At 60.4% G+C, this 56,987-nt stretch carries 55 protein-coding genes and 2 pseudogenes (2 of these 57 running past the window's edge); 30 read left to right on the top strand and 27 right to left on the bottom strand.

Features of this window, described 5'->3' with window-relative positions; genetic code table 11:
• The 3 genes from LB545_RS09855 to LB545_RS09845 form a co-directional block, all read right to left on the bottom strand.
• On the bottom strand, positions 1-2,609 hold the 5' portion of the coding sequence (locus LB545_RS09855) for an autotransporter domain-containing protein (RefSeq protein ID WP_140581361.1). Its footprint begins 1,273 nt before the window's first position; the window shows 2,609 of its 3,882 coding nt (coding positions 1-2,609); it begins with the start codon at positions 2,607-2,609; its stop codon lies off the left edge, out of view.
• Positions 2,610-2,964: 355 nt separating this feature from the next.
• Complete coding sequence (locus LB545_RS09850; RefSeq protein ID WP_140581362.1) at positions 2,965-4,947, bottom strand: recombinase family protein; 1,983 nt, start codon at positions 4,945-4,947, stop codon at positions 2,965-2,967.
• Positions 4,948-5,312: 365 nt separating this feature from the next.
• On the bottom strand, positions 5,313-6,050 hold the full coding sequence (locus tag LB545_RS09845) for a hypothetical protein (RefSeq protein ID WP_181171895.1): 738 nt from the start codon (positions 6,048-6,050) through the stop codon (positions 5,313-5,315).
• On the opposite strand from LB545_RS09845, the gene LB545_RS09840 reads away from it, so the two are divergent.
• The gene (locus LB545_RS09840; protein ID WP_318012532.1) at positions 6,049-6,423 is read left to right on the top strand and encodes a helix-turn-helix transcriptional regulator; all 375 of its coding nucleotides are present in this window, start codon (positions 6,049-6,051) and stop codon (positions 6,421-6,423) included. The two genes, LB545_RS09845 and LB545_RS09840, sit on opposite strands and share 2 nt — an antisense overlap.
• 77 nt (positions 6,424-6,500) lie before the next feature.
• Here the strand turns inward: LB545_RS09840 and LB545_RS09835 are convergent, their stop codons facing one another.
• Together LB545_RS09835 and traA are read right to left on the bottom strand one after the other, a co-directional pair.
• Positions 6,501-6,704, bottom strand: coding sequence for a helix-turn-helix transcriptional regulator (locus tag LB545_RS09835; protein WP_140581367.1), 204 nt, complete (start codon positions 6,702-6,704; stop codon positions 6,501-6,503).
• A 131-nt stretch (positions 6,705-6,835) separates the two neighbouring features.
• A complete protein-coding gene (traA, locus tag LB545_RS09830) occupies positions 6,836-9,883 on the bottom strand; it encodes a Ti-type conjugative transfer relaxase TraA (RefSeq protein ID WP_140581368.1) in 3,048 nt (1,015 codons plus the stop codon).
• Positions 9,884-10,054: 171 nt separating this feature from the next.
• On the opposite strand from traA, the gene LB545_RS09825 reads away from it, so the two are divergent.
• The 3 genes from LB545_RS09825 to LB545_RS09815 all read left to right on the top strand — a co-directional run bounded on the left by LB545_RS09825 (position 10,055) and on the right by LB545_RS09815 (position 11,535).
• The gene (locus LB545_RS09825) at positions 10,055-10,381 is read left to right on the top strand and encodes a conjugal transfer protein TraD (protein ID WP_181171907.1); all 327 of its coding nucleotides are present in this window, start codon (positions 10,055-10,057) and stop codon (positions 10,379-10,381) included.
• Position 10,382: 1 nt separating this feature from the next.
• Positions 10,383-10,631 (top strand): conjugal transfer protein TraD, encoded by a 249-nt coding sequence (locus LB545_RS09820; RefSeq protein WP_140581370.1) that lies wholly within the window; start codon positions 10,383-10,385, stop codon positions 10,629-10,631.
• Positions 10,632-11,004: 373 nt separating this feature from the next.
• Positions 11,005-11,535 (top strand): MucR family transcriptional regulator, encoded by a 531-nt coding sequence (locus LB545_RS09815; RefSeq protein ID WP_140581372.1) that lies wholly within the window; start codon positions 11,005-11,007, stop codon positions 11,533-11,535.
• An 88-nt stretch (positions 11,536-11,623) separates the two neighbouring features.
• On the opposite strand, the pseudogene LB545_RS09810 reads toward LB545_RS09815, so the two are convergent.
• From LB545_RS09810 to LB545_RS09760, 11 genes and pseudogenes are all read right to left on the bottom strand, one after another.
• Positions 11,624-11,936 (bottom strand): annotated as a pseudogene (locus LB545_RS09810) (DUF736 domain-containing protein).
• A gap of 173 nt (positions 11,937-12,109) precedes the next feature.
• Positions 12,110-12,578 (bottom strand): annotated as a pseudogene (locus tag LB545_RS09805) (SulP family inorganic anion transporter); the annotation flags it as partial.
• 14 nt (positions 12,579-12,592) lie between these two features.
• Positions 12,593-13,405, bottom strand: a complete 813-nt coding sequence (locus LB545_RS09800; protein WP_140581374.1) for a transglutaminase-like domain-containing protein — start codon at positions 13,403-13,405, stop codon at positions 12,593-12,595.
• A gap of 2 nt (positions 13,406-13,407) precedes the next feature.
• Positions 13,408-14,475 (bottom strand): VPGUxxT family thioredoxin-like (seleno)protein, type 2, encoded by a 1,068-nt coding sequence (locus LB545_RS09795; RefSeq protein ID WP_210241470.1) that lies wholly within the window; start codon positions 14,473-14,475, stop codon positions 13,408-13,410.
• A gap of 12 nt (positions 14,476-14,487) precedes the next feature.
• The gene (locus LB545_RS09790; RefSeq protein WP_140581375.1) at positions 14,488-14,955 is read right to left on the bottom strand and encodes a DUF3788 domain-containing protein; all 468 of its coding nucleotides are present in this window, start codon (positions 14,953-14,955) and stop codon (positions 14,488-14,490) included.
• 15 nt (positions 14,956-14,970) lie between these two features.
• A complete protein-coding gene (locus tag LB545_RS09785; RefSeq protein ID WP_140581377.1) occupies positions 14,971-15,717 on the bottom strand; it encodes an FMN-dependent NADH-azoreductase in 747 nt (248 codons plus the stop codon).
• Between the two features lie 43 nt (positions 15,718-15,760).
• Entirely contained in the window at positions 15,761-16,306 is a 546-nt protein-coding gene (locus tag LB545_RS09780) for a carboxymuconolactone decarboxylase family protein (RefSeq protein ID WP_140581378.1), read from the bottom strand.
• Positions 16,307-16,340: 34 nt separating this feature from the next.
• On the bottom strand, positions 16,341-17,048 hold the full coding sequence (locus tag LB545_RS09775) for a nitroreductase family protein (protein WP_140581381.1): 708 nt from the start codon (positions 17,046-17,048) through the stop codon (positions 16,341-16,343).
• A 113-nt stretch (positions 17,049-17,161) separates the two neighbouring features.
• Entirely contained in the window at positions 17,162-18,133 is a 972-nt protein-coding gene (locus LB545_RS09770; RefSeq protein ID WP_140581384.1) for an AraC family transcriptional regulator, read from the bottom strand.
• 540 nt (positions 18,134-18,673) lie between these two features.
• Positions 18,674-18,919, bottom strand: a complete 246-nt coding sequence (locus LB545_RS09765) for a peptidoglycan-binding domain-containing protein (protein WP_224704912.1) — start codon at positions 18,917-18,919, stop codon at positions 18,674-18,676.
• 315 nt (positions 18,920-19,234) lie between these two features.
• A complete protein-coding gene (locus tag LB545_RS09760) occupies positions 19,235-19,567 on the bottom strand; it encodes a hypothetical protein (RefSeq protein WP_140581386.1) in 333 nt (110 codons plus the stop codon).
• Positions 19,568-20,517: 950 nt separating this feature from the next.
• Here LB545_RS09760 and LB545_RS09755 point away from each other — a divergent pair.
• Entirely contained in the window at positions 20,518-20,799 is a 282-nt protein-coding gene (locus LB545_RS09755) for a DUF427 domain-containing protein (RefSeq protein WP_140581389.1), read from the top strand.
• Positions 20,800-20,877: 78 nt separating this feature from the next.
• On the opposite strand, the gene ileS is transcribed toward LB545_RS09755, so the two are convergent.
• A complete protein-coding gene (gene ileS / locus LB545_RS09750; RefSeq protein ID WP_140581392.1) occupies positions 20,878-23,853 on the bottom strand; it encodes an isoleucine--tRNA ligase in 2,976 nt (991 codons plus the stop codon).
• A gap of 110 nt (positions 23,854-23,963) precedes the next feature.
• Positions 23,964-24,377 carry a cupin domain-containing protein gene (locus LB545_RS09745; RefSeq protein WP_140581395.1) on the bottom strand — a complete coding sequence of 138 codons (414 nt, stop codon included), beginning with the start codon at positions 24,375-24,377 and terminating at the stop codon, positions 23,964-23,966.
• Between the two features lie 304 nt (positions 24,378-24,681).
• Between LB545_RS09745 and LB545_RS09740 the strand changes: the two genes are divergently transcribed.
• Both LB545_RS09740 and LB545_RS09735 read left to right on the top strand, forming a co-directional pair.
• Positions 24,682-25,164: a hypothetical protein gene (locus tag LB545_RS09740; RefSeq protein ID WP_140581398.1), complete on the top strand. Its 483-nt coding sequence runs from the start codon at positions 24,682-24,684 to the stop codon at positions 25,162-25,164.
• Between the two features lie 635 nt (positions 25,165-25,799).
• Complete coding sequence (locus tag LB545_RS09735) at positions 25,800-26,150, top strand: hypothetical protein (RefSeq protein WP_140581401.1); 351 nt, start codon at positions 25,800-25,802, stop codon at positions 26,148-26,150.
• 38 nt (positions 26,151-26,188) lie between these two features.
• On the opposite strand, the gene LB545_RS09730 is transcribed toward LB545_RS09735, so the two are convergent.
• Entirely contained in the window at positions 26,189-27,379 is a 1,191-nt protein-coding gene (locus tag LB545_RS09730; protein ID WP_140581404.1) for an NADH-quinone oxidoreductase subunit D, read from the bottom strand.
• 182 nt (positions 27,380-27,561) lie between these two features.
• Positions 27,562-27,840, bottom strand: coding sequence for a hypothetical protein (locus LB545_RS09725; protein ID WP_140581406.1), 279 nt, complete (start codon positions 27,838-27,840; stop codon positions 27,562-27,564).
• A 688-nt stretch (positions 27,841-28,528) separates the two neighbouring features.
• On the opposite strand from LB545_RS09725, the gene LB545_RS09715 reads away from it, so the two are divergent.
• Complete coding sequence (locus tag LB545_RS09715; RefSeq protein WP_210239509.1) at positions 28,529-28,870, top strand: hypothetical protein; 342 nt, start codon at positions 28,529-28,531, stop codon at positions 28,868-28,870.
• 181 nt (positions 28,871-29,051) lie between these two features.
• Here the strand turns inward: LB545_RS09715 and LB545_RS09710 are convergent, their stop codons facing one another.
• The 4 genes from LB545_RS09710 to LB545_RS09695 form a co-directional block, all read right to left on the bottom strand.
• Positions 29,052-29,717: a peroxiredoxin-like family protein gene (locus LB545_RS09710; RefSeq protein ID WP_140581409.1), complete on the bottom strand. Its 666-nt coding sequence runs from the start codon at positions 29,715-29,717 to the stop codon at positions 29,052-29,054.
• Between the two features lie 149 nt (positions 29,718-29,866).
• Positions 29,867-30,271 carry a host attachment protein gene (locus tag LB545_RS09705; RefSeq protein WP_140581412.1) on the bottom strand — a complete coding sequence of 135 codons (405 nt, stop codon included), beginning with the start codon at positions 30,269-30,271 and terminating at the stop codon, positions 29,867-29,869.
• Positions 30,234-32,174 (bottom strand): Na+/H+ antiporter NhaA, encoded by a 1,941-nt coding sequence (gene nhaA, locus LB545_RS09700; RefSeq protein ID WP_140581414.1) that lies wholly within the window; start codon positions 32,172-32,174, stop codon positions 30,234-30,236. The genes LB545_RS09705 and nhaA overlap by 38 nt, the downstream gene beginning before the upstream one ends.
• Positions 32,175-32,194: 20 nt before the next feature.
• A complete protein-coding gene (locus LB545_RS09695; protein WP_140630252.1) occupies positions 32,195-33,253 on the bottom strand; it encodes an ATP-binding protein in 1,059 nt (352 codons plus the stop codon).
• A gap of 393 nt (positions 33,254-33,646) precedes the next feature.
• Between LB545_RS09695 and LB545_RS09690 the strand changes: the two genes are divergently transcribed.
• The 8 genes from LB545_RS09690 to LB545_RS09655 all read left to right on the top strand — a co-directional run bounded on the left by LB545_RS09690 (position 33,647) and on the right by LB545_RS09655 (position 40,692).
• Entirely contained in the window at positions 33,647-34,141 is a 495-nt protein-coding gene (locus LB545_RS09690; RefSeq protein WP_140581417.1) for a peroxiredoxin family protein, read from the top strand.
• 150 nt (positions 34,142-34,291) lie between these two features.
• Complete coding sequence (locus tag LB545_RS09685; RefSeq protein ID WP_140581420.1) at positions 34,292-35,425, top strand: site-2 protease family protein; 1,134 nt, start codon at positions 34,292-34,294, stop codon at positions 35,423-35,425.
• Between the two features lie 459 nt (positions 35,426-35,884).
• Positions 35,885-36,769, top strand: a complete 885-nt coding sequence (locus LB545_RS09680; protein ID WP_140581423.1) for a LysR family transcriptional regulator — start codon at positions 35,885-35,887, stop codon at positions 36,767-36,769.
• Positions 36,770-36,947: 178 nt separating this feature from the next.
• Positions 36,948-37,502 carry a DUF1003 domain-containing protein gene (locus LB545_RS09675; RefSeq protein WP_140581425.1) on the top strand — a complete coding sequence of 185 codons (555 nt, stop codon included), beginning with the start codon at positions 36,948-36,950 and terminating at the stop codon, positions 37,500-37,502.
• A 147-nt stretch (positions 37,503-37,649) separates the two neighbouring features.
• Positions 37,650-38,255 (top strand): sulfite oxidase-like oxidoreductase, encoded by a 606-nt coding sequence (locus LB545_RS09670; RefSeq protein ID WP_140581428.1) that lies wholly within the window; start codon positions 37,650-37,652, stop codon positions 38,253-38,255.
• Entirely contained in the window at positions 38,248-38,994 is a 747-nt protein-coding gene (locus LB545_RS09665) for a ferredoxin reductase (RefSeq protein WP_181171894.1), read from the top strand. Before LB545_RS09670 ends, LB545_RS09665 begins: the two co-directional genes overlap by 8 nt.
• Before the next feature lie 350 nt (positions 38,995-39,344).
• The gene (locus LB545_RS09660; protein WP_140581431.1) at positions 39,345-40,031 is read left to right on the top strand and encodes an antibiotic biosynthesis monooxygenase family protein; all 687 of its coding nucleotides are present in this window, start codon (positions 39,345-39,347) and stop codon (positions 40,029-40,031) included.
• Positions 40,032-40,203: 172 nt separating this feature from the next.
• Positions 40,204-40,692, top strand: coding sequence for an OsmC family protein (locus LB545_RS09655; protein ID WP_140581434.1), 489 nt, complete (start codon positions 40,204-40,206; stop codon positions 40,690-40,692).
• 178 nt (positions 40,693-40,870) lie between these two features.
• Here the strand turns inward: LB545_RS09655 and LB545_RS09650 are convergent, their stop codons facing one another.
• A complete protein-coding gene (locus tag LB545_RS09650; protein WP_140581436.1) occupies positions 40,871-41,416 on the bottom strand; it encodes a carboxymuconolactone decarboxylase family protein in 546 nt (181 codons plus the stop codon).
• A gap of 118 nt (positions 41,417-41,534) precedes the next feature.
• Here LB545_RS09650 and LB545_RS09645 point away from each other — a divergent pair, with 118 nt between their 5' ends.
• The 10 genes from LB545_RS09645 to tal all read left to right on the top strand — a co-directional run bounded on the left by LB545_RS09645 (position 41,535) and on the right by tal (position 49,881).
• Entirely contained in the window at positions 41,535-42,482 is a 948-nt protein-coding gene (locus LB545_RS09645) for a LysR family transcriptional regulator (protein WP_140581439.1), read from the top strand.
• A gap of 127 nt (positions 42,483-42,609) precedes the next feature.
• A complete protein-coding gene (locus LB545_RS09640; protein WP_140581441.1) occupies positions 42,610-43,314 on the top strand; it encodes a peroxiredoxin-like family protein in 705 nt (234 codons plus the stop codon).
• A 125-nt stretch (positions 43,315-43,439) separates the two neighbouring features.
• Positions 43,440-44,375: a LysR family transcriptional regulator gene (locus LB545_RS09635; protein WP_140581444.1), complete on the top strand. Its 936-nt coding sequence runs from the start codon at positions 43,440-43,442 to the stop codon at positions 44,373-44,375.
• Complete coding sequence (locus LB545_RS09630; RefSeq protein ID WP_140581447.1) at positions 44,372-45,103, top strand: peroxiredoxin-like family protein; 732 nt, start codon at positions 44,372-44,374, stop codon at positions 45,101-45,103. Before LB545_RS09635 ends, LB545_RS09630 begins: the two co-directional genes overlap by 4 nt.
• Before the next feature lie 456 nt (positions 45,104-45,559).
• Positions 45,560-45,805, top strand: coding sequence for a hypothetical protein (locus tag LB545_RS30995; RefSeq protein ID WP_181171893.1), 246 nt, complete (start codon positions 45,560-45,562; stop codon positions 45,803-45,805).
• Between the two features lie 157 nt (positions 45,806-45,962).
• Positions 45,963-46,415 carry a peptide-methionine (R)-S-oxide reductase MsrB gene (gene msrB / locus LB545_RS09620; RefSeq protein ID WP_140581450.1) on the top strand — a complete coding sequence of 151 codons (453 nt, stop codon included), beginning with the start codon at positions 45,963-45,965 and terminating at the stop codon, positions 46,413-46,415.
• 2 nt (positions 46,416-46,417) lie between these two features.
• The gene (gene msrA / locus LB545_RS09615) at positions 46,418-46,930 is read left to right on the top strand and encodes a peptide-methionine (S)-S-oxide reductase MsrA (RefSeq protein WP_140581453.1); all 513 of its coding nucleotides are present in this window, start codon (positions 46,418-46,420) and stop codon (positions 46,928-46,930) included.
• 239 nt (positions 46,931-47,169) lie between these two features.
• On the top strand, positions 47,170-48,447 hold the full coding sequence (egtB, locus tag LB545_RS09610) for an ergothioneine biosynthesis protein EgtB (protein ID WP_140581457.1): 1,278 nt from the start codon (positions 47,170-47,172) through the stop codon (positions 48,445-48,447).
• Between the two features lie 34 nt (positions 48,448-48,481).
• A complete protein-coding gene (locus LB545_RS09605) occupies positions 48,482-48,736 on the top strand; it encodes a DUF2171 domain-containing protein (RefSeq protein WP_140581460.1) in 255 nt (84 codons plus the stop codon).
• Between the two features lie 116 nt (positions 48,737-48,852).
• Positions 48,853-49,881, top strand: a complete 1,029-nt coding sequence (gene tal, locus LB545_RS09600; protein ID WP_140581463.1) for a transaldolase — start codon at positions 48,853-48,855, stop codon at positions 49,879-49,881.
• A 172-nt stretch (positions 49,882-50,053) separates the two neighbouring features.
• On the opposite strand, the gene LB545_RS09595 is transcribed toward tal, so the two are convergent.
• Together LB545_RS09595 and LB545_RS31180 are read right to left on the bottom strand one after the other, a co-directional pair.
• Positions 50,054-51,058, bottom strand: a complete 1,005-nt coding sequence (locus tag LB545_RS09595; protein WP_140581466.1) for an AraC family transcriptional regulator — start codon at positions 51,056-51,058, stop codon at positions 50,054-50,056.
• 396 nt (positions 51,059-51,454) lie between these two features.
• Positions 51,455-51,922 (bottom strand): L-histidine N(alpha)-methyltransferase, encoded by a 468-nt coding sequence (locus tag LB545_RS31180; RefSeq protein WP_181171892.1) that lies wholly within the window; start codon positions 51,920-51,922, stop codon positions 51,455-51,457.
• A gap of 425 nt (positions 51,923-52,347) precedes the next feature.
• On the opposite strand from LB545_RS31180, the gene LB545_RS09580 reads away from it, so the two are divergent.
• The 4 genes from LB545_RS09580 to LB545_RS09565 form a co-directional block, all read left to right on the top strand.
• Positions 52,348-53,145 (top strand): gluconate 2-dehydrogenase subunit 3 family protein, encoded by a 798-nt coding sequence (locus LB545_RS09580; RefSeq protein ID WP_140581469.1) that lies wholly within the window; start codon positions 52,348-52,350, stop codon positions 53,143-53,145.
• 9 nt (positions 53,146-53,154) lie between these two features.
• Positions 53,155-54,915 carry a GMC family oxidoreductase gene (locus LB545_RS09575; protein WP_140581472.1) on the top strand — a complete coding sequence of 587 codons (1,761 nt, stop codon included), beginning with the start codon at positions 53,155-53,157 and terminating at the stop codon, positions 54,913-54,915.
• 25 nt (positions 54,916-54,940) lie between these two features.
• A complete protein-coding gene (locus tag LB545_RS09570; protein ID WP_140581475.1) occupies positions 54,941-55,318 on the top strand; it encodes a c-type cytochrome in 378 nt (125 codons plus the stop codon).
• Positions 55,319-55,661: 343 nt separating this feature from the next.
• Positions 55,662-56,987 carry the 5' portion of a GMC family oxidoreductase gene (locus LB545_RS09565; protein ID WP_210239511.1) on the top strand. The gene runs 264 nt beyond the window's last position, so the window shows 1,326 of its 1,590 coding nt (coding positions 1-1,326); its start codon is at positions 55,662-55,664; the stop codon falls past the right edge of the window.

Here is a 56,987-nt window from a genome sequence, read left to right as displayed (position 1 = left end):
GCGTTCTGGTCAAGTGTGCCATAGGTGCCGGTAACGCCGCCAGCGGCGGTCAGGATGGTGTAGCGGGTGCCGGTGTCGTAGCCGCCTGGCGCCTTGAGCGCAAAGACGGTGCCGCCCTCGATCCCGGCAGCACCGGTCACATCGATCAGGTCGGAACTGCCGTCCGGGTCGATTTCGGCTTCATAGGTGGATCCGGCAAGCTGGGTGTAGTCGCCGTCGACCGTAAGCGTCCCAATGGAGTTGCCTGGTGCGATGGTGCCCGCCACCGTTGTGGTTCCAACCGTGCCGTTGCCTTGCAAACGGCCGTTCGCCAGAACATCGATCGTGCCGCCGAGCGTTCCGTTGACCGCAAGCGTACCAGCATCGACGGTCGTGGCGCCGGCGAAGGCAGCGGAATTGCCGGTGACTTCCAGAAGGTCCGCACCTGTCTTCAGGAAGTCGCCGGCGCCCGAGATGCTGCCGGCGTAGGTTGCATTCGCACGTTGCTCAAACGTGAACGACGCGCCGGAGCCGATCGCGACATCGCCGCCGAAACGCTCGCCCGCGCTGACGAGGTCGCCGGCATCGACGGACCAGTCGAGCGTACTCATGCCGGCGAGAACCAGTGTGCCAGTGCCGTCCTTCACCATATTCCCCGAGCCGCCGATACCGCCAGCGAAAGTCGCGTTGCCATTCTGGTCGAACACCACCGTGCCGTCATTGCCGATATTACCGCGGAACGATGCGGCATTGCCGACAAGTGTACCGACCTCGATAAGCGTGTTCCCTTGGTAGCTGTTGGAGCCGGTGAGCGTCAGCGTGCCCGCGCCATCCTTGGTCAGGCTGCCGGAGCCGGAGATCGCACCGGTCACGGTGAGATTCGAATCGGTCTGGAAGATGCCGCCGCCAGCCTCAAGCGTGACGCTGCGTCCCGTTGCAAGCGCCGCCGTATTCTGCAGTGTGCCACCGTCGAAGGCCAGCCCGCCCGAGGCGGCGCCGAGATTTGCGTCGGCTGAAACCTGCAGTGTGCCGTTCAGGATGGACGTGCCACCCGTGTAGCTGTTGGCACCGGACAGCGTCAGCGTGCCGGCGCCGGTCTTGATGAGGGAGCCGCCGCCTGTGACGACACCGGCGGCGGTGAGGTCGGCCCCAGTCAAAAAGGTGCCGCCGCCTGCGTTCAGCGTGACGTTTCGCGCTGTCGTGAGGGCCGCCGTGTTCCGCAGCGTACCCCCGTCGAAGGTAAGCCCGCCCGACGGGGCGCCGAGATTGGCATCGGAGGAGATCGACAGCGTGCCCCGATTGATGGTCCAGGGTGTCACCGTGCCTGTTGCTCCCGTCAGTGTCCAAATGCTGGTGCCTGTCTTCGAGAACACGCCGAAGCCCTGGTACTGAGCGGCCACGCCGATCTGTGAGACGTCGAAGCTGGCATTCGCGCTGCCGCCCAATGCTAGGGTGTCGGCGCTGCTGAAGGCGACGACGTTGCCCGTAATCATCGAGCCGGCTTCAAGCATCAGTGTGTTGGCACCGCCAGCAAAGACAATCGCGTTGGTCCCGGATGCGCCCGAAATCGAGCCCCTGTTGACAATCGTCAGATCGCTTCCGCTCACCCCGAAGCCGGCGGACCCAGCCGTACCGTCATTGGTGCCTCCGGTCCCGGCAACGCCGCCAGTACCTCCCGTGATTGTTCCGCTGTTGCTAATTGTTGCGCCACTTCCGGTGACGCCTATCCCGCCATTGCCGCCATTGCCGCCCGTGGTGGGAGCCGCATTGTCGTTGCCACCGCTGCCGCCATTGCCGCCGGTGATCGTCCCGAGGTTAGTGAATGTGGCTCCGGAGACAAGCGAAACGCCGGCGCTTCCATTGCCGCCATGACCGCCGAGCACCGGGATCGTTTGCGTCGAGCAGCAGCCGACGTTGTTGCCGCCGTTGCCGCCGTTGCCGCCGGAAATTGTGGAGCCGTTGGTAATTGTCGAGGCGCCCGCCGTGGCAAGTCCGATACCTCCATCGCCGCCGTTGGCGCCAAACGGATTTTGAGAAATTCCGCCGTTGCCACCGTTGCCACCGGTGATTGAGGCGTCGACTCTGACAGTCGCGCCATTTTCGACCACCACGCCATAGCCGCCGGCGCCGCCGCCTCCGCCTGCGCTACCAAGCCCATTGCCGCCATTTCCGCCATTGCCACCAGCGATTGGGCTGGACACGCTGGAATTCGTCGTCACCATGTGGCCGTGCGCGCCACCGCCACCACCGCCGCCGTTGAAGGTTAGAAAGGCGTCGGCATTCGCGCCGCTCACGCCGTTGCCGTTGTTGATCCCCGAGACGCCGCCGGTGCCGCCAAAAGCGCCATTTTGACTGGTGCCACCGGTGCCGCCGGTCGTGCCACCACCACCGCCACCGCCGGCGGCCGTGTTCGTTTGGCCGTTCCCGCCATTCACGCCGGCAGTCGTCGCCTTGCTCGCACCGCCAGGTCCACCCACGCTGTCGCCGTCGATGAAGTTTCCACCACCCGTGCCGCCGCTTTGTGCCAGCGCTGGAGCCGAAAACGCCAGCGGGCCGACCAGCGTTGCGGTCAAGGAAACAAGTGCAGTGGAGCTTACAAGCGCGGTGCGCCAGGACAGGTTCCGAGGCATGAGCCCCTCCATTATGTCCGGCTTCGGCATTCCCGACCCGATGAAGGCGGCCCCCCGAAAGCCTGTCGTCCCCAAGACCAGCGGAGGCGCGGAGGCGATCAAAAGTCGCCACCCGCGCCAGCCCGTCACCCGCGTTCGCGCACGTTAACTCAACCCAAAGCTGTCGTCCCCGCAGAGGTGGCGAATGAGCTGTCTATGACGTGATTATGATGCCGCTTTGTCGGGGCCTGTTACCATAATACAACAATCTGCGCGGGTATCGTTGCAGGCCCGGATCTACGGGATAGGAGCCAGGGCGGGATGCGAACGAAATGGAGGCCGATGAACATTTATTGCCGCTGTTCTTCGCGACAGATCACAGACACCCGATGCACAGCTTTCCCGCGGATCGCGACGCTCGCTGCGTCCCGCGCAAATGTCGGCGGTTGGCGCAAACTCGCCCGTGGCGTTGACACCAGCGATATCCGCTTCTGGAGAAGGGCGGGGTCACCCGAACGACCGATTGGAGGCGCGAAGCTGTCGTTCGCGTCGTGGAAACGTTCGTCGGCTTCGGGTCAGACTTTCCCGTTCCCCACCAGTCTTTGCAGCACCAAGACAGGTCCATCACGCCCAACACCGTACAAAATACTGCAGTCTTCTGAGTGGGGGGAAAGCGGTAGCGCTCTCCCGCTACCACTTCAAACCCACTATCGTACGTAATGGCGGCAATGTGGCGGCCGGCCAATGCGGTGTGCCTGTCGGTATACCGAGCGCTGGGGAATGCAGCCCCGCCAATAAGGGCGGAAAGCTTGCCCTTGACCTCAATCTCGAAGCCTTTTCGTGCAGGCTTGGGCTGCACCGTGACACTGTGAACAAGGCTCCGAAAGCTTTCGATGAGCGGGCCACGGTCATCGGCGGCAGTTGCGTGGTCAGCCAAGACCTTTGAAAGAGCATCGACGGTTTCGTTGTAACGCTGCAGGGTCGCTGGGTGGAGTGCGACGGTCGACGGTGGCTCATCGACATTCGAAAGTTGCGCCTCGATGTGAGAGAGCTGTGCCTTGAGTTCCGCAATACGTTGCTTTGCATCCTCTTCAGCAATGACGCTCCTGATCACCAGGTCGATCGTGCGCTGCCGTTCGCCTTCAATTCGATCTCGCTTGGTCTCCAGTGCTGTCCGAATTCCATTTCCCTGGGCAGCAAGCTGCCGACGCTCTTCATTGTATTTGCGGATGTAGGCTTCTATCAGGTCCGGCGCTTTCAGCTGTTCGCGCATGCCATCAAGGACCGCCTTCTCGATCTCGGGCAGATAAATGATGCGCCGGTTGGAACAGCTCCCGCTTTCACGAACTGCCGAGCACCGGATACGCGTCTTACCGGTCTTGTCACGATCGTGAACGGACATGCCCGATCCGCACACTCCGCAACGAAGCAGACCGGACAACAGGTGGGCCGGCCGACGCTTGTTATTAGTAGGCGCGTTCACCCTCGCGCCTTTGCGAGCCTGTGCCTTCTGCCAGATTTCGTCATCGACAATTCGCAAATGCGCAACCTCTTTCGTCTGCCACTGGTCCTTCGGATTTGCCCTGGAGACGCGCTTTCCAGTATCCGGATTTTTCACCATCCGGACTTTGTTCCAGACGATTCTGCCGACATAGAGTTCGTTGAAGAGCAGTCCGACCCCACGTCGTGCATTTCCGTTGATGGTAGAACCGTTCCATCGCTTTCCCCGCGGTGGCATTATCCCATCCCGGTTGAGATCGCCTGCTAGATCTCTTGGAGTTCGACCGGTGACATAGGCGGCAAAAATGCGCCGGACGACTTCAGCCTCCTCTTTGACAATCTCCAGTTCGCCTGGGCGGCCCAAGATAGGTCGATAGCCATAGGCGCGGCCTCCCGCGTGACGTCCGTCACGGACGACTCCGGCCATACCCCTACGCACTTTTTTGGCGCCATCCTCCCTCTGCATCTGACCGACAAGTCCACGAATACCTATGAGAACTGCATCGGCAATCCCGTCATGAACAGCCTGGATTTGGATGCCGAGAAAAGAGAGCCGTTTGTAAATGCCCGCGAGGTCCGCCATGTCCCGCGACAGACGATCGAGCGCCTCGACGACCAGGATATCAAACGCATTCTGGCTTGCCGCCTCCATCAAACGCATCAGGGCGTCGCGACCCAATACCGAAGCACCGGAGCGCGCCTTGTCCTCGAAGACGGCAATGACATCGAGGCCGTTGCGATCTGCATATGCACGGCACAGCGCAATCTGGTCCTCGGTGGACTTTTCGTTTTGCAGCTCTGTCGAAAAGCGTGCGTAGACGGCGGCCCGCCTCGTCTGTCGGAACCCTTCTTCTGGCACTGATCTGCATCAAACTCGGAATGTCGGTTGTCCGCAACTCCGATTGAAATGAGATGATCGCGCCTGGCATCAGCAACGGCAAGCGCTTCGACGAACTTAACCATAGCTCTGCGAAGTTCCCCCGCCGTCGCCGCTGGGGTGGTTCCGTGGGGCAATCCACCATTGTATTTGTCTTTTGCAGCCGTCACGAAGGCCAGGATCACGATGACTACAGGCAATAAAAGGGGCCCACTCCTTCGATCGTGCAATTGAGACCCTGCAGGATAGAAATCGGATAGGTGCCAGACTAACGAAGTCTCGCGAGAGTCCTCGCAACACGGTTGGGAACCTTATGACTGTGAACTGGGATGCGTAGGCGAGCCTTGTCATGCCTCGGTCCCATCGTCGCCACGCGCAAAAGCAAAGCCGCCCTCTCCGGGCCTTCGGCAATGTTGCTGCTGACCAATTTCTTCGGGAAACACTTGCTCGGGCATTGCCTCCTTGGCGATCCGAACAAGGTCGTCGCGCGCCGAACGAATCTGCGGCCAGGGAAACTCACTGCTGCCCTCCGAAGGTTCCCCTTCCGTCAACGCGGCATCAAGCTTAGCCGCCACGCCGGCAAGTGAGGCCGCGGGGGTTCTGGACAACAGCTCGAGCAGTTCCTCCGCTCGGTCGGCAGCCTCGCCTTCGGCGAGCAACATCGCTGAATAGCCCATCTCCCTATCGGCCGCATCCCAGCGCGCTTGATGAGCGGCCAAATCGGTCTCAGCCTTCGCGCGGTTTGCAACTTCCTTAGGAGAAGGATTGGGCAGCGCTTCGGCTTCGACGGAATGCAGCGTTACGCCGTCCCTGTCGTGCAGCCGGATGGTCGAACAAGGCAATTCGACCGTTGCGACAAGCTTGCTCTCCATGCTCTGCTGCAGGCGGCACAGTTGTTCAGTCTTCTGTTGGGCAGCCTGCCATTTGCGCCAAGCTGCAACCGCAGGGTCAGCGGATTGGCCTACTTTCAGATCGTCGCGTCTGAATGCTGTTGGCTGCCATCCCGCAATCGCAATTGCTGTTCCCCCAAGTAGGCTCCTCCGCGTGACGAGAGACAAAGTCGTGGTATTGTCGGAATCAGCCATGATCCGAGCTCCAAACAGCTTGGGTTGTGGTCAGGCCGCACTAGGTGTAGCGAGCACCTGTGCGGCCGCACAGTCTCCGTCACTTATGTCACTTTTTGTGACTTTTAACAAGATTAATGTCATGAAAAAGGACATATTGCCCCAGCAGCTCCGCGCGGCTCGGGCCTTGATTGACTGGACAAGAGAGGACCTGGCGAACGCATCGGGCCTGACCGTTCGTACGCTTGCCAGAATTGAGAGCTCTCAAACGACCCCTAGACCGGCTACACTTGAAGCGTTAACCGCAGCATTGGAAGCAGCGGGGATCGAATTCATTTCACAGAATGGAGGAGGACCTGGCGTCCGACTTGCCCGTCGACTGGACGGCAACTGACGCAAGCGATCATTCTGAGTGCGATGGGACTCTTCCTAAGCGATCGTTTGTCGAGATCGGAAGATCCTGACTTTCAGTCAGACCTGACGCTCCGCTCGCCATGCAGTCGGATTGCCCACCCATCTATTGATATCGGATTCGCGCCAGCCCGCCCCGTTGATGCTTATCTTGATCTGAGCTGGGAACGTGCCTTCGGCGATCTTGCGATAGACGGTCGAGCGGGACAGGCCGGTCCGGGCAAGGACGGTTTTAAGGCGAATGATACGATCCGGTTCGGGCATGACTGCGTTGCCTTTCGCTGACTGCAATTGACACCTGCTGGGACCAGACAGGACGGAACGAATGCTGGACGCAATCAGGTTTGTCGCTTCAGCCGTCTGCGGCGTGAAAACGGCGGCAAATCGGAGGGGTGTCAGAGCCCAAGGCTCCGCCCCTTACCGATGCCATGGCTGAATGCCAGTTCCGCACCAAGGCGCCGGCCGGAATCGATGTTGATGCCAAGCTCGCGCTTGCGGTTGGCGAGAAGAGATTCCAATTGCGGATCGCGTTCGAGGCTCTTGGCCATGTCGGACATGGCCGACCGCGTGGACCTGTAGCCGGACATGTCGCCGGCCTGATATTGCTCCCGTCCCGTCCGATCGAGCTTTTGCCAACGTTCCACGAACCGGTCGGCGCGGCGGCTGGGATCGATGTCCATCCCGGTACGGATTTCCGTTTCAAGCTGCAGAGCAAGCACGATGCGGCTGACGCGGCCGGCGCCCGCCTCGCGGACAAGCTCGGGATTTTTCACATAAGCCGCTTCGGCATCGCGCCAGCCATACGGCCGCACCTTCTCGAAAGCGCTACGGGCATCTCTCAGTTCGCGCATCTGCTCGGGATTACCTTGGCCATTCGCGTTTCCACTGCTGAGGATCGCATCGATCGCTCGCGCGTGACGCACAAGCGCCTTCGTGCGAGCGCTGCGCAACGCTGCTTCGGGGCTCACCGCCGCATCCGCGTAGCGCTGCGCTCCCCTGACCGAAACATCTCTTTCAGGCGCCGCGCCGCCGTCTGCGCTTAACGCCCCAACATTCTCCCTTTCCGGCCCGCGCCCACGGTCCTGGCCGGGCTCGGCGTCTGCGGGCGAGCGCAATCCATCCAGCAACTCGCCGATCCTGTCGCGCAGTTTCTCCGGAACGAGACGACGCACGATCTCAACCACACGCTCGCGGAAGGTGATGCCGCGCCGCTCGGCATAGCTCTGCGCTGGGTCGATCCGCTCGTAGTCCGACGCCATGTCCTTAGCGCGGTCGCGTGACAGCGTGCGGACAAGCCGCTCGCGGGTCGCGAAGTCACAGCCGCTATAATGCAGGTCCATCCCGTCTCGATGACGCGATAGAGCCACATAGCTGCCATGCGCATCCATGCCTGGCGTCGCCAAGACATGGGTGCGGTCGACCGTCATGCCTTGCGCCTTGTGAATGGTCGCGGCATAGCCGTGGTCGATATGGGCATAGTCCTTCATGTCAAAGCGCACCGACCTGCCATCATCGGTGCGCACGGTCATGCTCTGTGAGCTGACCTCTTCGATCACGCCGAGCGTGCCGTTCTTGACGCCGAGGCCACGCTCGTTGCGTAGGAACATGACGCGATCGCCCTTGGCGAAGTTTCTTGGGCCATGTTCGACAGTCACCTGAACCTCGTCGCCGAGATCGCCGGCAATGCGCATGCGCTCGCGCGCTGCTTGGTTCAGCGCGCGCACCTGGTCGTTTGTGTGGGTGAGGATGATCCGGCTGGCCTCTGGATGCGCCTGCCTGTCGCGATCCCAGCGCTCGACGAGTTCACCTCGCGCTTCCTCGCGCGTTGCAGCCTGATGCACCATGCCTTGCGCGTCGTAAGCGCTGATCGCGGCACCGATCCTGCCGGTTGCCAGATCGCGCGTGGCATCGCGCTGCCAGTCCTCGCGCTGCCGCCGCACCTGACCAATTTCGACGCCGCCGTGTCGCTCGTGGAGAGAGCGGAATGCAGCGCCGGCTTCGATTGCCTGTAGCTGCTGTGGATCGCCGACGAGGACAACTTTTGCGCCAACGTCCGCCGCATGGGAAAGCACGCGCTCCAACTGGCGCGTGCCGACCATGCCGGCTTCGTCGATCACCAGGACATCACGCGCGGTGAGCAGATCACGGTCCTGTCCCCAGCTGTGCTCCATACTGGCGATGGTGCGTGACGGGATGCCTGAACCGCCTTCCAGATTCTCGGCGGCAATACCAGAGAGTGCGGCGCCTTTGACCTCGTAGCCCGCCGCTGCCCATGCCTGGCGCGCAACGCCCAGCATGGCGCTCTTGCCCGTGCCCGCAAAACCGACAATGACACCAAGACCGCGACCATCGGTGATATGCGCAAGCGCATCGATCTGCTCGCCCGAAAGGAAAAGCCCGCGTTGCGCAGCCCGCGCCAGCGCTGCCTCGCGATGTGCGTTGCTCACCGCGTGTCGCTCGTCGAAATCGATACGCTCTGCCGCGCGGTGAAGGCGCTGTTCGCTCTCGATCATCTGCCTTGTGGTGAAACGGTCTTCGCCGCGTCCGTCCTTGCCGAGTTCGACCAGATCGGGCGCGTTGCCGATCGCGCTCATCACCTGGTTGAACTGCTCGATGCCATCGCTGTGGCGATGCGAGAACTTCGCGATGTCCTTTCGGGTGAAGGTCGATTGCTGATGCGTGATGGCATCGAGCGCCACGGATGGATCGGCAATGATGCGCCCGCCATTGTTGCGCGCGATCTCGCGATGCAGTTCGGCGCGATCTGCTTCAATGTCGCCAGCAGCAAGGCCATTGCCCCCGATGCGTTGAGCCGGAGCGCCGATCTGGGTCTGCGGCTCCAGGGCAATGCCCTGCGCTTCCAGACTGCGATGATCGATGCGGGCGTCGATGTCGCGTTCGGCAAGGCATTCGTTGGCCAGCTCCGCCCATCGCTCGCGCCAGCGTTCGACCAGCTGGGTAGCATTCCAGTCTCGAACCTTGGCACCAAAACCGTTCTCGTCCACGGACCGCATGGTCAGCATGACATGAGCATGCGGCTTGAGACTGCCATCCTCCGCCCTGTCCCAATGCACGTTGAGATCGGCGACCATGCCCCGGCTGACAAACTCCGCCCGAACGAAGTCGCGCGCCAGTTCGATGCCTTGCGCCTTGCTTAGCTCGCGCGGCAGGGCAAATTCCACTTCGCGGGCAAGCTGCGCATCCTTGCGCATCTCGAAGGCCTCGACATCGTTCCACAGCCGTTCGCGGTCGCGCCAGGCCTCCGGTGCATCCTCAGGCAACATCACCTCGGAATGGACGACACCGCGCTTGGCCGAGAAGTCGTGGCTGCGTTCGATGCGCTCGTCGCGTAACCTCGCGGCCGAGCGGTAAGCAGCAGATGCTACAGCGCTGCTCCCAGCCTTGCGGCCAATGACTTTGACATGAAGATGAAAGATCGCCATCGCGACCAGATCATTTGCACGTCAAACCGCACGTCGGCACGACGTATAAGCGCGCCCTCCCTCGAAAAAATCTCGGGATGGACCAGCCCGTCCCGGGCTGTCTCGGCAACCCTGAAGCCTTCCGGCACACGCTCGCCTATCATGGCCGCATCGACATCGATGGAGACAGCCATGCGCAAACCACGGGATTTCGACGCGGAACTGAAGGTACTGGAAGACAAGGCGCGGGAACTCAAAACGCGAAAGGTGCAGCAGCTTGGCGAGCTGGTGATCGCCACCGGCGCCGATCAACTCAGCAGCGACGAACTGGCTGGTGCACTGGTCGCAATTGCCGAGACGAAAGACACCTCAAAGCGTGAGGCATGGGCCAAGCGTGGAGTAATGTTTTTCGAAAATAGGTCCCGGCGAACTGCTTTGGCATCTGAGCGCAACCCACGCAGCGCTCAAGCGCAACCGGGCAGCTCACAATCGCCGGCAAGCGGCTCTGGCTCGCAATGACATGCGCACCTGGCAGATCGAGCGCCGCAAGCGCACGCGGCAGCTCATCGAACTTGGCGGTCTCGTCGTCAAGGCAGGCATTGTCGAGCTCACCAATGACGATCGCGCCATCATCTACGGCGCGCTGCTCTGGATGGCGGACAAACTGCAAAGCCATGAAGGCGAGCAAGCGCGGGGTCTGTGGGCCGCGAAGGGAAAGCTGGCGTTTGCATCAGAATGGCATGAAGACCAAATGGCCAAGCGAACATAGCGGTGGTCAGCAAGCGGCGGACGATCCAAGCCACCCATTAAGTCACACTGGGCCAACAATCACTTCGGCCTGAACGGGGTATTACGCACGGTCGAGCGGAGCTGATGGCAACTATTGCTGCGGTTGGCAGCTTTGCGAGCCGGCAGCCCTGCTCTGCACAGGCGGCAATGGCGGGGAAGCGAGGGGAAGTTCCTCGCTTCCCAACCGATCGAAAAGGGTATCCGCAGTCGATCAGAATGATCAAAGCGAAGCTTACTCTTATAATGTTGCGCAAAAGACGTGGATTTTACAACGAGATGTACTATTTGCCTCGGCGGCGGGACGGGGAAATCAAATATCACTCAATTCGTCCGATACAACTAGAGGAACTTATATGACCACTGCTCTCGAACAAGACGGTCAACTGGATACCGTGTCGATAGCGGCCGACATCGTCGCCGCCTATGTGTCGAACAATCCACTGCCGGTCGGCGAGTTGCCGAAGTTGATCGGCGATATCCATGCCGCTCTGAAAGGCATCGGCACGCCGGCGACGGAACCTGTGACCAAGCAGGAACCGGCGATATCGATCAGGAAGTCGGTGACGCCGGACTTCATTATCTGTCTGGAAGACGGAAAAAAATTCAAATCGCTGAAACGCCATATCGGAGTCCACTACAATCTGAGCCCAGACGAATACCGGCAGAAATGGAACCTGCCCTCCGACTATCCGATGGTGGCGCCGAATTACGCCGCCACGCGTTCGGCCTTGGCGAAGGCATCAGGGCTCGGGCGCAAGGCGGCGCCCACTCCTGCCGCGGCGGAAAAACCAAAACGGCCTGCTCGTGCGGCAGCAGCGACGACGACTGCGGCAGCCATCAAGTCGCCGCTGAAGAAGACACGCAAGGCACCAGCCAAAACCTAGCGCGCTGCACCTGGCGGACGTGCCAGGCTGTGTAGGACCAGAACATAGCGCAGCCCCGCCTTGCGTCGGGGCTTCGTGTTAAGTCGGATCACTCTGCGGAGCGGCGGGACCAGATGAGCGAGAAGTCGCCCTCGGTGTCGGTCTCGACCAGGCTCGCATAGATCGGAGCGGGGAAGCTGGGATCGTCGAGCTTGACGGAGTGGTAGTCGCGACCCTCGCGCGAGGTCTTCTTCCATGCCGCCCCGAACTCGGTGGCGCCGGCGAAGATGCGGTAGTCGGGACCCTTTTCATTTTCGCCATCGGCCGGAGAGAGCGTCACCGTCTTGACGTTGAGATTGAGGGTCTTGACCGAGCCGGAGAAGCCGTTTGGCGGTGCGGGAGAAAGTGCCGATCGTAGCCATTGTGGTAGTTCCTTCTGGTTACTCGGGCCGCGCCCATCGCAGCCTCGATGGTGGTCGTGAGACCGGAGACGATCGGTCCGCACCCCTGAAGGGGCTGAAACGAAGTGAAAGACGGCGGCGCGAGGCTTTCTTGGATCGCGAGGAATGGACGCGCAGCGGACAGAAGATTGCCGTCCGGTGCAGAAGTTGGCGACACCCTGGCCGACGCACTCGCGATTCTTGTCGCTCCTTGTGTCGGTCATCTGATCGACGATGGATGCGGTAAGCAGGCTTTCCAGCAGCGACGCCGACTGAGTAGGGAAAGATGATCCACAGCGTCTCCAGTGTGTAGAGCACGTTGGGGATGAGGAATGTCGGCAGGCTCGATGGCAGCTCGCCCAGATCACCGACCGTGCGGACATCAAGTCCGAGCGTCAGGGACGCGACGGTCAGAACCACGATGCAGACCAGAGGAGACGGCACGGCCTTGGTGAGCCGGGGGCAGAGGTAAATGATCGCCAGCCCGGCAGCAATCATGGCGTAGCTCTCCCACGACTTGCCAATCAGTTCCGGCATCTGCGCCATGAAGATGAGGATGGCGAGTGCGTTGACGAAGCCCGTGAGAACGGAGCGCGAGACGAAGCGCATGACGTAGCCAAGCCGAGGGGCGACGCGCTTTATCGCGGGACAGGTTTGGCTGACCCAAGCGCTTTAAAGGCCTTCAGGATTCGATCGCGCGTATACTTATCGGGCGCCACTTCCGACATCGCGAACAGGCTTTCCCTGGCAGATGCAACATCGTTGAGCGCCGATTGTAGCCGCGCCAGATTTTCCCACGCATCGAGCACTCCCGGCGCGATTTGAGTGATCCGCCGATAGAGCTCCATGGCCCGAAGGGGCTTGTTGTCGTTTGCCGCACGAATCGCTTGATTGTTCAGCAAGCGGGCCAGCACGTCACGATTGCTCATCCGCGCGACACTGAGTGCGGAAGCGCCGCCTTCCTCACCGAGGCACGCCCGGCAGATCGCCGCGACCGCGTCTTGCGACACCGGGTTGCCACCCGAAAAGGGGTCGATCACCACAGGGCTCTTGTCACCAATCTGGACAAGGACGTGACCCGGCAGATTAAGCACATAGGCGCTCCATCCAGCCTTGCGCGCCATGGCAACGTACAGGATCGACAACGCAATCGGCAGACCACGTTTGCGGTCGAGCAGCCGGATGAAGTCGGCATTGATCGGGGCATCATAGGTTTCGGTATCGCCGACAAACCCAAACTCGCCATTGAGTACCCTCGACAACACGGCGGCACGTTCTCTCACGAGAAGTGCGCTGCGCCCTTCCTGGCACACCCGATCCTCGATCTCTTCGAGCTTTTCGAGATACGGCGCGATGTCCGTGTGCTCATGATCAAGGTGGCTCAGCGCAAGCGACGCCAAGTCGAGAAGAATGTCCTCATCCTCGATCAGGCCGATGGAGGCAACGTCCATGATCACGCCCCTTTGCCGATAGAACCGAGCTGCGCCACCAGCGACGGCCAACTCCGACGTATATCCTCGCGATAGACTTCATCCTCGCTCGCGCGCGGCAGATGCGGATCGGCGAGCCAGGCGCTCTGCTGCGGGCTGAGCATATTCGCAAGCGGTTCGCGATAAGGCGCAGCCCGGTTGATCCTCGAACGCTGGGCCGGCGTTAAAGGTAGATGACGAACCGCGTTCTTACGCAGATAGAACTGCGGTTCGCGATCCGATTCGAAGCGGCCGCTTTCGACGACGTTGAAGCCTTCCGCAGTTGCAAAGGCATCCAGACCGGCGCGAGAGATTTCGCGCGGATCGAACTGCACCTGTACGACTTCCTCGCCGTCGACCCAACCGGCATCGGTCGTGATTACCGCCGGGTGCTGGGCAAGGCTCGTTTCGCCAGACCAGAAGCACGGTGTTGCGTATGTTGCACGCTTGCTGAGGCCGTATTCGACCAGAAGGTCACGCCCGAGAAGGCGGAAATAGCCGGGGACATCCTCGCCAAGCCTCTCGAGCACGGCGACGATCTTTTCGTGCAGACCCAAGGCATCGTAGCGATCTGCCAGTTTCGGCAGGAGCTCGGCTCCGTCGGGTCCGAGAAACCGGACGACAGGATTATTCCAGGACGGTTCGTCGTATCGCCGCAGGACTTCGGCATCGGAGCCCGGATGGTTGTTGAAGATCGCCACCGGCACGAACCGGTCGGCGATCAGTTCTACCATCAACGGATGCGTCAGCACATCCTGGCCAAACCGCACGCACGTCGAACAGCCGGGCACTTCCTGGAAAAGCAGCAGGACAGGCTTGCCCTGTTCGGCCGCAAGCGCCAGGGCGCGGTCATGATCGCGCAGCCACGTGACATCGCCAAGCTCACGATGCTCGCGAAAGGAAATTCCATCTTTCTGCATGGCGCTAATATGGTGTCTCCGGTTCGCAAAACAATGACGATTGCGGCTGGGTCCGTTCGCATCGATTGCTGTGTGATGTCGGCACGAACACGGCTCGGATACCTCAGAACCACCGAGACGACAGTCCGGCATTTTTTGTGACCCTTAACCTCGCGACGGCGGCGGGCGCTTCATGATCAGAAGCTCCTTCGCATCATGCAAATCATCCTTCGACGAGATGGCAATCGTCAGCCATTTCCCGTCTATGTATGTTTTCGCTTCATCGTAGAGTTTCACCAATTGCGGACGCCAGACGTAACGCCGCTCCTCGAATTTCTCTCGTTCTGCTCCCCCCATGACGACCAAAGCCGAAAACCGGCGGTATTCCGGAATCAAGGTGCAGAACGCCCTGGTCTTCTTGAAGCGCAGGGACCAACCGCGGTTCTTGCCACCGTAGAGCCAGTCCGGCGCGAACACCCCAGGGTAGGATTCGTCGATCCAGTTCCGCAGCTCGGCCCAACGCTTGAACGGATCTGGTCCGATCCATTCGCGGACGACTTTGTCATCGGGCGGCGCCGATTTGCCGGTGATCCTGTCACCGATTTGGGGAAGCGGACCGGTAGGTAAACTCATCGGGAGACCTCGTGTTCACAGACCGGCGGCGGCCGGAAGGTTGTCGCATGGTCGTGCCAGGAGGTTGCGACGCGCCGCCAAGGTGTTCTTGGCGATACTTTCCGGAGCGGCAGGGCACCGCGAAATCACTGCAGGCGAACCGACACCTGGAAGCTCTCGCACGACCGTCAGGTCAAGCGCTGCCAAAGTCTTCTTCCTCGCAAGTCCCGCCTTGTCCCCATCAAGAAAGGCGGTGGCCTCTAGCGGGAGGAATTGCAGGCTTTGCAGCCCGATGGAGTTCAGCGCCAGCGTCAGATACGGCGTGAGAAAATCCGGCTGGTTGGCTCGCTCGCCGGTGAAGACGCCGCCGGAAGCGACGCCGATGAACACCGGACGATCCCTGAGCATTCCCACCTTTCCGGCCGGCGTCGACTTCATCGTGCGATCGACGCGCAGGACCTGATCGATCCAGGCCTTGAGGACCGAGGGAAGGGTGAAATTGTGCATCGGCGTTCCGATGACGATCACATCGGCCGCTTCGACTTCTCGAATGAGTGTTTCGGAAAGATCCAGAGAACCCTGCAGCGGGGCCGCCAATGTGACCGGCGACGACAGGGTGACTGCGTAATCCGCCTCGGCGTGAGGCAGGGGTTGCGCTCCCACATCACGCCGCGTGATGGTCGCCCCGGACGCAACCTCGAGAAGCATTTCGACCATCGCCGCCGAAAGCTTGCGGCTATGCGATTCCTGTCTCGGACTGACATCGATATGGAGAATGTTCATGTGATTGTTCCGATGGCTTCACGAGGTGGCGAGAAGACAGGGCTCAGATCGAGCCAGCCGGTGCGACCCAAGGGAAGTCCTTGTCGTGATCGAAGACGTTGTTGAAGAAGTTCGTCAGGGAGTACATGGCGACCAGCGCGACGATCTCGATGATGTTCGCGTCGGTGTAGCCAACCTCGCGGACAGCATTCAGATCGGCGTCACCAACATGCCCTCGGGTCTCGATGACCTTGCGCGCGAACTGCACGGCGGCGTCCCGCTTCGGGTCGTTGGCGTGACCCTTTCGGGCGAGGATGATGTCCTCGGCCGACAGCTTGGCCATGTGTTCGGCCGTAAAGCTGTGAACCGTCAGGCAATAATTGCAGCCGTTCAGCTCGGAGACCGCGAGGCCGATGCTGTCGCGTGTCTTCACATCCAGCGCCTTGCTCAGGGATCCGAGTAGTGTCGCCCATGAGTTAAATGCAATGGGGCTCTGGGCGAACGCCGCCATCATGTTTGGGGTGAACCCGATGTTCTTGGTAAAGGCATCGAGAGTGGGTTTCGAGTCAGCCGGCACCTGGTCCGGCTTCAGAGCGACAGTTCTCGCCATCATAGGCTCCATAAGTTCTTGATTGTGTGGTTGATCATGCGAAGTCGAGAACGTCGGCCACCGGCATGCGCGGCTTCTGCGGCCAGTTGCCCGCTCTCTCCGGTCCCACGGTCAGCAACATCACCGGGATTTCATCCTCGGCGAGCTCGAACTCGCGATGCACAGGTTCGGCATCGAAGCCGATCATCGGCGTCGAGCCCCAGCCCAGCGAGCGGGCCGCATAGATGATCGCCGCAGCGCCGAAGGTGGCGGTGCGGACCGCCTCGTCGCGGTCCTGTTGCGGTTGATCGTCATAGATCCGGCGCGCGTCCCGTTCCCAATCCGGCACCATCTGCGCCTGCATGATGCCCGCTTCCACCACCGGCGCCAGGCGATCGGGGACGGTGCTGGCATCGGCCAACTTGCCGATGACGATGAAGGTCACGGCAGCGTCGGTGATCGCAGGCTGGTTCCAGGCGATCGGACGCAGCCGAGCCTTGGCTTCAGGCGACCGTACGGCGATGAAGCGCCAGTTCTGCAGATGAAAGGATGTCGGTGCGGACGTGCCGATGCGCACCAGCTGACGGATCTGATCGTCGGTCAGGGTCGCGGCAGGGTCGTAGTATTTAGTGGCACTACGGCTCAAAATGGTCTCGATTACGACGTTCGTCGCGAGAGCATTTTCGCTATTCCCGGTCTCAGAATCGGCGTCGCCAACGACGCGCGTTGCGGGTTTGGTGGCGGCGGTGTTGATGCAGTTCATTGGGGTAGCTCCCTCATCAAGTGATTACAAAGATCAATTTACGTGTGGCGGTGATTAGTTCGAGACTGGATTGGCTCAATAAGATGCGTTAAAGGATCAAAACATGCCCATGCTCAGCCGCCGCGCATCTGCTCGCCGGTGTGCGCCGCTCGACGCCATTCCCCCGGCGTCATCCCCATCCTCTCGGCAAATACGCGCCTGAATGCCGATACCGACTGATAGCCGACCGTCTCGGCCACTGCCTCGGTGCTGATGGAGGGCTTCTTCAACTCATTGGCTGCCAAGCTCATGCGGAGATCGGTCAACAGATCGAGGGCGGAGCAACCTAACCTGTCTTGAAAGTGCCGCATGAATGTGGCCCGCGACATGCCGCACATATCCGCCAGATCAGGCAGCTTCCAGGATCGCGCCGGATCGGAGAACATCGCCGCGATTGCTGGCGCCAGCCGCGGATGGCCGGCAAGAGCCAACAAGCCTTCGGGGGCTTCCTCGGCCTCGCTCGCCGAGCGCAATACCAGCGTGAACAGTGCCGAAGAAAGTGCGTTGAGAATGGCCCGTCCTCCCGCTCTGTCGCCCGCGGATTCCATTCGCATCAGCCTTACGAGACTCGCCAGTTGGTTGGAGGCAGAGCCGATGCCGTCTTCTCCATCACCGTTCATTGCCCGAGCGACGAGATCGGCGGGCATGTAGTTGCGGATCAGCCGATCGTGCGGCGGCCCAATGAAAAATCGCCCGCACAACAAATCCAGTTGCTCGCCCCGGCCGTCGTTCTTACTCAACGTCCATCCGGCAGAGCCAACGCTTTCGTGTGTACGGATTGGCGTTCCGCCGCTGCCGTCATGCAGTACGTGCGCCGCGCCGTGAGGGAGCAGCACGACATCTCCCCTCGCCAGCTCCCGCGCCGTTCTCGTCTCCGGATTCTCTAAAATGGCCCGGCCACTGACGATAACGTGGTAGGGAATTTCGTTCGCCGCAGATTGGCCCCAGGCTACGCGCCACGGCGCACCATACGCGCAGCGAACCTCGAGCTGCCCGGTCACGGTAATGATTTGCAAGAGACGGCTGAGCCAGTCCACTTCAGACATAAAACCTCGGCAACCTGAAACAGCGACGCTTCTTATCGAAACAGCCTTTTGGCTTTACCTCTCGGCCACATCTCCAAACCTGGGGCCGCACCAGCGCTGGAGCGTGCGCGAGCCATCGAGCGCTCGACAATCAGAACCGTGGACCCTGTATCAGACACTGCCATAACGTGCGGCTATCAGTTCAATTAACGAGCCGCCACCAATGGGAACGATTTGGGAGCGGGCAGGTGCCACCGCTCAACGGATCGACAGTTTTTCGGATATCGGCGGAGCGATTTGAGTCACCGAAACAAGGGCCCGTGGCCGGCTGGCTTGGGACCGAAAACTGTTCGTCCGCTTCTGGAGTGAAGTCACCGGTAAGCCGCTGTTGCGCTGACGGCTGCACCGGCTCTATCAGGGCTCCCGCCAGCTCCTCAGAGGAAGCCGGCCGGCCGCTCAGATGATGTCAGCATTCCGCCTCGACGGCTCTGCGTCACAAAGCCGGCCATTGAAAGAACGTCTGCAACGGGTCACTCCAGAAATGCTTGGCGCTGCGCGTCTTCATATCCCTGATCCGTCCGTTGTCCTCAACGCATCCAATGTCTCAGGTGTGATCGTACCTGTCACTTTCAAACCATAGTCCGTCTGAAGCTTCGTCAAGGAAGCCCTCATTTCGGGACGGAATATGCCGTCGAGTTTCCCGTTGTAATAGCCGAACGCCAGCATGGCGAACTGCACCTCAAGGACAATGTCCTTGAAACGCTCGGCGTTACCCGGAAGGATCTTGAGCGGTGCCGGGGCAGGCACGGTCTTCGGGCTTGATATGTCGGAGGGGGTGTCGGCGGACTGTACAACCGAGCGGTGTAAGTTGGGGATGGGCTTTGATAGTCAGGAGCTGAATATCCCCCGGTCGACGAACGATGGCTGCTATGCGAGCTGTGACTGCTGTGGCTACTATGCCCCGCCAGCGTATACTCGTGATTGAGTTTGAAGATATCGAACAAAGGCGTTGACTTTCCGCCGTCGCTGAATGTCGGTTTCGTCGGAAATGCATGCGTCTGGGTCGGAAGGAAGCCGGCCGCTAGGAGCGACGGGATCGCAAACAATCGCTTCTTCATGCCCCTACCCCCAAATTCGCGTATCGTTCAAATAGGTACGTTTCCAGTCGGAAATTGTCCCCGGCGCACGGTGCCTGAATTCCTCGGGCACCGTGCAGAGCGGAAAATTATACAACCGCGCCTCTATCCCGCGGCTGGTGACGAAATTCACGGCTCGCGAAATCACGTCAAAGCCACTTGAGCTGTCGTAAAATAGCTTTGCCCAATTCTGCCGACCGTAGCCGATGTTTTTCAGCTGCATGATTGCCCATGTGTGTATAAACGGCAGGATCGTAGCGATGAAGCGTGCAAGTGCTGAAAGATTGGACGCGTTCGGTTGCATCAGCACTGTGCGCAATTCGATCTGCGCGCCTGTCCTGCAAAGAAATCCAAGGTTTCGCAAAAGGCCCTCGTGCGCACCCTGCTTGCCGACAATCTCGTCATGAACGGTCGCATCGGATGAATAAATTTGTCTCGGAGATGCTCGGCGAGACGACCCAGGTTTACAAGACGCCGATCCAGCGGCCGGGGCAGGGGATATTCGCGCCCCGCGTCTGGGCCCCGCACTATACACCGCGGCCGCTGCGAAGTCCGCTCGAGCTGCGCGAGATGTCACCGCTCCTGTCGATCCTTATGGTACGAACTCCCCGTCCTTCGAACTGACCAAGATCCGGCACTCCTTAGACAAGCCCTACCGCGGCTATTACGAGCGCGCGAAAGGATCGCCATCTGTCCTGCCTCGGCTGCAGGCTTGGCAAGACGAGCCCTTGCAAGGGGCCATCAGCCCGGCGCCCGAGCCGCAGAACACTCAAGAGGCGCCGAGTACGAAGACGCGGTCTAGGTCTAAGCCACGTCAACCGCCGCACGTCGGGCGTCGCGCCGCACGAAGGCAAACGCCAAGGCCGCTCCGGCGATGCAAGGTGATAACGCCGCGCTGGCGTTTGTGCCGCGTCCTGCCGCGCCACCCTCCAAACCGCTGCCAGGCAAGATGCTTTCCCTCGGCACACAACCTTCGGCGCCGGCGGGAGAAACCTGCGACGTTCGCGAAATCCTGGCCGCCGCGGCACAAGAGCAAGACGCGGAATTCAACGCAATGAGCGCCACCGTTCGCAACGAACACGGACCGACGGTCCGCGAGGCCATCGAGACGCTCGACGCGCTGCACCGATCTTTTGGGAAGGACGAAAGATAGGACCAGAGCGGATCCGTAACGCTATGCAATCCATTCCCGTTCGTTAATTCGCCGGGCCGACAGCCTGCGGTAGCCTTCTGGCCATCAAAACAACGTGGCACGGCCAGGAGAATTCAATGACAACGGCGACTTGGAACGGCGCGACCATCGCGGAATCAGATAAGACGATCGTCGTCGAAGGAAATCATTACTTCCCACCTGAAAGCGTGCATAAGGAATTCTTGCAAACCAGTTCGACGGCAAGCCGCTGCCCGTGGAAGGGAACAGCGAGCTATTATTCATTGGTTGTGGGCGAGAAAACCAATGAGGACGCGGCGTGGTATTACCCACAGCCGTCGACGGCGGCCGCAAACATCAAGGACTACGTCGCATTCTGGAATGGCGTCGACGTCAAATAGCAACGTTCGACAGCACGCCGGACAATATGCGCGCAACTGTTGTTTCGTAGCCGGGACTTTAACTGCCAAGGATGCAGGCTAGGCGGCTCTTTCCAGCGCCTTCCACTCACGTAGCGCCTGCGCATCGCGCGGCGTGACATCGGGATATTCGAGATCGTCGCCGACGGTTGGGAGGATCTTCCATGACCGCGCGCATTTCCTGCCGACCGCCTTCTCAACCACCACGGCAACTCCCGGCACGTCATTGAGCGTGAATGCACCCGCGGGCGGGGCTTCGTTGCTCGCCATCGCGTTGGAGGTGATGCAGATCTCGGCCAGGTCGATGTCGGCGAGGGTGCCCAGCAACGTCGTGTCCGAGACATAGACCAGCGGTGAGGCCTCAAGCGACGAGCCGATCCGCTTGGAGGCGCGCTCGACTTCCAACGCGCCGGTGACGACGCGGCGCACGTCGCGGATCGCGTCCCATTTCTGCGCCAGCGCATCGTCGCTCCATGCGCCAAGGACATTCTGGAACGGCTCGAGATGGACGGAGGATGCGCCGGGATAGCGCGAGAGCCACGCTTCCTCGGCGGTGAAGGACAGGATAGGCGCAAGCCAGGTGACGATGCGCCGGAACAAATAGTCGATCGCCGTCAGCGAGGCCTTGCGCGCGACGGATGATGGCGGGTCGCAATACAGCGTGTCCTTGCGGATTTCGAAATAGAAGGCCGAGAGCTCGGTGTTCATGAAATGCGACAGCGTGCCAATCACCGCCTTGTATCCAAACTCGGCATAGGCCCGGCGGACGACGGCATCGATCTCGCTCAACCGATGCAGCATCAGCCGTTCAAGCTCGGGCATTTCATCGGCCTTGATGCGATCCTGGTCGCGGAAGTGCGCGAGGCTGCCCAGCATCCAGCGGATGATATTGCGTAGCTTCCGATAGGTCTCGATGGTGCCTTTGAGGATTTCCGGCCCGATCCGCAGATCGTCCAAGTAGTCCGATTGCGCGACCCACAGGCGCAGGATGTCCGCGCCGGACTGCTTGATGACGTCCTGCGGCGCGGTGGTGTTGCCGAGCGACTTCGACATCTTACGGCCGTGCTCGTCGAGCGTGAAGCCATGCGTCAGCACCACGTCATACGGCGCGCGGCCGCGCGTGCCGCAGCTTTCCAGCAGCGAAGAATGAAACCAGCCGCGATGCTGGTCGCTTCCCTCGAGATACATCACGGTATCGTTGCCGCCATCGGCCTTGCGCTTGATGCCAGCGAGGCCGGGAAACTGTTGCGCGTCTTCCAGCACGAACGCATGCGTCGAGCCGGAATCGAACCAGACATCAAGAATGTCGTCGACCTTCTTCCAATCGTCCTTGGCGTGATCGCCGAGGAAGCGTTCGCGCGCGCCTTCGGCGTACCAGGCGTCGGCGCCTTCGCTCATGAAGGCTTCCGCGATCCGCAGATCGACGGCCTCATCCCGAAGGATCTCCACCGAGCCGTCCCCTTTCTCGCGCACGAATACGGTGATCGGCACGCCCCAGGCGCGCTGGCGCGAGACCACCCAATCGGGGCGGCCCGCGATCATGCCGGTGATGCGGTTCTGTCCCTGTTCGGGCACCCATTGCGTAACCTGAATGGCCTGCAAGGCGCGATGACGCAGCGTGTCGCCGGACTTCGCCTTGCTACCGTTCAAAATGTCCTTATCCATCGCGATGAACCATTGCGGCGTGTTGCGATAGATCACCTGTTTCTTCGAGCGCCACGAATGCGGATACTGATGCTTGAGGCGACCGCGCGCCAGCAGCGCGCCGCGCTCGATCAGCGCCTTGATGACGGCGTCGTTGGCGTCGCCCCTCTCACCCTTGTCGGTGAGCACGCGCTTGCCGGTGAAGCCCGGAGCCTGCGCGGTGAGCGCGCCGTCAGCATCGACGGTGTAGGGGATCGTCGATGAGATGCCGCGCGCTTCCAGGTCGCGGGCATTCGCCATCCAGATGTCAAAGTCCTCGCGGCCATGGCCCGGCGCGGTGTGGACGAAGCCGGTGCCGGTGTCGTCGGTGACATGATCGCCATCGAGCAGCGGCACGGTGAATTCGTAGCCGCCGTCGAGCCCCTTCAGCGGGTGGCTGCATTCGAGCGCGTCGAGGATACCGGAATCGATGTCGGAGGTGCGCTCATAGGACGTCACGCGCGCCTGCTTGAACACATCCGGCGCAAGCTTGTCGGCAAGGATCAGAAGGTCGCCGGTCTTCGCCCAATTGTCGGCGGGCGCGTCGGTAACCTTGTAAAGGCAGTAGGCGATCTTGGAGGAAAACGAGATGGCGCGGTTGCCGGGCAACGTCCATGGCGTCGTGGTCCAGATCACCACCGAGGCATTAGCGAGGCGGCCGAACGCGGCCTTCACCGGAAACTTCACCCACACCGTATCGGAGATCTGGTCTTCATATTCGACTTCCGCCTCCGCAAGCGCGGTCTTCTCGACCACGCTCCACATCACCGGCTTGGAGCCACGATACAACAGGCCGTTGGCGGCGAATTTCATGATCTCGCGCGCGATCTGCGCTTCGGCGCCGAAGTTCATGGTGGTGTAGGGATGCGCCCAGTCGCCGATCACGCCGAGGCGCTTGAATTCCTCGCGCTGGATGTCGATCCATTTCTGCGCGAATGCCCGGCACTCTCCTCGGAATTCGTTGATCGGCACCGCGTCCTTGTTCTTGCCCTTGGCGCGATAGGCCTCCTCGATCTTCCATTCGATCGGCAGGCCATGGCTATCCCAGCCTGGGACGTAGTTCGAATCGAAGCCACCCATCTGCCGGCTCTTGATCACGAAATCCTTGAGGATCTTGTTGAGCGCGTGGCCGATGTGGATGTTGCCATTGGCATAGGGCGGGCCGTCATGCAGCACGAATTTCGGACGGCCCTTAGACTTCTCGCGCAGCCGGTCGTACAGGCCGATCTCGTTCCAGCGGGCGAGCAAGTTCGGCTCGCGTTCCGGCAGACCCGCGCGCATCGCGAAGTCCGTCTTCGGCAGATAAAGTGTCTTGGAATAGTCGCGGGAGGGAGACTTCGACTTATCGATCATAGCAGCGTTTTGGGCCAACCCCGTGGAGCGAACGCATTGCGTCTGAAACAACAGGCTAGCGGCGCCGTGAGACCGCAAAGTCATCAACGGCGCGCCGCTGCCCATGTCCTCTACGGGAACGTTATGCCGAACGCGGCCGGATCCGGCTTCTCACCTTTTCGGGGAACCAACATGCGCTCCAAGCCTCCCGGCACGTAAGTGGCCAGCAGGACCGCCTGGTCGCCGACAATCTCGATCGTATGCGGCACGCCACGTGGAAGTGCGGCGTAGGCGCCAGGGCCGACCTCGACGCGGGTATCGCCGACCGTCGCGATGAGCTTTCCCTCCACGACATAGACCAACTCGTCCTCGCGCGAATGGGTATGCATCGGAGGCTCCTCTCCGGCGCGCACCGTCCACAGGACCGCGCTATAGTCGCCGCCGGACTGGCCGCTTTCCACTTTGATCTCGATTTTCGAACCGCCGCTGGCGGTCATTGTCTCGCCGCCCTGCGGCGGTGTCAGAACTGGTTTTTTGACTGCCATTTGTGGCCTCCTAATCATGACCTTTGCTTGGGTATCGCAGTAGCGATGAACAATTGTCGCTCACGTCCATCAGCATGGGATCGCGGGCGGCAAAGGAGAAATGACGTCACGCCATGAAATTAATAGCCGCGCGTTATAGCGGTCCCAGGCCTTCGATATTGGACACGTGCGCGGTCGAGACTGACTGACTACGCAACTCAGCCGCAAACCTCGGCTGACGCCCGATCGGGCGCTCAAGTCGGCGCCAGGAAGCGCGCCACTGTCGCATTTCTAACTTGCTGCACCCTGCCCTTTGGAACGGCCAATGCGACATTTCTTCTTTGCAGAGCTGGCGACATTTCTACATCGCCGCCACAGGCAATTTAAGAAGGGTAGGTTCAAGTTTGAGATGCGACCTGCGAGCGAGCGATCGCAGCAACGAAGCGATGCAATGCGCCTACTCGCAGATCGACCTGAACGAAAACGCCGCAAGACCGAAGATGGCAACTGGCGTTACGAGGTCGATCGGACAATGCTTTTTGCCGTCCAACTTGAACCTGCTTTGGATCGCCAGGAACTGGACCTAGCTCGCCGTCCGAAGCAGTGTGAGAGAATGATCCTTGTTGATTCAAAATCCTCAGACCCCGCTTCTCAGCCAGGTATCGGATTGATCGTCCGATTTCTGAGACGAGTCTATCGCACAGTGGGCGCGGTGGTCGTCGCCGGAATCATCGTTCAGCTCTACGTGTGGACGAGCTATTCACTGAGGCCTATCGACGTAAGCGGACACTCCTCGGCGGAGCGATGAGCGCGCCGCCGGACGGGTTGCTCTGGGTGATTTCGCTGTGCGGCGTGCTTGTCACCGCACTGCTGCGGCTCCCCGGCTTCGGCTTAGCGTGGACCGTGGACGGAGCACTGCCGATCGTCCTCGGCGCGTTGGCGCTATGGCACTATCTAGACGATTATGGAGGGCAACTGATCTTCAGCCCCGAACGATCTGAGATCGTCTCGGCCATGATCCTCAGCGGGGGGACCTTTTGCTCGGCACGATGCTGCGTCGATACGGTTTCGGGTCGAGGCTGCGGTCATCGGGACCGGTCGATGGGCTTTTGCTGTCGATCATGGCGGTTGTCTTCGTCGGCTTGCCAGTCGTGCTTGAGATCGGCAAGCATCAACCCCTCCCCGCCTGCGCTCACATCTCCGAAGGACAACAGCCCCCAGGCTGCCTCTCAAATCGGCGGTATGCGCCATGATGAGAGGCGCGCTTCGATGACACGCAGGAACAGGCAATGATCGCTGCCTTTGACCGCGCTTCTGCTACTCGCAGCGGCGACACCGCCCCCCATCCGGGCTTCGAACCGCTTTCGCCCACCGGCGATCACGAACTCGCATGTAACGATGTTGAGGATCTGCGTCGAGAGGGCGGAGCCTAGCGTCTTTACGGTGGCGCGCGGCGAAAAGGAGATCGCTCGCTGGACGCTGGATACCGAAGGCGACAGCTGCTTTTCCGAAGAAGATTACAAACGCCGCGCTGGAGCGTGCTCCGCCGAATTCAGTTTTGCCGGGGTCCTGAGCGCCGACAAATCGGACGGACAGCATCTCCCCGTTTTGCATTTTAAGTTGGAGGCGTCGCACTTTCCGCGAGGCATCTCGCGTTTTGACGATTCAACGAGGTTGGCGCCCATCCATAAGGGCGATCTGACGTGGGAGGAAGACCCACGTTGTACCTTTTCGCGTAGCTTCCGCTACGACCTAACGCGCGAGCAATATTTGCCGGATGCCACCCTTGCCTGATTGTAGCGACTACACGGATCCATGAGCTATGTTGTCGTTTATCGGTCGACCTCACCGAATACGATATCGAGCGAACCGAGAACCGCCGAAATGTCGGCAAGCATGTGGCCCCTGGAAATGAAGTCCATCGCCTGGAGATGGGCAAAACCCGGGGCGCGAAGCTTGCAGCGATAGGGCTTGTTGGTGCCGTCGGAGACGAGATAGACGCCGAACTCGCCCTTCGGAGCCTCGACTGCCGCATAAACCTCGCCGGCGGGCACATGATAGCCTTCAGTGTAGAGCTTGAAATGATGGATCAAGGCTTCCATCGCCCTTTTCATTGCGGCCCGTTTCGGCGGCACAACCTTGCCGTCCTCCGTTGACACCGGACCAATGCGCTCTTTGCCCAGAAGGCGGTCGACGCACTGGCGGATGATCTTTGCGGATTGACGCATTTCTTCCATCCGGATTAGATAGCGATCGTAACAGTCGCCATTCTTTCCGATGGGGATGTCGAAATCCATCTCTGCGTAGCATTCGTAAGGCTGCGATTTCCGGAGGTCCCAGGCTGCGCCCGAGCCGCGCACCATAACGCCCGAGAAGCCCCACGCCCAAGCATCGTCCAACGCGACGACACCTATATCGGCATTGCGCTGCTTGAAGATGCGGTTGGGGGTCAAAAGCTCGTCGAGATTTGCAACTGTGACAAGAAACGGGTCAATCCAGTTGCCAATGTCCTCGATCAGCCGTTCGGGCAGATCCTGGTGTACGCCACCCGGACGGAAATAGGCAGCGTGCATCCGTGACCCGGAAGCGCGCTCATAGAAAACCATCAGCTTCTCGCGTTCGATAAAACCCCAAAGCGGAGGCGTAAGCGCACCGATATCGAGAGCCTGTGTCGTGATGTTGAGGAGATGGCTCAGTATTCTGCCGATTTCGGAATAGAGGACGCGGATCAGCTGCCCTCGGATCGGCACGTCGATGTCCAGGAGCCGCTCGACTGCCAGCGCGAACGCATGCTCCTGATTCATTGGCGCGACATAGTCGAGCCGGTCGAGATAGGGCACGGCCTGAAGATAAGTCTTGTGCTCGATCAGTTTCTCCGTGCCGCGATGCAGGAGCCCGATGTGCGGATCGACGCGGGTGACGAGTTCGCCGTCCAGTTCGAGCACCAGGCGCAACACGCCGTGAGCTGCCGGATGCTGCGGACCGAAGTTTATATTGAAGTTCCGAACGGACTTTTCGGGCATGACAACGTTCTCCCATACGGATGAGACGAGACGGCACCGTAAAGTTACCGACCAATCGACGCAGCGTTGGCTGGTCAGTTCGGCATTCACACTGCATTTACATGCGCGATCTCGGCCCGGGCCCGCATGGTCGAATCATGGGCGACGGGCACGAGGCCCGCCGCTAATCAGTGGCTTCGGCCCTAGTGGTTTGCGCCGCCTAAGGGTTTTAGGTTCGCGCAAAATTCCGCGTAAGGTTTGCTCATAGCGGCGTCCTGACACTCTTTCATCATCGCGTCCTGATCACTCTTTGCCATGTTTTTCCAAGCGGCCTCGAACGCAGCCTTCGGCTTCATCGTTTTCATTGCTGAATCAGTAAAAAACGGCTGCATCATCGCTGGCGAGTCGAGAGCGCCTGCCAATGCCCCGCCTCCAAGCGTTGAGAAAGCCAATGCTCCGAACAGAATGGGTCTCAGATTCATTAGTAGGTGTCCTTCTAGTTTGCGGGAGTTCTTATGCAAAGTGTGTCTGCGCCAGCTCGAAAACTGCGTTCTCTTCGGCGCATTTAGGTTTCGCCAGAAGTTGACGCTCCAAGCGAATGAAACCATTGTATGGATTTCATAACAGACGGGAATTGAAGTGGTCTGTGAGGTAGGCCCGCCTGATGAGACAGCTTGGCGGCTTGACTAAGATGGATCGGGTTGGTTTCTGCGCGGCCAGTTGCTCCCATTTCTGACGTAGCATAGACCTCGTTGGGTGTCCTACCGCCAGAAATCGAGTGTGGGTCGCCGGTTATAATAGTCGATCCATAAACCGATGCCGCTGCGCGCCTCGCTTCCGATCTCGACTGCGATGAGGAAGACGCATTCGGGAACGCTTGTCGCTCGGCTCAGTGATTTCAGCTGGTTGCTTCGCTGTGTAAATGTCTTCCTTCGCGAAGCGTCATCATCCCCTAGGCGGTGCGCTACCGCGCAGACAAAGAGGCAGTTCATCGAAATCCCTAATTGCCAATCGCTATGAAAACCATGCCCGGCGGTAGTTGGAAGCATCGATCCATCCCGCCAAGATACAACTCTCGTTCATGTGTAATCCCGGGGAGCCATTCGCTGATGGCAAGCTGGGGCTTGGAAACGAGCCGTCAACAAAACTCCATTTCAATAGGAGAACGACATGTCCGATATCGAAGGTTCTGCTGTCAAAGACGGCGATCGTATTGACCGAGCCGACATCGCCATCGCGGTGACACGAGCACCATTTGCGTATGAGGACGGCGCAACACAGGAGTTCTACTCGGACGGACGCACCGTTTACACGGACGCCGGAGGTCGGTCGTCGGGAGAATGGAAAGTGGACAATGACGGGAGGTTCCAGTCGTTCTGGCCGCCGTCGGTATACACCACATACGATGTGTTCTGGATAGCCGGTTCCGACGGAAAGGCTGTAGGAGTGAGGTTCACTGACCCGATTAGCGGGGCAACATTCGACGGTCGATACGCTCCCACGCCCGCCTGAGATCGCGGTTTCTTGCGTGCTATCAAAGGCGATGGGCGGCTTGGTGCTCCCTTCCCCAGACGACCAGATTCAGGTTTGGCGTGACCCGCCTGCCAGCTCTCATTGTGCGTCGTGTCGTATGATTTCGATCACGCGGAGCCGAGGCAACGCTTTCGCAACTCGGGACTTTCTTCTTCGCGGCCTATGCAGCATGCGGATGGCGCAGATGATCCAGCACCGGTAACGCGTCACGTGGTGGAGAACGACTGGACTGCCCGGGGTTGATCTCCGAGAAGGCAATAAGCCCTGCCCTATCGACGATGAAGCGGGACGGTATCGGCAACGTCCAGCTTTGGTCGCCGTTGAAAACGGGGAGGTCGATATCATTCTTCCTGTGAAGGTCTCGGAGCAATTCAGGTATGCGCCATCGCACGCCGAAGAGCTGGCCAACGCGACCGCCTCGATCTGAAAGAATCGGAAAGCCGAGCTTCAATTGCGCGTGTGCTTTTGCGTTCTCGGCGACGGTCTGCTGGGAGATGCCCACGAGTGACGCGCCACGCGCTTCGATCGACGGGCGAAGGGACTCGAATGCTTGCAGGTCGCGATTGCATGCGGGAAACCACAACCCGGTGTAGAAAGTAACTAGCATCGGCCCATGCCGGAGCAGTGTTTCCGAGGCGACCTCAACGCCATCGTGGCCCGGCAGTCGAAAGGACGGCGCACTGTTGCCTGCCTTGAGCGCGCGCTCGGCCTGCCCAGTCGCGATCAGGTATTCCGTGGCGCTATGAAGCAGGTCCGCGACGTCACGCGTTTTTCGCCTTGTCACCGGAGGCGAAGCCGCATCAGACGTGCTCTTGCTTTTTCGCATTGCCGGTCTTTCCTCCCGCATGGCCGCTATTTACCCTGGGGAACTCTGGTTCAGGTCGCTCGCGAGCAGTAGCCGTTGTCGGCAACTTTGAGTTATTCATCGCGATTATGACTGAGCTACTCTATGCCTCCGCCTTTCGGATCAATGCTTCAGGCGCTCGCGATCAGTGAGGCGATGTCCTCTAGCGAACGCCGGCTGAAGTCCTTCGCGAGCTCACTTATGATTTTGCTTTTCAGGCCGCGATCGAAGTGCTTTCGCATCTCGCCCAAGGTCCTGGGATCCGATACGATGACGAGGTGCTCTATCGTACCGTCGAGGCTGAGCTTGTTCAGGAACGCGGCCGTCGCAGCCGCGAAATCGTCCTCGGCGAGCCGCCTGCCATCGTGATTGTTCGATCCGTTGTGATGGCGCGCGCCAGACCCGGAGTTATGGGGCGCGGGCGGTGCCTCCGTTATCTCGACCAAATGCACTCCAGGTTTCACGCCGGTATTGTGGAACAGCCGGACCGTCTCACCATCAGCAACTGCTATCGTCGTACCTGTCGGTAGGATCATCTAGAAACCTCCTGTTCGCTATGCAGCGTAAACGTTTGGGGCATGAGCCGTGCTCGGAAGCGTCCTGCGGTACCTCTTCGTTGAGCTCTTGGTGGGACGCGCCCCAAAGCAGAATGGTTCCCATGACAGCCGAAAGAACCGACGCCGCGAAAACGGCGATCTTGGCGGCCGAGAATGCAGTGGCGTCTGGAAACGCTTGGCCCGCAATAAAGAGCGACATCGTGAAACCGATGCCCGCGAGTGCTCCCGCTCCAGCCAACTGCCGCCACGTATACCCTGATGGCTTGGCGGCTATGCCCGTGCGAACTGCGGCTACCGCCGCGAGAAAGACGCCGACCGGCTTGCCTACGGCAAGGCCGATTACGATCGCGGCCATGAGCCGACTATGTCCAACGAAGACACTCGGGTTGATTGCTACTCCCGCATTCACGAGGGCGAAGATCGGGAGGACCACATAGCTCGATCGCGCACCGGCGTGCCGCAGCAAGCGGTCGGCGGGCGACTCTAGCCTGTCGTAGATGGCGTCGAGCGCGTGTAGGGCGGGGGTGGAGGGGCCGTGCCTTAGAACCTCTCCCTCATGCCGGGCTTCGGACCCGATGATGGTGCTCGCTTGCATCATCAGAGCCTCCAGGTCGGCGGGCGGACGTGTCGGGATGAACATCGCCAGCACTACGCCAGCGAGCGTCGCGTGAAGGCCGCCGGCGTAAACGAAAGCCCACAGCGCGACGCCCATCAGAATGTAAGGCGAGAGAATATAGACCTTTGCCCGGCTCAATAGGGCCAGCCCGACGACCACCACGCCAGCGGCGGCCAGGTAGCCCGGGTGGATGTCGGTGGAGTAGAACAATGCGACGACGATGATCGCACCTATGTCGTCCACGATAGCGGCCGCAGTGAGAAAGATGCGCAGCTCGACGGGGACACGAGCTCCCATCACGGCAATTAAGGCCACCGCGAACGCGGTATCGGTCGCCATCGGAACGCCCCAACCGTGCGACCACGCCCCTGCGGGAATGACCAGCGCATACAGAAGCGCGGGCGCGATCATGCCACCGATAGCGGCCGAGATGGGAAGTGCGGCCGATGATCGGCTTGCCAGGTGGCCGACCGTCATTTCGCGCTTCACTTCCAGTCCCACGACGAGGAAGAACAACGTCAGCAAGCCGTCGTTGACCCAATGGAGGATCGACATCCGAAAGGATATCTCACCCACGCTCAGGCCGAGCTCTTGCCGCCAGAACGCCATGAATGCCGGTCCGATCGGCGAGTTCGTCAAAACGATTGCCGCGACAGTCGCAAGCACCAGCAGAATGCCGGCGGAAGGGCCCCAGCTCGCGAAATCAAGGGCGGCCGTACGGACGCGGTGGCCGAGGGTGCCAAGCATCGCGTCGACGAGAGAGCTCTCGTCCCACGGCCCGTCGTAGCGCCGCTGGTTGATGTAGAAGGTGGGCGTGAACCTCACGCCGCTTGCGCGGGAGCTTGCGATATCTGCCTCTACCCTTGTCCTTGCATGCCGCGAAGTGTCGTTGTCCGCAAAATTCGGGTCCACGCCGAGGTCGGCAGCCACCGCGAGGAGATCTTCCTCGGTAAGCTGCATTGATCTCGTCATCAGCTTGATGTGCGCGGCCCAGAATGCATCCCGTGTAGGCGCGAGTTCCGCGAGCACGGCGGCTCTGAAAGAAAGGTTGTTGTCCGTCAGTGGCCTATGTCGGAAGGCGTAGCACACGCGATCGCCAAGCTGATCCCGCGCCTGCGCGATACGCTCATTGGCCGCCCTGCAGTGTGGGCAGGCATAGCTGCCATACTCGACAAGCGTAATCTCGGCGTCGCTAGGGCCAAGCACGTGTTCCGTCTTGTGGTCGACCGGACGATCGAGACGGCCGGGCGGGGACGTGAGCTGCATCGCCGAACCATTCCTGCCGACTAAGACGTCGGTATTGCAGTCGCCGGGTCGACGACGTGGAATACGCCGCCATCGGGCGACGGCGTGTAGGCAATCTCGGCAACGCCGCTAATGGGGAGCGCGGATGCCGCCACTCGAGGTAAAACGATCCTCACCGCCGTGCCGACTCCTGGTTCACTTTCTATGCGGATCGCGCCGCCTCGTCCCTCCGCGAAGCGGTAGACCTGGTAAAGGCCTAGACCGGATCCGCTCCCAACGGGCTTTGTGGTGAAGTACCGGATGGCCGCCTTCGAGAGAACGTCTTGTGGCATACCGATTCCGTCGTCGACCACGGCGATCTCGACGAACCCCGCCGCCGATCCGGCGGTCGCTTCGACGTTCCGCGCCAAAATGGTAATTGTGCCGCCCTTCGGCATCGCATCGGCCGAGTTCCGGCAAAGATTCAGCAAAGCGTAATATAACTCTTCGCAGTCGGCATTGATGGCCCATAGGTCGGAATCGATTGCGGTTCGGACCGCGACGTCTGGGTGCAACGCGCGATCGAGCGTTCCAGCCATCGCCGCAAGCCGACTGCCTGCCACCGACCCGTCGCTTGCGTTGCACTGCTGCCGCGCCGTGTCGAGAAACTGGCGACTGAGCATCGCACCTCTCGTGATAGCGTCCTGCAATCTGGAGACGATGGCCCGTCGGTGCTCGGCACTGCCCTGACGCTCGATGAGCCGCAACCCGCTGGCGATCACGGCCAGAACGTTATTGATGTCGTGAACGATGAACCGCGCTGGATCCCCCGTGGTGTGCATCTCCTGCTGCGGGCGAAGTGCGCTCATACCGCGCGTATCGTACCAACTGGTGTGGCACAAGACACCTGACACTTCGCCATTGGCCCCGATGACGGGAATCTCCACGCACCTGGATGCGAAGGTGCCGTTATTGTCGCCATCAGCGACCAGGTCTCTCGCACTGAACGCAGGCTGAACGCCGAGTGCAAGGCCGGCGCGGTCGCCCAATACGACAATGTCCTCCAGCCGCTCGCTGTCGAGGGTGCGAGGGCGCGATTCACTTGTCTCATTGATCTGCATTCCGAGCCTCCTGGCCTGCGATCGTTCGATGGAACGCCGACTACAGCCCGTAAGCGAGGGGCCGACGATTGGTCGAAGAGTGAGTTCACTGCGGCCTAAAGGAAAATCACCTCTCGCCATGGAGTTGATAGCCGTCTGTTATCGGAATGAACGCGGGCGCGCGGGTTGCTTATAGGCCGCGCTCGGCCAGGCTCCGCGTATGGCTCTTTGCGAGCCGACCCACAACGGCCGAGACGTTGCCGTCCGTTGTTCTCGCGACGGTCGCGGCATTACGGGGGGTTATGGAGACCATAGCTTTACCAGCGGCTTGCACGACAATAACGATTATGCGCGAGCGCGGTCAGGCGAATTGAAGGGCATGCAGCCGCCGCAATAAGAATTGCGAGAATAATCATGACTCAGAGCATCGCAGGACGACGTGCCCCTGAACTCGCGGTTCCTTATTGGATTGACGCGGATGGAATTGCGCGCCCGCCGCTGACCCTGAAGGAGCTCGGTGACCGGCACAGGCTTCTCTTTTTTTACCAGCACTGGTGCCCCGGTTGCCACTCGCGCGGCTTCCCGGCCTTGCAGGCATTGGTCAATGATCCGCGCATGAAGGATGTCGGCTTCGCCGCAGTCCAGACGGTCTTCGAAGGTGACTCCGTGAACACTCGCGACACGCTGCAGGTGGACCAGCAGCGCTACAGCCTCCGGATTCCCTTCGGATATGATGGGCGTTCGCCGCTCGGCGCCTATCCCTCCACGATGGAGAACTTCCGGACCGGTGGTACGCCATGGTTTGTTGCCATCGGGCCTGACGGGGTGGTCCTTCAGGATGGTTTCGATATCAACCTCAACCGGTTTGTCCGAGACGTCGCTGAAACCCGAGCGGGCCCGCGGCGTTGAGCGCCGGGGCTTGGATGCTTCCACCCATATCAATGCAAAGACGGTCTTGGCTGCTCGCCGCAGGGACACCCTGCTCGTCGATTGGACGGCAACGAAGTAGTGCGGGAAGCGCGTGCGCAATGACAGCAGAATTGATCGAGTGAGGCTTATATGTCCTGGTCGCTGAATATTGGAAGGGTCGCGGGAACCACCGTTCGCCTGCACATCACATTCGTTCTGTTTCTCGCGTGGATCTTCTTCGCGAGCTATACCGCGGGCGGCGCAACCATCGCCTGGAGCAGCCTGCTCTTTGTCGTGCTCCTTTTCTTGTGCGTGTTGCTCCACGAATTCGGGCATATCTTTGCCGCCAGGGCTTTTGGGGTTGCGACACCTTACGTGACGTTGCTGCCGATCGGCGGTGTCGCTCAGCTCGAGCGCATTCCCGAGGAGCCGTGGCAGGAATTCCTCATCGCGATCGCCGGCCCTGCGGTGAATGTGGTGATCGCGGGCGCCCTGATCGCCTTCGCGCATGCGGAGCCGCACGCAAGCGCCGCGATGGGCATCGACAACATGCAGATCCCTATTGTGGATCGGCTGGCCACGCTCAACCTGTTTCTCGCGCTATTCAATCTCATTCCCGCCTTCCCGATGGACGGTGGTCGTGTGCTGCGTGCAGCGCTCGCGAGCCGGATGGGGTACGTGCGCGCGACCGAACGCGCCGCGGCAATTGGCCAGTTCACGGCCTTCGTGCTCGGCTTCATCGGACTCTTCCATAACCCGATCCTCGTCTTTATCGCTGTGTTCGTTTATCTGGCCGCCGCGTCGGAAGCACATTCGGTCGCCCTGCGCGCTGTCTCGCGCGGCGTGCCCGTAAGCCAGGCAATGCAGAGTCACTTCGTCACTCTGAAACCCGACGCCCACATCGAGGAAGCCGTAAACCTCGTCTTGCAAACCTCGCAGCGGGTTTTCCCGGTTGTCGACGTCAGAGGTAGTCTTGTCGGCGTGCTCGATCGCGCCAACACCCTTCAATTTGTGAAACAGGCGGGGACCGACGCGCGCGTATCTGACGCCTTGTCCGCTTCACCGGTTCTCACTGTGTCCAGTCGCGCCACCTTGGAGCAGGCGTTGAAGTTGATGCATGAGAATTCCGCCGCGACCGTTGGTGTTGTCGACGGCGCCGGCAAGCTGGTCGGTCTCGTCACAAGCGAGACGATCGCCGAGATGATGACGCTGGCGATGCTGCGAAAGGATCGGCCACGGTGTCCGATCGTCCAAGCCATGCGATCGGACACACCCAGGCAGTAGCATTCGAAATGGTGAGCTTGTCTCGCCGTTGCGCCGCGGCCGCACCTTCATCCTGGCGATTTCGCCGAGACAATCTTGTGCTGTGTCCAGATGCGCGGCGATGCCGTGGACCCCACCGCCATGGTTCACACTCCGTTGGCTGGCGGTACCGATAGCCACATGATGTGCACGAAAGCAATCGTCTCTCATTTTTTGAGAGACAATGTCTCGCAAATGTACGATTATACATAAAGTCGATAGGCGCTATTTTCTTGTAAAATGAACGGAGCCGCCGAGGAGACCGACGAATGCTTGGAAAGCCACGCTCGATAGCGCAACTTGCAGTTTTCGCTTCAGACGGGCGCCGAGGATTTTGGATCGCCGGCCTGGCCGCGGCGGTCGCTACCATGGTCGAATCGACCGAAACTGCGTCCGCCTACATCCAGGCCTTCGGCTAGCGCGGTGCGAGCGTACCGAGCGATGGGCGACCGACTATCAGCACTGAGATTATTTGTCCGGGCCGCGCGCGTCGGCAACTTTTCTCGTGCCGGTCGCGAGCTCGGTCTGTCGCAGCCCTCGGCATCCCGGCTGATCGCCGCGCTCGAGGAGGAGGTTGGCGCGACGCTCTTCAGCCGCACGACACGAGCGGTGACGCTGACGGAAGCCGGAGCCACCTATCTGATGCGCGTGGAGGCCATCCTGGGGGCACTCGACGAGGCCGACCACGAAGCGCGCGGAACGGGAGAGTTGCGCGGCTCTCTCCGCATCGGCACACCAATAAGCCTTGCGCTTAGGGAAATCATCCCACGCCTTCCCGCATTTGTGGAGCAGCATCCGGCACTGAAGGTCGAGCTTCGGGTGACTGACCGGTACCCGGACCTCGTGACCGAAGGGCTCGACGTGTCATTCCAGTTCGGCCCCCTCCCCGATTCGAGCGCGACCGCGCGCAAGCTCATTCATCAGCCGAGAATACTCACCGCATCCCCGGAATACTTGCGGAAGCGCGGCGCCCCGACGATGCCGTCGGACCTCGCTCACCACTCGGTGATCATCAGTCCGGCCCATCCCTCCCCGACGTTCTCCTTCCGCAAGGCCGGCCGTATCACCACCGTGCGTGTCGACAGCCAACTGGACATCACCACCAACGAAGTGGCCGTCGCAAGCGCGGTGGCCGGGCTGGGTATCGCGGCGTCGAGCGAAAACAGCGTGCGCCCGGAACTTGAGACCGGCAGGCTCCTTCGTGTGCTGGCCGACTGGGATTTCGGCTCGATGGAGGTGAATGCGCTCTTCGTCAGCGGAAAGGCCGTCAAGCCTGCCGCGCGAGTATTTACAGACTTCCTTCTCAAAGAACTTCGTGCTGCCTAGGATCGCTGCAGGTGCCGGTGCTTCACGGCATTCCCGGCAGTTATTGATACAATACCTTTACCCTGCCTCTTCCGAAACATAACGCTCACGGCGACGCGCGGCTGAACGACGCGATAATCAAACATCGGGAACGCCCGGCGGTGTCGGCCGTGCATTCGAGCGAAATGGTATTGGCAGCGTGAACGAGAAGCTAGAAGATCAGGACGGCATGGAAGAAGCCGAGCGCGACCTGCTCGCTGATCTCAGGCAAGCGCGCCGCTCACTTCGCCTTCAGGACATGGATGAGCCGACGGCCGTCGCGGGCATGTCGCTAGGGCAACGGATCGCGGACGCGGTCGCCACCGTGATGGGATCGTGGACCTTCATCATCATTCAGAGCCTGATCCTGTTCGTCTGGATCGCCGCCAACATCCTCGGCGCAATCAGGGGCTGGGATCCTTATCCGTTTATTCTTCTCAACCTCGCGCTTTCGTTCCAAGCGGCTTATGCCGCGCCAATCATCATGATGAGCCAGAACAGGCAACGGGATATCGATCGCAAAGCGGCCGAGAATGATTACCGCATCAATGTGAAGGCGGAGCTCGAAATCGAGCTGTTGCATGAGAAGATCGACCAACTGCGGGAGCGCGAGGTCCTTGAGCTAACGGAGGCCGTCAGGATGCTGACTGAGCTGCTGGAGCAGTCCACGTCAGGCAGATGTGGGGTCGACGCAGCTTCGGGACGATCATCATAACGCGCGGCTATCGACTCCATGGCGCGAGGTCATTTCTCTTTCGGCGCGGCCCGTTTCATTCTCGCCCATGCATTCGCGCCCGGCCCACGACAGTTTAGCGTTTTGTGCGGACCGGCGTATGTTTACCAAGGACAGAGGAAATCCGCCATGGTCACTCGTGGTTTCACAGGCCCGCAATCCGGATCGGACCTATCGGACCGGATCCCCCCGGGACAGCATCTCGTCGATAATTTTCCGGTGCTCACCGCCGGCCCCACGCCGCGCATCGAAACCGGGGACTGGACTTTCACGCTCAAGGTCGGACCTCGTCCGGTCAAGGTCTGGAATTGGTCGGAATTCAATTCCCTTCCAAAAACCAAGATGACGAGAGACATCCACTGCGTGACGTCGTGGTCGAAGCTCAATACGGCATGGGAGGGCGTGGCCATCGACGACATTCTCGCCGACGCCGGTCTTGGCGCTCCGACTTCTTTCGCGCTCGCGCATTGCTACGACGGATACTCAACCAACGTGCCCCTCGCGGACCTTGCGACGGGCAAGGCGATGGTCGCGCTTAAATATGAAGGGCAGCCGCTTCCGCGCGATCACGGAGGGCCGGCGCGCCTGCTTGTGCCTCATCTCTATTTCTGGAAATCGGCGAAGTGGGTGAACGGACTTCAGTTCACCCAACGGGACGAGCCCGGTTTCTGGGAGCTGCGCGGTTACCACGTGTATGGCGACCCATGGCGTGAGCAGCGCTATACGAATGACTGATGCGTTTTCGGCCACAGCGCGTTGGCAGAGCTGCGCGATTGTCGAGATTGTCGCGAGAACGCCAACCATCAAGAGCTATTGCTTCCGCCTCGCGAAATCGTTCGACTACAAGGCCGGCCAACACGTTGATGTCCGCTTGACTGCGCCCGACGGCTACACGGCTATGCGCAGCTACTCGATCGCTTCCGCCCCGGACGGTTCGGACGTGATCGAACTCGCCATCGAGCGCCTCGCGGATGGTGAGGTCTCGCCGTTTTTCCACGATGTCGCTCAGGTCGGCGATACGATCGAGCTTCGCGGACCACTTGGCGGGCATTTTCTTTGGCCCGGGCCGACCGAGAAGCCTGTGCTTTTGATTGGCGCCGGCTCCGGCGTGGTACCGCTTATGGCCATGATCCGGCATAGAAAAGCAAGCGGTGAGCATGTCCCGGTCGCACTGTTGCTTTCCTCGCGGACCTGGAACGACGTCCTGTTCAGGGATGAGCTCCTCGGACTCGAGAGTTCGCTGCCCGATTTCGCCTTTGCCTTGGCGCTGACCCGCGAGCCGGCAAAGCGTGGCAAGGATTTCAGCAGGAGAATCGACGCGGAAATGGTCGCCGATGTGACGAGGAGGCTGCCCGCCTCGCCTGGCGCTGTCTTCGTGTGTGGGTCAAATCCCTTCGTCAACATCGCGGCGGATGCCGCTCTCGCACTGGAGTTGGAGCCCGGGTTGATCAAGACCGAACGCTACGGTGCCTGAAAAGCGCTTCTTCTCGCGTACGACCGCTCCGCATCAGGCGAGATGCCGCAGTCAGCGGGATAATCGGCCGCGTCCAACCCATGCGAAAACGCAACCTAAACGAGAGGTTTAGAGAGCCTACTCATGCGTACGGTGAATTTATCAAATTCGACTGCAAGGGCTACCAGCCCAACCGGCAAAGCTCGATCCTCTTATTTGCGGTTGGAAGGCTCCAGCTTAGTTGTTGCCGGCCATTATCCATCTCGATCGCCATCGGCTGGAACCTTCGTCAACGCCGTGTCATGGCACGGGTCGGGTCACTTCGAAATCGAAATCAACAGCGTCACGGGTTATAGAAACGGGATACGGCCATGTTTTCAGTAATTTTCGAAGTTCTCCCAAACACTGACAAAAGGGACGACTACCTCGACAATGCCGAGAAGCTGCGTCCCGAACTGGAGCAAGAAGAAGGCTTCGTCGACAACATCCGTTACAAGAGCCTGATTCGTGAAGGCTGGATCCTTTCACTGTCGAACTGGCGAGACGAGAAGTCGCTGGTTCGTTGGCGCACCCGCATACATCACCACGAGCTCCAGCAGAAAGGCCGCGACGAAATCCTAGCCGACTATCGCCTGCGCGTTGGCCAAGTCACCGCCGACAATCACCTCCCGGAAGGGTACGCCCTTACGGAACAGAGGCTCGACGAGACGGAGGTCGGCGAGGGAACGACCGTGACACTGATCAACGCCTCTCGACCTGCACAGTGGAAGCAGACCAACAATCCATACGATTGCGCTGAATGGCTCGGCCTGAATCCCTTCGCCGCCGATAGCACGTCGTGGGACATCTTCGACGCCGTCCTCACACCCGGCGAGTTGATCCTCCTGATAACTTGGAAGGACGCCGCGGCCGCGCAAGCCTACGAGGACGCTTCTGCGCCGAACGACAAGGCGAGAATCCGGACGGTTCGCATCGTGCGGGACTATGGGAAATACGATCGGCGCGAGGCGCCACAATATTATGCGGACGCCACACGCGGAGACAGTCCGCACTCCTGACCGCCTGCAACGGGAGGATCTGTCCCTTGAGCGTTCGGCACGGCACTGCCGGAGAAGAAACGTGCACCAACGACTACCGATCTCGCGAGATGGCGGCAAGCGCTTGAAGTGAATGAGAAGTGTCTGTGACGGGCTCACCAGGGGTCCTGTCAGGATCTGAAAGGAGAGCAGGATGACGCATTCAGGCAGTGGTGGCACCCCCGGCCCACAGGCTGTGGTAGCGGGCGATCTAAATAGCGCCGATGCACTCAACGGGCGTGCCGGTGCATCGGAGTTCTCGATCGGCGCCGTGAACGGCGGGGCGGCTGGTGCGAATCCATACGAATTACTGAGCGCTTCGCTCGCTGCATGCACAGCGATGACGATACGATTCCAAGCGCAAAGGCGCAAATTCCCTCTGTCCCACCTCGAGGTGGCCGTGTCGTATCACCACGGTGAAGAGGGAGAGCGCGACGTGTTCGAGCGATCCATCGCGCTCGAAGGAAACCTGAGCAAAGATCAACGGGCCCAGCTGATGCAGGCCGCCGACCTGTGTCCTGTCGGGCGAACCCTCGGCCTCAGCGCCGACATCCGCACCAACGATAGCGTCAGCGTCGGGCCGGCAGCCAACTATGATGACGACCTGAGCGAGCTTCCCATTCCGAATATCGACCCGGATTAGCGCCAGGCAAGGTTCGCGCCGATTATCACAGAATTGCCGCGCTCGGTCTCGTGGACGCGCCGAAGCGCCCCGAGCCGCTACTGGACGCTTGGCGCCCGCGAGCAAACTAAGTTGGCATCGGAACTAGGAGGGCCGCCCGGCCATCCGCTGTTTCGGCCCAGCAATCGAATTCACCCCGCTAATCTGTCTTCGCGGGGCTGACCGCTGGAAAATCGATCGGGGTCCTTACCGCATTATTGATGAAGTTGGTCAACAGGAACTGAGCGGTCAGCGCGATTATTTCGACGATGTTGGCATCGGTCCAGCCTGCATCCCTGACAGCTTCGAACTGGGCGTCGGAGACTTTGCCGCGCGTTTCGATGAGCGCCTTCGCGAAAGCAACCGCAGCCTTGCGTTTGGGGTCGCTGGAGCAGCCCTGACGGTTTAGCGCAATCTCCTCCGGGGGAATCTTCGCCAAATTTGTCGAGACGTAGCTGTGCGCGGCAAGGCAGTAATCGCAACCGTTAGCCTCCGAGACTGCTAGTGCGATCCCTTCCCGGGTCTTCAGATCGAGGGTCTTCGACACTGGCCCCATCAGCCCCGCCCAACCGCTGAGCGCATTCGGGCTTATGGACATGAGGCGATAGTGATTCGGCACAAACCCCAGCATCCTGTTGACGTTGTCGAGTATCGGCTGAGACTCGGCGGGTGCATCATCGCGCCCGGGAATAGCGATGCGGGACATTCTCTCTCCTCTCCATTCAAATCTGGCACGCTTGGCCTTCGAACCGCTGTGTAGCCCCTACCGCTCCACGACATAATCCGGTAATCGTGAGAAATGGCCTCTCGGAATGTGAGAGAAAATGGACCGGCTTGATGCAATGTCGATTTTGGTGGCGTCCGCCGAGGCAGGCAGCTTCTCGGCGGCGGGCCGGCAACTCGGCGTCCCGCTGCCGACGATCAGCCGGAAGGTTGCCGAACTTGAGACGCACCTCAACACCCAGCTGCTGGTTCGATCCACGCGGAAACTGTCGCTGACAGAGGCGGGCGTCGCCTACGTTGCCGCATGCAAACGCATCCTGGAACAGGTCGAGGAGGCCGAAACGCAGGCCGCCGGAGAATACAGCGTCCCACGCGGCACGCTTACGATGACCGCTCCGATTGTCTTCGGACGCCTGCATGTCGTACCGGTCGTGAACGAATTCCTAGCCCACTTCCCACAGATCAGCGTTCAATTGACGCTGTCCGACCACACGATCAACATCGTTGACGAGCATATCGACCTGGCGGTTCGAGTCGGCATGTTGCCCGACAGCACGCTCATAGCCACGAAAGTCGGCGATATCAGACGAGTAGTTTGCGGTAGTCCTGACTATTTCGCAGCTCATGGCGTCCCTAGAGCCCCCGAGGACCTATCGGAGCACATGTGCGTAACGTTCACGGCTCTCGCGGCCGGGATGACGTGGATCTTCAACCCGCGCGGCAAGGCCTCGAGGAGCGTCCGCCCCTATTGCCGGCTGAAAATCAACACCGCCGAGGCGGCGATCGATGCAGCGATCGCCGGTGTCGGCGTCACGAACGTACTCTCCTATCAGGTCGCGCGGGCGGTAGAAGCGGGGAAATTGAGGGTCATTCTCGAAGACTACGAGCCCGAGCCCACCCCGGTGCACATGGTGCATGCGGGGCTGGCGATCCTTCCCCTCAAGCTGCGTCGCTTTATGGAATTCGCCGCGCCTCGGCTGCGGAAGTCTCTTGCGGCGGATCTCGCTAAGGTTTCTGCACCAAAATCGAGCTCAAAAAGAAAGAAATAGCCGCCCCGTCCGAGGACGCTCATTCATGCACGACAAAAATAACTCAAACTCTCGTAGCAAGGCTACCCGACCCACACTACATCAGCGATTATGACAGCGGTATATCGCGCCGCGCGACGAGCCGAAGATGTTACTCCAGGACCAGTTGGACGCTGTTAAAGCCGCTGATTTGGCGAGGACCCCGCCAAATGTGACGCTCGTTCGGCAACGGGCGGTGGAAGCGCTTGCCGCCTCTGGACTGGCCGAGCGGGCTACGCAAGCCGGGGAGCAAGCCCCCTCGTTTCGGTTGCGTGACGGTAACGGCCGGGCGTTCTCGTCGCGCGAGGCGCTACGGCACGGCCCGATGGTCCTCGTTTTCTACAGAGGAAGGTGGTGCCCTTATTGCACAGTTGACCTTCGCGCGATCGAGTCAGCCTCTCGCGACATTCGCAGCCTTGGTGCCTCGCTGGTGGTCGTCTCGCAGCAGACCGCTGACAACAGCCTTGAGACGCAGAGGCGAAATGCCCTTTCATTCGCCAGCCTGGTCGACGCGGGGGGCAAGGTCGCGCACGCATTCGGCCTGCGCTGGAAGGCCTCCGACGAATTGCGTACCGTCGAGCAGGAATCAGGATTGGATCTCGCGACCTTCAACGGCGATGCGAGCTGGACGTTGACCATGCCCGCCCGGTACGTCGTGGCCCGTGACGGGACGATCGAGTATGCCGACATCAGCGTCGACTACACGCGGCGCGGCGACCCGTCCGAACTGATCCCGGTCCTTGCCCACCTCGCCGCGGGCGGCGGCCCATGTTCACGGGCTCCAGAAAGCGTGTCCGCGCGTCCAAACCAATAGACTGGGCCATTCCAACCTGTGTCGGTAAGTGGCATCCACGCGCCATGATTACGGCGTGCCCGGTCACGCCGTCGAGTGCAAAGGCTCGTCAATACAGACAGTCGCAACTTGACGGAGAACAACACATGGAGCTTCATCAGGTCCGTTATTTCCTCGCCGTCGCGTCCACCCTCAACTTCACCCGCGCCGCCGAGCAGTGCAATGTTACGCAGCCTGCCCTGACCAAGGGCGTGCAGAAGCTCGAGCATGAGCTCGGTGGCCAGTTGATCTACCGCGAGCGCCAGCTGACGCAGCTCACCGACCTCGGGAAAGAAGTCCTTCCGATGCTGGAGCGCACACTCGCTTCAGCACAGGCGGTGCGTCGCAGAGCGCAGGAGTTCCAACGCAAAGAGGTCGCCCCGCTGAAGATTGGCCTCGCCCCCTCGATCTCGGCGTCGCTCGTCGTCGATCCAATCGCGGAGATCGCAAAGTTCGTCCCCGGCCTTCACGTCGAGCTGCGCGAGGGTGCAGCAGACAAGCTCGTCAATCTGTTGCTTGAGGGGGAGATCAACGCCGCGATGGTCGGCGCCGTGCAGGATATGCCCGCCCGTATCGATGACTGGTCGCTGTTCGAGGAGCGCTACGTTGCAGTTCTCGCACCGACACACCAACTGGCAAACCGTCCGTCGATCAGGATCGACGACCTCCGAGAGACCGTCTTGCTCGATCGCGCCGGATGCGACGTCGCTCGAAAGATCCAACAGACCTATTTTCCTGATGAACCTCCCCATCTCGGCCACTGCAGCGGGCATGAATTGCACTTGCAGCACATGGCAGCGGCCGGCTTTGGCGTGATGCTCGCACCGGAACACATGCCGCGCCTTCCGACACTCAAGACCATTCCGCTCGAAGGCGATCAGGTTTCGCGGGAAGTCCGGTTGCTGGCCGTGCAGGGCCGCCGCTACTCGCCGGCACTGGACGCTTTCGTCAAGGTGGCGCGACTTCGCGACTGGTCTATCGACGTGCCCAATCGCGGCATGCCACAAGTAACGCTTCCGGAAGCGGCGGGCGTGGCGGCATGACCACGACGGGTATGCCGCCGGCCAACTGCTCCCATCCGATTAATCCGCAGTCTTACACTCCACCGATGTCAAACCAGACCGACCAGACACTCGCCCAGATACGCTCGGAGCTGTTGGCGACGTTCAGCGCCGCAGACTGGGAGTCATACAACCACCTCGTAGGCTGGCTTCGCGATACGGGCGTGGCATCGCACGCATTGAAGGTCGGAGACACCGCGCCGGACTTCCTTCTTCCGGACGCGGACGGCCGTCTCCACTCCTCGGAGCAACTACGCCGCGATGGCCCCCTCGTCCTGAGTTTCTTCCGAGGCGGCTGGTGTCCGTTCTGCACCGCCGAGCTGTGCGCGCTGCAGGCCGCGAAGGACGAATTCGAGAGCCTCGGCGCAACGCTCGCGGTCGTGACGCCCGAGACAAGGCAATTCCCGCGCCAGCTCAAGCAAAATCTCGGCCTGGATCTGAAGGTACTGTCCGACGTCGACTACGGGGTTGCGGTATCGTACGGCGTATTGTTCCGTGTGCCCGATGAAACCAAAACGCATTATTCCGGACTAGGGTTCGACTTCGGCGCTAGGCACGGTTCGCCAGTCTGGATGCTACCCATTCCCGCGACTTATATCATCGACACCGAAGGCCGAATCCGCAGCGCGTTCGTCGAACCGGACTTCACGATCCGGGAGGAGCCGACGCAGATCTTGGAATCGTTACGCCAGGTCGCCTCCACGTCGTAGCCGAAATTGGCTAACGTCTGAGGACCTGCGATCACGGAACGCGCGGGTCTCGGTGGGTCGGCGAAAGGGGGCCGGGTTGGTAGGATTCCAGAAGGTGCCCTGCGAAACCCCGTCAGCGGTTCGGCCCGCGGGGGCGCGATCCGCGTTGGGTACTGCCCACGTCCATTCTCGGCTCAAGTCTCGGGTTCATCGATAGTACAGTCGTCAACGTGGCGATCGGTGTGACGGCGTGCGTCACCCCGCTCACGACCGTAGTGCTGGACGCTGTCCCGAGCGACTTGGGCGGGTCGGCCTGCGGCATCAACAACGCAGCCGCGCGGCTTCGCGGCCTCGTTGCGATCGCAGCACTTAGATTTGCATTCGGTGGGACCTCCTCGTCCGATGTCGCATCGATCGCGGTCATTGAAGCCTATCGGCGCGTGATGTGGACTGCGGCCGATTGTCCGGAAGGTAACCGTGAACAAAAGCAACGACTTTATCGACCGGCATTTCGCAGGGCCGCAAAGTGCCCTCACCGGAGCTCAACCGGTAAAAATTGAAACTGACGAGATCGCCACCGGCGAGCTCTCGCGCAAACAGGCTTATGCGCTTTCCATCTTGCGACCTCCGCACGGTGACGCCATAGCGCAGACCCTCGTAAATGCCTTCGCCGTAGCCACTCGGTATCGCTGCGAGCGCCGATTCAAAGTCCTGTTCCAATAATTTCAGACCTCCCGTTTGGGGGCAAATGCCGTGACGCCCTGGGATTGAAGCACCTCTAACGGCGGCCCGCATGGCATGGTTTCGATAGCCGGTGGTGATTGGACGCTCGCCCACCCGATACTTATCTTCAGACCAGAACAAGAGAGGAGTTCCGCGAATGCCGACCTATAGGAAAAACCCGGAAGCGGTCTCGAAGCTGACTCCCGAGCAGTACCGCGTTACGCAGACGGATGGCACCGAACGCCCGTTTTCAAACGAATACTGGAACAACAAAGAGCCTGGTCTCTATGTCGACGTCGTTTCCGGCGAGCCGCTTTTCGCATCGTTCGACAAGTTCGACAGCGGCACCGGCTGGCCGAGCTTCACACGACCTCTCGAAGCTGCGAACGTCGTCGAGAAGGTCGACAGCTCGCACGGCATGATTCGCACTGGGGTCCGCTCCAAGCACGGCGACAGCCATCTGGGTCACCTCTTCCCCGACGGGCCGCGCGACAAAGGTGGTTTGAGATATTGCATGAACTCGGCCTCCCTACGCTTCATCCATCACGACCAGTTGGAGAGCGAAGGGTACGGCGAATACGCGAAGCTCTTTGCAAAACAGGAGGCCTGACAATGGCAGCGAATACGGAACGCGCGGTCCTTGCCGGCGGCTGCTTCTGGGGTATGCAGCAGCTGGTGCGGCGTTTGCCCGGAGTCGTTTCGACCCGGGTCGGTTACTCCGGTGGCGACGTCAAGAACGCCACTTATCGCAACCACGGCACGCACGCGGAAGCGCTCGAGGTCATTTTCGATCCGCGCAAAACAAGCTTTCGCGACTTGCTGGAGTTTTTCTTCCAGATCCACGACCCCTCCACGCCGAACCGCCAAGGAAACGACCGTGGAGCCAGCTACAGATCCGCAATCTTCTATACCAATGACGAGCAGAAACGTGTCGCCGAAGAAACCATCGCGGACGTCGAGGCGTCAGGGCTGTGGCCGGGCAAAGTCGTGACGGAACTATCCCCTGTTGGCGATTTCTGGGAGGCGGAGCCCGAACACCAGGATTACCTGGAGCGTTATCCGAGTGGCTACACCTGCCATTTCGTTCGGCCGGACTGGAAGTTGCCGCGGAGAACCGCCGCCTGAGGGCCGTCTCACGCTTTGAGGCGCTGCGGACACAGTGGAACTGCATGTGCTCTGCAGCTCGTTCGACAATCATCCTCGCCGCCCGCTGTAGGGTCGCTCGAAGCGCGACAAGGTGGCGAGGATTGGACGGTTGGACACGGCTTTAAGATTCTCGACTTCCGAAAATTGCATGGCGTTTAGTCCGCGCGGTGCCATGCCCGTTGCGATAGCTCATTCCGAATTCATACTGAGGACTTGCAATGGCTTCTGCGCATCTTTTCCAATCGTCACTTCAACCCTCTGACCTTGAGGGGTTCTACCGCGAAGTCCGGCACACGAGCGAGGCGCTCGGCGAGCCTCTGTCCGACGCCGATGCGACTGTTCAATCGATGCCCGATGCGAGCCCCGCAAAGTGGCATCTCGCACATACTACCTGGTTTTTCGAGGCGATGGTGCTCTCGCGTTATGTGAAGGACTACAAGCCCTTCGACGAGAAGTTCACGTTTCTCTTCAATTCGTACTACGAGACGCTGGGAGCGCGACAGCCGCGTCCGCGGCGCGGCATGGTTACGCGGCCGACGTTGGATGAGATCTACGCCTACCGGTCACATGTCGACCACGCCGTTGCGAAGCTGCTCAACTCTCGCCCAGCCCGTGCGGTTGCAGAACTGATCGAGCTCGGATGCCACCACGAGCAACAGCACCAGGAACTCCTGCTCACGGACATCCTTCATCTGTTCGCGCAGAATCCAATCCGGCCGGCTTATCGTGACCCTGCCCCGGTGACGGTCGAGACCGCAATGCTTCCCGCCCTCTCCTTCACCGACTTCGATGGAGGAATCGTCGAGATCGGCCATGGCGGCGCGGGTTTCGCCTTCGACAGTGAGGGACCGCGACACCGCGTATTGACGGAGCCGTTCCGCCTCGCCAATCGCCTGGTGACCAACGCAGAGTGGATGGAATTCATCGAGGACGGCGGCTACACCAAGCCACTTCTGTGGCTGTCCGAAGGTTGGGCAAAAGTCCTGGCCGATCGCTGGTCGCATCCGCTCTACTGGGAGATGCGCGAGGGACAGCATTGGACGATGACGCTGCGAGGCTTCCAGTTGGTCGACCCGACAGCGCCCGTCGCACATGTCAGCTACTTCGAGGCCGATGCTTTCGCCACGTGGTCTGGAAAGCGGCTGCCGAGCGAGGTGGAATGGGAAGTTGCGGCGCAGAAGCTCGACGTCGACGGTAATTTCCTCGATCTCAATAGGCTTAGGCCAAAGCCGGCATCGCCGCAGAAACCAGGCTTGCAGCAGCTGTTCGGCGACGTTTGGGAGTGGACGCGCAGCCCGTTTTCGCCTTACCCGTGCTTCCGAGCGGTCGAAGGCGCCGTCGGCGAATACAATGGCAAGTTTATGTCCGGGCAGTTTGTTTTGCGCGGCGGCTCTTGTGTCACGCCGCCCGGACACCTCCGTGCGACCTACCGCAACTTCTTCCCTGCGCACATGCGTTGGCAGTTCGCGGGCCTCCGCTTGGCCGAAGATGCGTAGCCCCAAAGGAATCGATGCAAAAAGGAGAGACTCGATGACCACGGACAAGATAGCTCGGAACATGGAAGTGATCGGCGCGGACGGCGTCCACATTGGCACCGTGGACGCAGTTGTCGACGGTCGCATCCGACTCGCCAAGCGTGACAGCGGCGAAGGCCAGCACAAGGGCCATGCACATTTCATCGATGCTGGTCTGGTCGCCGACATCGAGGGGCAGAAGGTTCGCCTTTCAGCGAATGCGGCCGTTGCGGTGACATTCGAGGAAGAACAATCGGGCAAGCCGGTCTAAAAACAGAGCCCCTTAATCGTGACAACGCCGAACTCGGAGAACAGCGGCCTCGCTCGGTGAGAGAAACGGCATTGCGGTGTGTCTTCGGCTCGGACCAACATGAGAGGAAGACGGCCTTGGCGTCAAAACTTGATCAGCTCCGCACAATGACCACGATCGTCGCTGACTCCGGAGATTTCGCGGCGGTCGCACGTCTCAAGCCGACCGATTGCACGACGAATCCAACGATAGTTCTGAAGGCCATTGACACTCCGGAGTACGGGAATGTTGTCGATGAAGCGTTGGCCTGGGGACGGAGCCAGAGCGGCGACGGTGCGCGACTTGCTGCAGCGACGGCCGATCGGCTCGCTGTGTCCATCGGTGTCGAACTGTTGCGACTCGTGCCAGGCTACGTGTCGACCGAAGTGGATGCGAACCTCTCGTTCAACATCGGGGCATCAGTCGCAAGAGCGCGTCAGATCATCGAAGCCTACAAGCAACGTGGCATCGAACCCGAGCGCGTTCTTATCAAACTCGCTTCGACATGGGAGGGCATACGCGCTGCACAGATCCTCCAAGGCGAAGGCGTGAAATGCAACATGACGTTGCTATTGAACCGTGCACAGGCAATCGCCAGCGCCGAGGCAGGTGCCTTCCTGATCTCGCCATTCGTAGGCCGCATCTATGATTGGCACAAGAAGTCCTCCGGAAGGGACTTCACTGCCGACGAGGACCCTGGAGTTCGATCCGTGCGGGACATCTACGGCTACTACAAATCAAACGGAATCGAGACGATCGTCATGGGCGCGTCGTTCCGTAACACTGGCCAAATCGAAGCGTTGGCCGGATGCGATCGCCTTACGATCGCGCCGGCCCTTATGGATGCCCTTGCTTCCGAAGAAGGCCGGATCAAACGTGTCCTGGCGCCCACGGCCCCGGAGCCACGTTCCTTGCGAACGGCGGAAGACGAAATCTGCCATTGGTTCGTGAGCGAAGACGCCGTCGACCTAAAACACCTAGCCCCCGAAGGGCCGATGGACGAAACAACCTTTCGGTGGATCATGAACGAAGACGCCATGGCGACCGAGAAGCTGGCGGAGGGTATTCGCGTTTTCGCGAATGACTTAAAAGTTCTCCGCCGCAGGATTGCCGAACGTCTTCTTTGAGCTCCATGACGCCGCCACACCCGAGAGCGTTTGCGTTGCCCGCGTAATCTTGCCGTCCACCTTAATAGTTTGAGTTTCGAGCCGTCCGATACCGATCGAAACGACGGATGGAAATTGCACGAAGCGCATCGCGCAATGACTGCATCTATGCACCCGCCGCTTGAAGTCCAGCTTAGGCTGCATCCGATTCCTCGATCACGTCATCGGCTGTCGTCGAACTGACAAACGGAGGTCGCTGCGCCTTGGCACGGTATTCAGACGGGTCATCACCATGTTGTCTGCGGAAAGCACGCGTGAAGCTGCTACGGCTCTGGTAACCGGCATTCAACGCAACTTGATCGATAGACAGCGCGTTTGCCGCAAGCAGATCCGCTGCGTGACGCATCCGCACCCGGCGAAGCAATGACATCGGCGACTCTCCGAAGGCGGCGGAAAAACGCGCCATGAAAGCAGATCGGCTGAGACCGACAGCGTGAGAGAGGCTCTGAACGGTGTGCGCCGCGGACGGGCGCGAGGCCATTTCGGCAAAAGCTCGTGCGATCGGCGGATCGCTTAAGTTTGTAAACCGTTCGACCCACGCGTTCGTCGACACCAGGCATCGCCGAAGTAAGGTGATGAGGACAAGTTTCAGCAGTGCCGTCGACATGGGCCCCCCACCAACGTCCTGGGCCGTAAGCTCTGCCATTGCATAAGCCATAACCTGGTCGAGTTGGTCGTGCACGTCGAATTCTTCGACAATGGGCGTCGCGAGAGAAGCGAACAAGTCGAGCGCCGGACCGTAGTGCGCGCGAAAGGGCCCGCATGCGAGCACCAGTTTCGGCTCTCCCTCTCCAATGCTGTGCCGCTGCGAAGAGCCTAGTGTGGATCCGCCCACTCCGTGTTTGCCCCCATTCCGCGGCGCTATCGGATGCTCCGACGCAGTGATCGTGACAGCTTGGCCAGGGGGGACAATCACCAGTGTGTGAGGTGTCAGGCGTATGGGCGCTTCATTGTCAAGGAGGATAAATCCGGTGCCCCGAAGGCAGTAATGGATGGTCGGAGCCGCCGCGCGGGCAAGCGCCAGGTGAGCGTCCGCCGCAAGCGCGCATTCCGACAGCCTGACGAAGGTGACGTCCAAGGTCGTCATCAACTTGTCGAGATCTTGTCGCGATATACGCCAGAACGGCTCGCCTGCCACGTCCGGAAGCCTCTATGATGCTCGGGCCCACATCAGCTTGGCTCTGGGACAGCGGGTCGATGCCATCTCACGCAGGCAGCCTACTGCAACTGGGCGAAGGGCCGTTCCGCGCTCCAACCTGATCTGGGATTTGATCGGTTTAGTCTTCGTTGCCTTCAATTGAAGACGCTAGACAATCACCCAGTTGCGGTCGATGGAGTAGTGGTTGCCGCCGAATTTGATATATTCAGCCGCAACATGAATAGTCTGGCTGAGCGTCGCGATGACGGGCAAAACTCAATGAATCCACCGGAGCTAATGCCGACGTTTCGTCAGGGACACCTCGCGTTGATCCCTCGCGGAGCATTCGATCGACCCATCCTGGCGCAGCGGCGCCGGTGATTCAGGGGCGGATCATCACTGCGCCCGCCGCGCGGCAAGCGGCACCTGCTGGGACTGCGTCGCCACATCTGTCGCCGACGCGGCTGGATTTGCAATCTCCTCCAACGCCGCTGCTATTGCGTCGTCGACACGTTCAAGCCAAACGAACTCGAGCTTATCTCGAGCGCCGGCGGGGATATCATCGAAGTCGCGTCGGTTGCGGGCGGGTGGAAGCACGCGAGTCAAACCTGCAGCTGCAGCGGCGACAACCTTCTCCTTGATCCCACCTACGGGCAACACGAGTTGCCGCGTCCGCAGGATCGATGGCTCCGCTCGCGTAGGATAGTAGTCTTCAAGGCGCGTGATGTCTTCGAACAGTGAGCCCCGCTCGTCATACAGCCAGCGGCACGGGATCGCCTTTTGACGGCGGGACAGTCCCTCGCCCACACCGGATCGAATGAGGCTGTTGTCGGTATCGGACAGCGTTGCAGTCAGATTGTCCATCGACGCGTTCATCCTTAAAGGGCCTGACGGGAGTGCCGCGGGCCGTGCGCCGCCGCGGACTAAAAATACGGCGGCAAATCGCGCCGCTAATCCACAATCCGTCGCCGTTCGTCCAGACACATAACAAGCGCCCCAATCGCAGTGGGCTTGTCCGGAAAAATCCAGAGATCGACGAGTTTGAGATGGCCCGCGACAGATCAGGCAAGGGTTCGAACGACGATACCTGGCGCCTATCGAAAGCATGTCCAAAGGGAATTTCTAATTCCGCCCGTCCCGTCCGATCCTGACAACGATTGGCCGGCTGAGCACAGGCGGTCAACGCTTCATTCAGACTGCCGCGTGGAGCCTCCGCGCCATGCATGGGCTAGAGTCCGTTATGGGATCACGTGGTTTTGCCACGACCAAGAAAGTGAACCGCAACGCCAATGAGCAATGATCAGAGCGACAAATTTCTTCATCCGAACCGTCGGGGCTTCCTCGGCGTGGCAGCCGCCACCGGAGCCGCTTCGCTCGCTCCGGCCATTCTCGTAGGTTCAACCGCGACGACCGCGGCTCTCGCGGAAGCATCCGAGCCTGTCTCCTCCTCCCAGGCCGGAGATGCTTCCGCGAGTATTCCTTCAGCGAGGCTGCCGTCGCCAACACTCGGATATCTATCGTTCGGCCCTGACGAGGCGGGCCTGGTCGAGGCGATTGTCAATGTCATGTGTCCTGCCGACGCTTTAACACCAGGTGGCGTCGATTGCGGGCTTGCTGTCTATATCGATCGACAAATGGCAGGCAGCTTCGGCAAGGGCGCGCGTCTTTATATGCGCGGCCCCTGGCACGAGGGTAAGCCTCAGCTTGGGTATCAATCGCCGCTCACGCCCGAGCAGTTTTTCAAGGCAGGGCTCGCTGCCGCAGATGCGGCCTGCCGAAAACAGAATGGCAAGAGTTTTAGCGAACTCGATGAGAGCGCTGCCGACCATTTTCTCCATGAAATTGCCGAGGGGAAGGTGGTGGACGAGCGCATCCATCTCTCGACATGGTTCAACGAACTCCTCTATCCGCTGTTTGAGCAAGCGTGCTTTGCCGACCCCATCTACGGCGGCAATGTCGGCAAGATTTTCTGGAAGGCAATTGGCTATCCGGGTCTGCCTGCGGTTCATTCCCAAGACATGATCGATTTCCGCGGCAAGCCCTTTCCAGGCGCTGCTGACCCGAAATCCATCGCCGACTTCGCTTGAGAGGATATCATGGCTACACGCTTGAAACGCCGCGCTGTCGTGTTCGTCGGCGGAGGATTTACCGCGGCGCTTGCCGCCCGCCAGCTAACTGCCAAAGGCGTCGACGTCGTCGTCCTCGAACGGGGGATCGACCGGACCCATACCGCTGCCACCAGCCTGCCGTCGCAGCGTGATGAGCTGCGTTGGGACGTACACGGCGAGCTCTTTCAGGACTGGTCCGTCCAGACTTACACGCTCCGCCACAATGGCGGCGAAGCGGCCTTGCCGATACGCCGCGTCCAGGCTTTCAAATCAGGCGAAGGAATGGGTGGCGCCGCCAATCACTGGAACGGTCAGACCTGGCGCTGGGGCGAACATGATCCCGCCCTGCGCACCCATCTCGAAAGCCGGTATGGGAAGAAAGCGATTCCGGCGGACATGGCGATCCAGGATTGGGGCGTCACTTATGCTGAGTTGGAATCGTATCACGATCAGTTCGAAAAGCTGTTCGGGATCGCCGGCAAGGCTGGCAATCTTGGCGGCAAGGTGCAGGCCGGGGGAAATCCGTTCGAGGCTCCAAGGAAGAACGAATATCCGCAAAAGCCATTGCCCATCACTGAGGCGGGCGTGATCTTCAGCGAGGCAGCCAAAAAGCTCGGCTACAAGCCGTTTCCGATGCCGGCGGCGAACTCTCCGGCCGCCTACTCCAATCCCGATGGCATGCAGCTTGGCCAATGTCAGTTCTGTGGCCATTGCGAGCGCTTCATCTGCGAGGCCAACGCGAAGGCGAGCCCGGAGGTCTTGCTCTACCCCATGCTAAGACAGCGCAAGGGCTTCGAGTTACGGCTGCAAACGCACGTTCTCGACATTCTTTATGACAAGAAGGCAAAGCGCGTAAAAGGCGTTCGCTACATCGATCGCGTAAGCGGCGAGGAGTACGAACAGCCGGCAGACGTTGTCGTACTCTCTTCCTTCACGATGTCGAATACCAAGTTTTTGCTGATGGCAGGCATCGGTGCGGCTTACAATCCGAAGACCGGCAACGGCGTGGTCGGCAAGAATTTCTGCCACCAGACGATGTCCGGGACGCGCGTCTTCTTCAAAGACCGCTGGATTAATCCGTTCCTGGCGTCCGGTGCCTCACAAACGGTGATCGACGAATTCAACGGCGACAATTTCGACCATAGCGGCCTCGGCTTCCTTGGCGGTGGCTACATCTACGCCAACGTGACGAACGGGCGGCCGATTACAAGCCGGGCAGTGCCTCCGGGCACCCCGAAATGGGGCTCGACTTGGAAGAAAGCCAACGCCGATTGGTATGCGCACAATTTCAGCATATCAGCCCATGGAAGCTGGTATCCGCATCGTGAGAACTACGTCGATCTCGATCCGACCTATGTCGATGCCTATGGACAGCCGCTCCTTCGCATGACGTTCGACGTACGCGAGAACGAACGCAAGATGTCGGTCTATTTGTCGAAAAAGATCGATGAGATCGCAAAAGCGACGGGCGCGGACATCGCGCCGCCGACAGCTCCCCGGACGGGACCTTATGATAGCCGCGTCTATCAAACGACCCATATTACTGGCGGCACGATCATGGGAAGCGACCCCCTGACCAGCGTCGTCTCCCCTCATCTGCAGCACTGGGATGCGGAGAACCTCTTTGTCGTCGGTGCATCCGTCTATCCCTTTAACGCCGGCTACAATCCCACAGGTCCGCTTGGAGCGCTGGCGCTTCGCCTTGGCGATGACCTCAATGATTACGTCGCGCGGCCGCGCCACCTCTAATCGTCATCCACGAAGGGCATTCTCTATGAAAGGCGTTGGCAATATTGCCGTGTTTATAATGGTTGTCGGGCTTGCCGACGTGACAGCGAACCGAGGCTATGCGCAGGACGTGGAGCACGGAAAGGTCGTCTTCAAGGCCTGTGCTGCATGCCACGCGACGGATCATGCCAATCGTGTTGGGCCAGGTCTGGGAGGCGTCATCGGCAGGAAGGCCGGTTCGGTTGCCGGATTCCGCTACAGCAATGCGATGAAGAAGTCCGACATCGTGTGGGACGTGAAGATCCTCGATGCGTATCTGGAATCACCACAAAAAGTCGTTCCCGGAAACAGAATGCCCTATGCGGGGCTGAAGAATTCCGAGGACCGAGCGGACCTCGTTGCCTATCTGGCTACGCTGAAGTAGAGGCGATGGTCCGCGCGCAGGGGCGGTTGTTGATCCCGGCGCCCGACCACCTGTTCCAATTGCCGCTGCGTATCGTTTTGATAGTGCCGGGGAATGGCGCGGTGCCTGTCTCCCTCGCCTTCGCGAGTTGATCCCGTTTGCACGCAAGGCGCCGCTTCGCATTCGGCAGCGCACGGCAATAACGGCCGTCTATCGACTCTATGGCGAGAGGTGATTTCCCTCGCTGGCGTTGGAACGTCACTTTCTCAGCTAGATGGCCAGAACGCTTCCAACGGCCGGCACGGAGATGTGCGCCGCTTCCATTTACCGAACGATCCAAACGGCACAAATAGGGAAGACAATAATGTCCGATGACGCCTTCGATATTGTCATTGTCGGCGCGGGCGCCGCCGGCTGCGTCGTTGCAAGTTATCTCGCTGAACATACCGACGCATCGATCGCCTTGATCGAAGCGGGCAACGTGGACCACGATCCGTTAATTCACATTCCAGCCGGCTTCGCCAACATGCTCGCGCATGGCAGAAATGTCTGGAAATACGAGACTGTTCCTCAGCACGGCATCAAGCGCGCCTATCGCTCGGGAAAGGTGTTGGGCGGGGGCTCTTCGGTCAATGCGATGGCATACGTCCGTGGCCAGAGCCGTGATTACGCGGCTTGGCAAGACGCCGTGGGCGACACCGGCAAGTGGTCGTATGAGGATCTGCTTCCCGTCTTCATGGTGCAGGAAAGCAACGACACCTTCCACGATAAATTCCACGGCATCAACGGCGGACTCGCGGTCCAGCAGCCCAAGGGCATCAACGCACTGAACCAGTATTGTCTCAAGGCGTTCCAGGAATACGGCGTTCCTTTCAATCCGGACTATAACGGCACGAGCTCGATTGGTGTTCGCCGGTGCACTCTGCGGTCGGAAATCAGCGACGGTGCAGCGCGGTCGACGCATATTTTGCGCCCACACCTCGCCTCGGGCCGCGTGGCCCTTTTCACCAACAAGACCGTCATCCGCATTCTCATCGACAATGCCCGCGCGGTTGACGTCGAGTTGAGCGATCTGGAGACAATCACGACCGACCAGGTCGTGCTTTCGGCCAGGTCCGTTCACAGCACTAACATTTTGATGCATTCCGGCGTCGGTCCGGCCGCGCAACTGCGCCAGCATGGGATTGCGGTGATCGTCGATTCCCCGGAAATCGGGGAAAATATGCAAGACCACGCAATGGTCCCGGTCCGCGCCTACGTAAAGGGTGATCTCGGTTATCAAGCGACCGCCCATGGTCTCGGCACCATAAAGGCGGGCCTGCGTTATCTCGTTACCAAGGATGGTCCCGCGGCCGGCAACGGCATCGAAACGGTTACCCACTGGAACCCTTCGGACTTCACCGCAGACCCGACGATTCAATGCTATCACGCCCCCATTATTGCTAACGAAGGGCTTGCTCCGACAGGCGATAGGTCCGGCATCACATTCGAACTCGTGGTGCTTCGGCCCAAGAGTCGCGGCTGGGTTCGGCTTGCCGACAGTGACCCGACGTCGACGCCGCTGATCAATCCGAATTTCATCGGGGAAGAAGACGACTTGAGGTCGGCCGTGCAATCGGTGCGGGCAATCCGCGAGGTCATGGCCCAAGGTTCATTGGCGTCGGTGATCGAGGAAGAGCTGGACCCTGGT

It is taken from the genome of Mesorhizobium sp. BR1-1-6, from assembly GCF_020165355.1.
In the GTDB taxonomy this organism is placed as follows: Bacteria; Pseudomonadota; Alphaproteobacteria; order Rhizobiales; family Rhizobiaceae; genus Mesorhizobium.
Note: the sequence above shows the minus strand (reverse complement) of the source record. Positions and strands in the feature narration are given on the sequence as shown.

Excerpts from the sequence above, each read along its gene's own strand:
- LB545_RS09840 (WP_318012532.1), top strand. The coding sequence starts at position 6,049 with ATGATCCGAGCTCCAAACAGCTTGGGTTGTGGTCAGGCCGCACTAGGT.
- LB545_RS09845 (WP_181171895.1), bottom strand. The coding sequence starts at position 6,050 with ATGGCTGATTCCGACAATACCACGACTTTGTCTCTCGTCACGCGGAGG.
- LB545_RS09835 (WP_140581367.1), bottom strand. The coding sequence starts at position 6,704 with ATGCCCGAACCGGATCGTATCATTCGCCTTAAAACCGTCCTTGCCCGG.
- traA (WP_140581368.1), bottom strand. The coding sequence starts at position 9,883 with ATGGCGATCTTTCATCTTCATGTCAAAGTCATTGGCCGCAAGGCTGGG.
- LB545_RS09825 (WP_181171907.1), top strand. The coding sequence starts at position 10,055 with ATGCGCAAACCACGGGATTTCGACGCGGAACTGAAGGTACTGGAAGAC.
- LB545_RS09820 (WP_140581370.1), top strand. The coding sequence starts at position 10,383 with ATGCGCACCTGGCAGATCGAGCGCCGCAAGCGCACGCGGCAGCTCATC.
- LB545_RS09815 (WP_140581372.1), top strand. The coding sequence starts at position 11,005 with ATGACCACTGCTCTCGAACAAGACGGTCAACTGGATACCGTGTCGATA.
- LB545_RS09800 (WP_140581374.1), bottom strand. The coding sequence starts at position 13,405 with ATGGACGTTGCCTCCATCGGCCTGATCGAGGATGAGGACATTCTTCTC.
- LB545_RS09795 (WP_210241470.1), bottom strand. The coding sequence starts at position 14,475 with ATGCCGGACTGTCGTCTCGGTGGTTCTGAGGTATCCGAGCCGTGTTCG.
- LB545_RS09790 (WP_140581375.1), bottom strand. The coding sequence starts at position 14,955 with ATGAGTTTACCTACCGGTCCGCTTCCCCAAATCGGTGACAGGATCACC.
- LB545_RS09785 (WP_140581377.1), bottom strand. The coding sequence starts at position 15,717 with ATGAACATTCTCCATATCGATGTCAGTCCGAGACAGGAATCGCATAGC.
- LB545_RS09780 (WP_140581378.1), bottom strand. The coding sequence starts at position 16,306 with ATGGCGAGAACTGTCGCTCTGAAGCCGGACCAGGTGCCGGCTGACTCG.
- LB545_RS09775 (WP_140581381.1), bottom strand. The coding sequence starts at position 17,048 with ATGAACTGCATCAACACCGCCGCCACCAAACCCGCAACGCGCGTCGTT.
- LB545_RS09770 (WP_140581384.1), bottom strand. The coding sequence starts at position 18,133 with ATGTCTGAAGTGGACTGGCTCAGCCGTCTCTTGCAAATCATTACCGTG.
- LB545_RS09755 (WP_140581389.1), top strand. The coding sequence starts at position 20,518 with ATGACAACGGCGACTTGGAACGGCGCGACCATCGCGGAATCAGATAAG.
- ileS (WP_140581392.1), bottom strand. The coding sequence starts at position 23,853 with ATGATCGATAAGTCGAAGTCTCCCTCCCGCGACTATTCCAAGACACTT.
- LB545_RS09745 (WP_140581395.1), bottom strand. The coding sequence starts at position 24,377 with ATGGCAGTCAAAAAACCAGTTCTGACACCGCCGCAGGGCGGCGAGACA.
- LB545_RS09740 (WP_140581398.1), top strand. The coding sequence starts at position 24,682 with ATGCGACATTTCTTCTTTGCAGAGCTGGCGACATTTCTACATCGCCGC.
- LB545_RS09730 (WP_140581404.1), bottom strand. The coding sequence starts at position 27,379 with ATGCCCGAAAAGTCCGTTCGGAACTTCAATATAAACTTCGGTCCGCAG.
- LB545_RS09725 (WP_140581406.1), bottom strand. The coding sequence starts at position 27,840 with ATGAATCTGAGACCCATTCTGTTCGGAGCATTGGCTTTCTCAACGCTT.
- LB545_RS09715 (WP_210239509.1), top strand. The coding sequence starts at position 28,529 with ATGTCCGATATCGAAGGTTCTGCTGTCAAAGACGGCGATCGTATTGAC.
- LB545_RS09710 (WP_140581409.1), bottom strand. The coding sequence starts at position 29,717 with ATGCGAAAAAGCAAGAGCACGTCTGATGCGGCTTCGCCTCCGGTGACA.
- LB545_RS09705 (WP_140581412.1), bottom strand. The coding sequence starts at position 30,271 with ATGATCCTACCGACAGGTACGACGATAGCAGTTGCTGATGGTGAGACG.
- nhaA (WP_140581414.1), bottom strand. The coding sequence starts at position 32,174 with ATGCAGCTCACGTCCCCGCCCGGCCGTCTCGATCGTCCGGTCGACCAC.
- LB545_RS09695 (WP_140630252.1), bottom strand. The coding sequence starts at position 33,253 with ATGCAGATCAATGAGACAAGTGAATCGCGCCCTCGCACCCTCGACAGC.
- LB545_RS09690 (WP_140581417.1), top strand. The coding sequence starts at position 33,647 with ATGACTCAGAGCATCGCAGGACGACGTGCCCCTGAACTCGCGGTTCCT.
- LB545_RS09685 (WP_140581420.1), top strand. The coding sequence starts at position 34,292 with ATGTCCTGGTCGCTGAATATTGGAAGGGTCGCGGGAACCACCGTTCGC.
- LB545_RS09680 (WP_140581423.1), top strand. The coding sequence starts at position 35,885 with ATGGGCGACCGACTATCAGCACTGAGATTATTTGTCCGGGCCGCGCGC.
- LB545_RS09670 (WP_140581428.1), top strand. The coding sequence starts at position 37,650 with ATGGTCACTCGTGGTTTCACAGGCCCGCAATCCGGATCGGACCTATCG.
- LB545_RS09665 (WP_181171894.1), top strand. The coding sequence starts at position 38,248 with ATGACTGATGCGTTTTCGGCCACAGCGCGTTGGCAGAGCTGCGCGATT.
- LB545_RS09660 (WP_140581431.1), top strand. The coding sequence starts at position 39,345 with ATGTTTTCAGTAATTTTCGAAGTTCTCCCAAACACTGACAAAAGGGAC.
- LB545_RS09655 (WP_140581434.1), top strand. The coding sequence starts at position 40,204 with ATGACGCATTCAGGCAGTGGTGGCACCCCCGGCCCACAGGCTGTGGTA.
- LB545_RS09650 (WP_140581436.1), bottom strand. The coding sequence starts at position 41,416 with ATGTCCCGCATCGCTATTCCCGGGCGCGATGATGCACCCGCCGAGTCT.
- LB545_RS09645 (WP_140581439.1), top strand. The coding sequence starts at position 41,535 with ATGGACCGGCTTGATGCAATGTCGATTTTGGTGGCGTCCGCCGAGGCA.
- LB545_RS09640 (WP_140581441.1), top strand. The coding sequence starts at position 42,610 with ATGTTACTCCAGGACCAGTTGGACGCTGTTAAAGCCGCTGATTTGGCG.
- LB545_RS09635 (WP_140581444.1), top strand. The coding sequence starts at position 43,440 with ATGGAGCTTCATCAGGTCCGTTATTTCCTCGCCGTCGCGTCCACCCTC.
- LB545_RS09630 (WP_140581447.1), top strand. The coding sequence starts at position 44,372 with ATGACCACGACGGGTATGCCGCCGGCCAACTGCTCCCATCCGATTAAT.
- msrB (WP_140581450.1), top strand. The coding sequence starts at position 45,963 with ATGCCGACCTATAGGAAAAACCCGGAAGCGGTCTCGAAGCTGACTCCC.
- msrA (WP_140581453.1), top strand. The coding sequence starts at position 46,418 with ATGGCAGCGAATACGGAACGCGCGGTCCTTGCCGGCGGCTGCTTCTGG.
- egtB (WP_140581457.1), top strand. The coding sequence starts at position 47,170 with ATGGCTTCTGCGCATCTTTTCCAATCGTCACTTCAACCCTCTGACCTT.
- LB545_RS09605 (WP_140581460.1), top strand. The coding sequence starts at position 48,482 with ATGACCACGGACAAGATAGCTCGGAACATGGAAGTGATCGGCGCGGAC.
- LB545_RS31180 (WP_181171892.1), bottom strand. The coding sequence starts at position 51,922 with ATGGACAATCTGACTGCAACGCTGTCCGATACCGACAACAGCCTCATT.
- LB545_RS09580 (WP_140581469.1), top strand. The coding sequence starts at position 52,348 with ATGAGCAATGATCAGAGCGACAAATTTCTTCATCCGAACCGTCGGGGC.
- LB545_RS09575 (WP_140581472.1), top strand. The coding sequence starts at position 53,155 with ATGGCTACACGCTTGAAACGCCGCGCTGTCGTGTTCGTCGGCGGAGGA.
- LB545_RS09570 (WP_140581475.1), top strand. The coding sequence starts at position 54,941 with ATGAAAGGCGTTGGCAATATTGCCGTGTTTATAATGGTTGTCGGGCTT.